The organism is Leisingera aquimarina DSM 24565, assembly GCF_000473165.1.
GTDB classification, from domain to species: Bacteria; Pseudomonadota; Alphaproteobacteria; order Rhodobacterales; family Rhodobacteraceae; genus Leisingera; species Leisingera aquimarina.
In genome coordinates this window covers 272,501-330,171 of the sequence record NZ_KI421504.1, presented here as the reverse complement: position 1 = coordinate 330,171, position 57,671 = coordinate 272,501, and the positions used below count along the sequence as shown (strand labels likewise).

The 57,671-nt window shown below is 59.3% G+C and carries 42 protein-coding genes, 1 tRNA gene and 4 pseudogenes (1 of these 47 cut by a window edge); 23 read left to right on the top strand and 24 right to left on the bottom strand.

Going from position 1 to position 57,671, the window contains the following annotated elements:
- The first annotated feature begins 45 nt into the window (after positions 1 to 45).
- From AQUI_RS0105480 to AQUI_RS0105465, 4 genes are read left to right on the top strand one after another with little or no spacing between them, the layout of a single operon-like run.
- Complete coding sequence (locus tag AQUI_RS0105480; protein WP_027256600.1) at positions 46 to 2,070, top strand: type I restriction-modification system subunit M; 2,025 nt, start codon at positions 46 to 48, stop codon at positions 2,068 to 2,070.
- A complete protein-coding gene (locus tag AQUI_RS29155; RefSeq protein ID WP_156916782.1) occupies positions 2,067 to 3,428 on the top strand; it encodes a restriction endonuclease subunit S in 1,362 nt (453 codons plus the stop codon). The genes AQUI_RS0105480 and AQUI_RS29155 overlap by 4 nt, the downstream gene beginning before the upstream one ends.
- On the top strand, positions 3,425 to 3,781 hold the full coding sequence (locus AQUI_RS0105470) for a hypothetical protein (protein ID WP_027256599.1): 357 nt from the start codon (positions 3,425 to 3,427) through the stop codon (positions 3,779 to 3,781). Before AQUI_RS29155 ends, AQUI_RS0105470 begins: the two co-directional genes overlap by 4 nt.
- Before the next feature lie 18 nt (positions 3,782 to 3,799).
- Complete coding sequence (locus AQUI_RS0105465) at positions 3,800 to 6,772, top strand: type I restriction endonuclease subunit R (protein WP_027256598.1); 2,973 nt, start codon at positions 3,800 to 3,802, stop codon at positions 6,770 to 6,772.
- Here the strand turns inward: AQUI_RS0105465 and AQUI_RS0105460 are convergent.
- The 15 genes from AQUI_RS0105460 to AQUI_RS27280 form a co-directional block, all read right to left on the bottom strand.
- A complete protein-coding gene (locus AQUI_RS0105460) occupies positions 6,732 to 7,013 on the bottom strand; it encodes a hypothetical protein (RefSeq protein ID WP_156916781.1) in 282 nt (93 codons plus the stop codon). The genes AQUI_RS0105465 and AQUI_RS0105460 overlap by 41 nt on opposite strands.
- Positions 7,014 to 8,373: 1,360 nt before the next feature.
- On the bottom strand, positions 8,374 to 9,069 hold the full coding sequence (locus AQUI_RS0105455) for an RraA family protein (RefSeq protein ID WP_027256596.1): 696 nt from the start codon (positions 9,067 to 9,069) through the stop codon (positions 8,374 to 8,376).
- A complete protein-coding gene (locus tag AQUI_RS0105450) occupies positions 9,069 to 9,761 on the bottom strand; it encodes an alpha/beta fold hydrolase (protein ID WP_027256595.1) in 693 nt (230 codons plus the stop codon). The genes AQUI_RS0105455 and AQUI_RS0105450 overlap by 1 nt, the downstream gene beginning before the upstream one ends.
- Complete coding sequence (locus AQUI_RS0105445) at positions 9,758 to 10,876, bottom strand: cobalamin-independent methionine synthase II family protein (RefSeq protein ID WP_027256594.1); 1,119 nt, start codon at positions 10,874 to 10,876, stop codon at positions 9,758 to 9,760. The genes AQUI_RS0105450 and AQUI_RS0105445 overlap by 4 nt, the downstream gene beginning before the upstream one ends.
- A gap of 91 nt (positions 10,877 to 10,967) precedes the next feature.
- A complete protein-coding gene (locus tag AQUI_RS0105440) occupies positions 10,968 to 11,927 on the bottom strand; it encodes a cupin domain-containing protein (protein WP_027256593.1) in 960 nt (319 codons plus the stop codon).
- Positions 11,928 to 12,090: 163 nt separating this feature from the next.
- The gene (locus AQUI_RS0105435) at positions 12,091 to 13,080 is read right to left on the bottom strand and encodes a nuclear transport factor 2 family protein (protein ID WP_027256592.1); all 990 of its coding nucleotides are present in this window, start codon (positions 13,078 to 13,080) and stop codon (positions 12,091 to 12,093) included.
- A complete protein-coding gene (locus AQUI_RS0105430; RefSeq protein ID WP_425411810.1) occupies positions 13,077 to 14,105 on the bottom strand; it encodes a LacI family DNA-binding transcriptional regulator in 1,029 nt (342 codons plus the stop codon). Before AQUI_RS0105430 ends, AQUI_RS0105435 begins: the two co-directional genes overlap by 4 nt.
- A complete protein-coding gene (locus AQUI_RS0105425) occupies positions 14,105 to 14,869 on the bottom strand; it encodes an SDR family NAD(P)-dependent oxidoreductase (protein ID WP_027256590.1) in 765 nt (254 codons plus the stop codon). The genes AQUI_RS0105430 and AQUI_RS0105425 overlap by 1 nt, the downstream gene beginning before the upstream one ends.
- 22 nt (positions 14,870 to 14,891) lie before the next feature.
- A complete protein-coding gene (locus AQUI_RS27285; RefSeq protein ID WP_035920231.1) occupies positions 14,892 to 15,923 on the bottom strand; it encodes an ester cyclase in 1,032 nt (343 codons plus the stop codon).
- Between the two features lie 91 nt (positions 15,924 to 16,014).
- The gene (gene hisD / locus AQUI_RS0105415; protein ID WP_027256589.1) at positions 16,015 to 17,346 is read right to left on the bottom strand and encodes a histidinol dehydrogenase; all 1,332 of its coding nucleotides are present in this window, start codon (positions 17,344 to 17,346) and stop codon (positions 16,015 to 16,017) included.
- Positions 17,347 to 17,400: 54 nt separating this feature from the next.
- A complete protein-coding gene (locus AQUI_RS0105410) occupies positions 17,401 to 17,931 on the bottom strand; it encodes an ester cyclase (RefSeq protein WP_027256588.1) in 531 nt (176 codons plus the stop codon).
- Between the two features lie 133 nt (positions 17,932 to 18,064).
- Entirely contained in the window at positions 18,065 to 18,946 is an 882-nt protein-coding gene (locus AQUI_RS0105405) for a carbohydrate ABC transporter permease (protein ID WP_027256587.1), read from the bottom strand.
- Positions 18,946 to 19,974: a carbohydrate ABC transporter permease gene (locus AQUI_RS0105400; RefSeq protein WP_027256586.1), complete on the bottom strand. Its 1,029-nt coding sequence runs from the start codon at positions 19,972 to 19,974 to the stop codon at positions 18,946 to 18,948. Before AQUI_RS0105400 ends, AQUI_RS0105405 begins: the two co-directional genes overlap by 1 nt.
- A 72-nt stretch (positions 19,975 to 20,046) precedes the next feature.
- Complete coding sequence (locus tag AQUI_RS0105395; RefSeq protein ID WP_027256585.1) at positions 20,047 to 21,282, bottom strand: ABC transporter substrate-binding protein; 1,236 nt, start codon at positions 21,280 to 21,282, stop codon at positions 20,047 to 20,049.
- A gap of 81 nt (positions 21,283 to 21,363) precedes the next feature.
- Entirely contained in the window at positions 21,364 to 22,416 is a 1,053-nt protein-coding gene (locus AQUI_RS27280; RefSeq protein ID WP_035919813.1) for an ABC transporter ATP-binding protein, read from the bottom strand.
- A gap of 172 nt (positions 22,417 to 22,588) precedes the next feature.
- Between AQUI_RS27280 and AQUI_RS0105385 the strand changes: the two genes are divergently transcribed.
- The 5 genes and pseudogenes from AQUI_RS0105385 to AQUI_RS27275 all read left to right on the top strand — a co-directional run bounded on the left by AQUI_RS0105385 (position 22,589) and on the right by AQUI_RS27275 (position 27,112).
- Positions 22,589 to 23,590 carry an ester cyclase gene (locus tag AQUI_RS0105385; protein ID WP_027256584.1) on the top strand — a complete coding sequence of 334 codons (1,002 nt, stop codon included), beginning with the start codon at positions 22,589 to 22,591 and terminating at the stop codon, positions 23,588 to 23,590.
- Entirely contained in the window at positions 23,587 to 24,477 is an 891-nt protein-coding gene (locus AQUI_RS0105380; protein WP_342665578.1) for an amidohydrolase family protein, read from the top strand. The genes AQUI_RS0105385 and AQUI_RS0105380 overlap by 4 nt, the downstream gene beginning before the upstream one ends.
- A 2-nt stretch (positions 24,478 to 24,479) precedes the next feature.
- The gene (locus tag AQUI_RS0105375) at positions 24,480 to 24,935 is read left to right on the top strand and encodes a thioesterase family protein (RefSeq protein WP_027256582.1); all 456 of its coding nucleotides are present in this window, start codon (positions 24,480 to 24,482) and stop codon (positions 24,933 to 24,935) included.
- 496 nt (positions 24,936 to 25,431) lie between these two features.
- Complete coding sequence (locus AQUI_RS0105365) at positions 25,432 to 25,818, top strand: metallopeptidase family protein (RefSeq protein WP_027256581.1); 387 nt, start codon at positions 25,432 to 25,434, stop codon at positions 25,816 to 25,818.
- 167 nt (positions 25,819 to 25,985) lie between these two features.
- A pseudogene (locus tag AQUI_RS27275) lies at positions 25,986 to 27,112 on the top strand (IS3 family transposase).
- A 512-nt stretch (positions 27,113 to 27,624) separates the two neighbouring features.
- On the opposite strand, the gene AQUI_RS0105350 reads toward AQUI_RS27275, so the two are convergent.
- The 3 genes from AQUI_RS0105350 to AQUI_RS0105340 form a co-directional block, all read right to left on the bottom strand.
- A complete protein-coding gene (locus tag AQUI_RS0105350; protein ID WP_027256580.1) occupies positions 27,625 to 29,589 on the bottom strand; it encodes an ABC transporter permease in 1,965 nt (654 codons plus the stop codon).
- Positions 29,586 to 30,617 carry a quaternary amine ABC transporter ATP-binding protein gene (locus AQUI_RS0105345; RefSeq protein ID WP_027256579.1) on the bottom strand — a complete coding sequence of 344 codons (1,032 nt, stop codon included), beginning with the start codon at positions 30,615 to 30,617 and terminating at the stop codon, positions 29,586 to 29,588. Before AQUI_RS0105345 ends, AQUI_RS0105350 begins: the two co-directional genes overlap by 4 nt.
- A 68-nt stretch (positions 30,618 to 30,685) precedes the next feature.
- Positions 30,686 to 31,633, bottom strand: a complete 948-nt coding sequence (locus AQUI_RS0105340) for an ABC transporter substrate-binding protein (RefSeq protein ID WP_027256578.1) — start codon at positions 31,631 to 31,633, stop codon at positions 30,686 to 30,688.
- Positions 31,634 to 31,819: 186 nt separating this feature from the next.
- Between AQUI_RS0105340 and AQUI_RS0105335 the strand changes: the two genes are divergently transcribed.
- The gene (locus tag AQUI_RS0105335) at positions 31,820 to 32,512 is read left to right on the top strand and encodes a response regulator (RefSeq protein WP_027256577.1); all 693 of its coding nucleotides are present in this window, start codon (positions 31,820 to 31,822) and stop codon (positions 32,510 to 32,512) included.
- Here AQUI_RS0105335 and AQUI_RS0105330 read toward each other — a convergent pair.
- Entirely contained in the window at positions 32,493 to 35,390 is a 2,898-nt protein-coding gene (locus AQUI_RS0105330; RefSeq protein WP_245596864.1) for an ATP-binding protein, read from the bottom strand. The two genes, AQUI_RS0105335 and AQUI_RS0105330, sit on opposite strands and share 20 nt — an antisense overlap.
- A 122-nt stretch (positions 35,391 to 35,512) precedes the next feature.
- Between AQUI_RS0105330 and torT the strand changes: the two genes are divergently transcribed.
- The 5 genes from torT to AQUI_RS0105305 all read left to right on the top strand — a co-directional run bounded on the left by torT (position 35,513) and on the right by AQUI_RS0105305 (position 41,591).
- Positions 35,513 to 36,565, top strand: coding sequence for a TMAO reductase system periplasmic protein TorT (gene torT, locus AQUI_RS0105325; protein ID WP_051371830.1), 1,053 nt, complete (start codon positions 35,513 to 35,515; stop codon positions 36,563 to 36,565).
- Positions 36,566 to 36,708: 143 nt separating this feature from the next.
- Positions 36,709 to 37,914, top strand: a complete 1,206-nt coding sequence (locus AQUI_RS0105320) for a YcaO-like family protein (RefSeq protein ID WP_027256574.1) — start codon at positions 36,709 to 36,711, stop codon at positions 37,912 to 37,914.
- A complete protein-coding gene (locus AQUI_RS0105315) occupies positions 37,911 to 39,275 on the top strand; it encodes a TfuA-like protein (protein ID WP_027256573.1) in 1,365 nt (454 codons plus the stop codon). The genes AQUI_RS0105320 and AQUI_RS0105315 overlap by 4 nt, the downstream gene beginning before the upstream one ends.
- Before the next feature lie 24 nt (positions 39,276 to 39,299).
- On the top strand, positions 39,300 to 40,598 hold the full coding sequence (locus tag AQUI_RS0105310; RefSeq protein ID WP_051371829.1) for a gluzincin family metallopeptidase: 1,299 nt from the start codon (positions 39,300 to 39,302) through the stop codon (positions 40,596 to 40,598).
- Positions 40,599 to 40,745: 147 nt separating this feature from the next.
- The gene (locus AQUI_RS0105305; RefSeq protein WP_027256571.1) at positions 40,746 to 41,591 is read left to right on the top strand and encodes a hypothetical protein; all 846 of its coding nucleotides are present in this window, start codon (positions 40,746 to 40,748) and stop codon (positions 41,589 to 41,591) included.
- A gap of 74 nt (positions 41,592 to 41,665) precedes the next feature.
- Here AQUI_RS0105305 and AQUI_RS0105300 read toward each other — a convergent pair whose 3' ends face one another.
- Both AQUI_RS0105300 and AQUI_RS0105295 read right to left on the bottom strand, forming a co-directional pair.
- Positions 41,666 to 43,438: an adenylate/guanylate cyclase domain-containing protein gene (locus AQUI_RS0105300; RefSeq protein ID WP_027256570.1), complete on the bottom strand. Its 1,773-nt coding sequence runs from the start codon at positions 43,436 to 43,438 to the stop codon at positions 41,666 to 41,668.
- A gap of 71 nt (positions 43,439 to 43,509) precedes the next feature.
- Positions 43,510 to 44,160 (bottom strand): GNAT family N-acetyltransferase, encoded by a 651-nt coding sequence (locus AQUI_RS0105295; protein WP_027256569.1) that lies wholly within the window; start codon positions 44,158 to 44,160, stop codon positions 43,510 to 43,512.
- Between the two features lie 225 nt (positions 44,161 to 44,385).
- On the opposite strand from AQUI_RS0105295, the gene AQUI_RS0105290 reads away from it, so the two are divergent.
- Positions 44,386 to 44,462 (top strand) — tRNA-Arg (locus AQUI_RS0105290).
- Between the two features lie 563 nt (positions 44,463 to 45,025).
- Positions 45,026 to 46,699 (top strand): reverse transcriptase domain-containing protein, encoded by a 1,674-nt coding sequence (locus AQUI_RS0105285; protein WP_027256568.1) that lies wholly within the window; start codon positions 45,026 to 45,028, stop codon positions 46,697 to 46,699.
- A 106-nt stretch (positions 46,700 to 46,805) separates the two neighbouring features.
- On the opposite strand, the pseudogene AQUI_RS29760 reads toward AQUI_RS0105285, so the two are convergent.
- Both AQUI_RS29760 and AQUI_RS27270 read right to left on the bottom strand, forming a co-directional pair.
- Positions 46,806 to 47,192 (bottom strand): annotated as a pseudogene (locus AQUI_RS29760) (IS91 family transposase); the annotation flags it as partial.
- A 27-nt stretch (positions 47,193 to 47,219) separates the two neighbouring features.
- Positions 47,220 to 47,953, bottom strand: a pseudogene (locus AQUI_RS27270) (tyrosine-type recombinase/integrase); the annotation flags it as partial.
- A gap of 80 nt (positions 47,954 to 48,033) precedes the next feature.
- Between AQUI_RS27270 and AQUI_RS30620 the strand changes: the two are divergent.
- From AQUI_RS30620 to fdhF, 5 genes and pseudogenes are all read left to right on the top strand, one after another.
- Positions 48,034 to 49,173: pseudogene (locus tag AQUI_RS30620) on the top strand (IS3 family transposase); the annotation flags it as partial.
- A 272-nt stretch (positions 49,174 to 49,445) separates the two neighbouring features.
- Positions 49,446 to 50,096, top strand: a complete 651-nt coding sequence (locus AQUI_RS0105260; protein WP_245596863.1) for a winged helix DNA-binding protein — start codon at positions 49,446 to 49,448, stop codon at positions 50,094 to 50,096.
- 53 nt (positions 50,097 to 50,149) lie between these two features.
- Complete coding sequence (locus AQUI_RS0105255) at positions 50,150 to 51,058, top strand: LysR family transcriptional regulator (RefSeq protein ID WP_027256565.1); 909 nt, start codon at positions 50,150 to 50,152, stop codon at positions 51,056 to 51,058.
- 95 nt (positions 51,059 to 51,153) lie between these two features.
- The gene (locus AQUI_RS0105250; RefSeq protein WP_027256564.1) at positions 51,154 to 52,842 is read left to right on the top strand and encodes an NAD(P)H-dependent oxidoreductase subunit E; all 1,689 of its coding nucleotides are present in this window, start codon (positions 51,154 to 51,156) and stop codon (positions 52,840 to 52,842) included.
- A gap of 3 nt (positions 52,843 to 52,845) precedes the next feature.
- The gene (fdhF, locus tag AQUI_RS0105245) at positions 52,846 to 55,620 is read left to right on the top strand and encodes a formate dehydrogenase subunit alpha (protein WP_027256563.1); all 2,775 of its coding nucleotides are present in this window, start codon (positions 52,846 to 52,848) and stop codon (positions 55,618 to 55,620) included.
- 134 nt (positions 55,621 to 55,754) lie between these two features.
- Here the strand turns inward: fdhF and AQUI_RS0105240 are convergent, their stop codons facing one another.
- On the bottom strand, positions 55,755 to 56,369 hold the full coding sequence (locus AQUI_RS0105240; RefSeq protein WP_027256562.1) for a TetR/AcrR family transcriptional regulator: 615 nt from the start codon (positions 56,367 to 56,369) through the stop codon (positions 55,755 to 55,757).
- 139 nt (positions 56,370 to 56,508) lie between these two features.
- On the opposite strand from AQUI_RS0105240, the gene AQUI_RS0105235 reads away from it, so the two are divergent.
- Positions 56,509 to 57,671, top strand: the 5' portion of a protein-coding gene (locus tag AQUI_RS0105235) for an NADH:flavin oxidoreductase (RefSeq protein ID WP_027256561.1). Its footprint extends 883 nt past the window's final position; the window shows 1,163 of its 2,046 coding nt (coding positions 1-1,163); it begins with the start codon at positions 56,509 to 56,511; its stop codon lies beyond the right edge, outside the window.

Genomic DNA, 57,671 nt, shown 5'->3' with positions numbered 1-57,671 from the left:
GCCGTGCAGTCGAACCAAGGGCTATTCAATCGAGAAAGTGAGAATATGAGCAGAACGGACATCAAATCTCTGAGTGCATTCGTCTGGGCCATCGCTGAGACACTGCGCGGCGATTTCAAGCAGTCGGAGTACGGCAAGGTTATCCTGCCTTTCGTTGTCCTGCGCCGCCTGGACTGCATTCTCGAAGGAACCAAGAATGCCGTCCTCGACTTGGCCGACAGCCTGCCCGAAGACATTGACGATGAGGCCCGCGATACGATCCTGTTTGGGACTGCCGGCCAAAATCTTCAGGTCTACAACCTGTCCCGGTTCTCCTTCACCACACTGAAGGGGCAGGATGCCAAAGACATCCACAGCAACCTCCTGGACTACGTCACCAAGTTCTCCCCGAACGTCCGCGATATCTTCCTTGAGAAGTTCCTGTTCACGGACCAGCTCAAGCGGCTGAACGACGCGGGCCTGCTGTTCACTGTGTTCGAGCAGTTCTCTCAGATCGACCTCCACCCTGAGGCGATCTCGAACCTCGAGATGGGGTACCTGTTCGAGGAACTGATCCGCCGTTTCTCGGAAATCTCGAATGAGACTGCAGGGGAACACTATACCCCACGTGAGGTGATCCGCCTCATCGTGTCGCTTCTCCTTATCAACGACCACGACGCCTTAACCGGCAGTGGCGTGATCCGGCAAGTCTATGACCCGGCGGCGGGTACCGGCGGTATGCTGTCCATTGCCGAAATGGAGATGAAGGCCCTGAACGAGCGGATCCGGGTGGAGCTGTTCGGGCAGGAGCTGAACCCGGAATCCTTCGCCATCTGCAAATCGGACATGCTGGTCACCGGCCACAACCCCGAGAACATCGCATTCGGGAACACGCTGACTCAGGACGCCCACAAAGGCCGGGGTTTCCACTACATGCTGTCCAACCCGCCCTACGGCGTGGACTGGAAAAAGTACAAGGACGACATCGTCGCCGAAGCACAGGAATTGGGCATGGAGGGCCGCTTCGGGGCCGGTCTGCCACGCGTCTCGGACGGGCAGTTGCTGTTCCTGCAGCACATGATCTCGAAGATGCGCGATGACGAACAGGGAACCCGTATCGGCATCGTCATGAACGGCTCGCCCCTGTTCACCGGCGGCGCAGGCTCGGGTGAAAGCGAGATCCGCCGCTGGATGCTGGAAAACGACTGGGTCGAGGCGATCATCGCCCTGCCGACGGATCTCTTCTACAACACCGGCATTCAGACCTACGTGTGGCTGCTGACCAACCGCAAGACACGGGACCGCCAGAGCAAGGTGCAGCTGATCGATGCCAGCAGCGACCGCTTCTGGAAGTCGATGCGCAAGTCGCTCGGCTCCAAACGCCGGGAAATCCCGGCGGAAGCCTGTGACGAGATCACCCGCATCTATGCCAGGATGCTGAATGGCGAGGCTGGCTGGGGCGAATACTCCAAGATCTTCAAGACCACCGATTTCGGCTACCGGGAGATCCGAGTCGAACGCCCTCTGAAACTGGCCTTCGAGATAACCGAAGACGCCCTGCAAACACTGCAGGAGGCAAAGCCCTTTGCCAAGCTGGATGCCGCCGAGCAGGAGGCGGTTGTGACCACGCTGCGGGATGGCCTCCCTGCGGGTAAACGCTGGCTGGACCGGGCGGACTTCGACAAAGCCCTAACTGCGGCGCTGAAGGCTGCGGGTCTGAAGGTCGCCGCCCCGGCGAAGAAGGCCATCCTGTCGGCCCTGGCTGAACGGGACGAGGATGCCATGGTCTGCACTGGCAAGGATGGCAAGCCGGAACCCGATACCGATCTGCGCGATCACGAGCTGGTGCCGCTGGAGGAGGACTGGCGGGACTACGTGCAGCGCGAGGTTCTGCCCTTCGTCCCCGATGCTTGGGTGGACGAAAGCTATACCGACGTGCAGGACGGCGGTGTTGGCCGTGTCGGCTATGAGATCAACTTCAACCGCTACTTCTACAAATACGTGCCGCCCCGCCCGCTGGCGGAGATCGACGCCGAGCTGAAGGCGCTGGAAGCCGAGATCGCGGGCCTGTTGCAGGAGGTGGTTGAGTGACCACTAGTTCGCAGAATGCCGACCTGCGTGCAGCGTGGTTTGGACAAGTCTCGCCAGCTTGGAAACTTGGACGTGCAAAGAACGCATTCCGTGTCGTTTCCAAGAAAGTTGGAACGCGGTCCTCAGAATATGCCCTGCTGTCTTTGACACTGAAGGGGATCATTCCCCGCGATCTCGACAGCGGTAAAGGCAAGTTCCCAGAAAGTTTCGACACTTATCAAGAGGTCAAGAAGGGCGACATTGTCTTCTGTCTCTTCGATATAGACGAGACGCCCCGCACAGTCGGTCTGTCTGACTTGGATGGTATGGTCACGGGTGCCTACACGGTTGTCAGATGCACGGAACTCGTCGATCCTCGATTTGTGACTTACTTCTATCTTTCGATTGATGAGCGAAAGGGATTGAGACCGTTCTATACGGGCCTGAGAAAAGTAGTCCGCACTGAGACCTTTCTGAACGCAGCATTTCCTCTCCCCGACCTCGCGACCCAACGCCAGATTGCCGACTTTCTGGACCGCGAGACCGCAAGAATTGATCTGCTGATCGAGAAAAAGCAGCGGTTTTTGCATGTGCTTTCAGAAAAGGTCTCTGCAACCATCGAGATGCTTGTCATAGGAAAAACTGGTCCCGGTTCGGCCCCCCATGCTGAAGTGCAAGCAGATAAACGCCTCAAGCGTGATGAATGGACGCTGACCCCTGTGAAACGTGTCGCTACTATCCGCGGCGGATACGCGTTCAGTTCGGATGATTTCACTGACACGGGTGTTCAACTGATACGGATAGGAAATCTATACGAAAACAGTCTTCAGTTGGACCGGCAGGCAGTTTTTTTGCCGGAGAGATATTTGAGTGATTACAGTGAGTTCGAAATTCTAGAAGGTGACATCCTTATGTCGCTCACAGGCACTCTTGGAAAGAGAGACTACGGCTTCTCGGTGCTGGTAGGTCCGGAGAAGCCATTACTGCTGAACCAACGTGTTGCTCGCATAAGATCAAACCATCTCGTAGCCAACACTTTCTTGCTTTTGGCGCTAAGGACAAATTTTTATTTGGATCAGCTCTATGCTCTTCCGTCAGGAACGAAACAAGCGAATTTGTCAAACGATGACGTTCTGAATGTGAAAATCCCTTTGCCGCCACTGGCGGAACAGAAAAGCATCGTTCAGAAAGTTCATAAGTTTGTTTCGCCCTTGGAGGCGCTGTCCCAGAAGACAAACGCATCTATCAATCGCCTCAAGGAATACCGCTCCGCGCTGATCACCGCCGCTGTTACGGGGCAGATCGATGTGCAGACCCGAGGTGGATCCGGCATCATGGACCGGCGGCTGGACGAAATTCAGGAGGAGATGGAGGCGTGACACGCAAGACACCCAAGGAACTTCAGGCAGAGATCGATAAAGAACGAGAAGAGATTGCAGAAAATAATGATTTCACGCTACTTCTTCGAAAACTTCGTCTTGCCGCAGGCAAAGCGGATATCTCTCTAAAGTTTTGGATCGAGCATCCTGAACGCATTATTAACTCGAACGAAGTCTTGATCGATTTTCTGCACGAACTTCAATCTGCAGCGTTTCGTCACCCTGTACTTTCAGGCAGTGAAATTGCGTTCATTGAACAGGTTGTCGAAAGCTGGGAACCGCTCGAGAGCATAACGGTCGAAGATCGAAAAGCTCTGCTGTCGTATGCAGAGAAAATTATCGCCCATTTGTAGAAACAGGACGGTGGTAAATTGGCGCAAAGTACATTTGGAACGGAAGTCGTCCATCAGGAAAAGGTCTTCGAGGCCCATATCGTAGGCTGCCTGACCTCGGAACTGGGCTACCTCGAACGCGATCCGGCCACCGACTACGACGCGGGTTACGCGCTGGACCGCGAGTTGCTGTTCCGCTTCCTGCGCGACACCCAGCCCGAAGCGTGGCAAACGCTGGAGGATCACTACAGCACCCAGGCCGAAGCCGAGGTTCTGAAACGGCTGGAAAAGGCCCTGAAGGAGCAACCCACCCACCAGGTGCTGCGCCAGGGGATCAAGCTGGTTCCGAACATCCGCTTCCAGCTCTGCTACTTCAAACCTGCCTCGAACCTAAACCCCGAACTGACCCGGCTTTACGAGGCCAACATCCTGTCGGTGATGCGGCAGGTGCGGTACTCCGCGAAGAACGCCAATGCCATCGACATCGTGACCTTCGTGAACGGCATCCCCGTGACCACGATGGAGGTGAAGAACCCGCTGACCGGGCAGACCTTCAAACACGCCGAAGCCCAGTACCGCAAGGACCGCTCTCCCGCCGGTGAGCCGCTTCTGACGTTCAAACGCGGGGCTATCGTTCATTTCGCCGTGGACCCGGACAACGTATCGATGACCACCCGCCTCATGAACGGCAAGACACGCTTCCTCCCCTTCAACCGGGGCCGGAACGGCGGGGCCGGCAACGCGGATGTGCCGGGGGAAAACCGGGTTGCCTACCTCTACAAGGATCTGCCGGGGGCAAAGGCTGTCTTCTCCCGCGAGGTGCTGCTGGACCTCATTGGGCGGTTCATTCACCTGGAGCGGTCTGGCGGCAAGGAGGTGCTGATCTTCCCCCGGTTCCAGCAGTTGGACGCTGTACGACGTGTTCTGACCGATGCACGGGTGAATGGCGCTGGGCAGAACTACCTGATCCAGCACAGCGCAGGTTCCGGCAAGTCCAACACAATTGCCTGGACCGCTCATCAGATCATCAACCTGCACGACGAGGCCGACCAGCCCTTGTTCGATACGGCGATCATTGTCACTGACCGTCTGGTGCTGGACCGCCAGCTCCAGAACACGATCAGCGGGTTTGCCCAGACCAAAGGCGTGGTGAAGAAGATCGATGGCACCTCCCGTGATCTGAAACAGGCCATCGAGCAAGGCAAGCGGATTATCATCACCACGATTCAGAAGTTCGGGACCGAACATCTGGCAGCCATTTCAGGCCAGTCCTCCAAGAATTTCGCGGTAATCATCGATGAGGCGCATTCCTCGCAGTCGGGTAAGGCCGCGCAGGCCATGAGTGATGCGCTGACACGGGAGAAGACTTCGTCCGAAGATATCGAGGACATGATCCTTGCCCATCAAGCCGCGCGAGGCCCGCAGAAGAACATCTCTTTCCTAGCCTTCACGGCGACACCCCGGAACGTGACGCTGGAGCGATTTGGCCGCATGGGCGAAGACGGTCACCCGCACCCGTTCCACCTCTACTCGATGCGTCAGGCTATCGAGGAAGGGTTCATCTTGGACGTCCTCCAGAACTACATGACCTATTCGGCCTACTACCAGCTAGAGAAGGCCATCGAAGATGATCCTGCCTTCAAGGGCAGAAACGCACAGCGGGCGGTCGCGAGGTATGCTTCCCTTCATGCGACTACCATAGCCCAGAAGGTGGAGATCATCGTCGAACACTTCCGGCGGCATGTGTGGAAGGAACTCGACGGCCAAGCGAAGGCCATGGTGGTCACGCAAAGCCGTGAACACGCCTTCCGGTACTGGCAGCAGATCAAAGCCTACATCGACAAGAACGGATACTCCGACCTGAAGGCCCTGGTGGCATTCTCGGGCGACCTGCGCATAGACGACAACGACTGGACCGAGGCCGCAGCAAATGGCTTCCCGGAGACGGAATTGCCGCAGCGGTTCGACACGGACGAATATCAGGTGCTGGTCGTTGCTGAGAAATACCAGACCGGGTTTGACCAGCCGAAACTGGTAGCGATGTATGTCGACCGCAAGCTGGCAGGGCTGCAAGCGGTGCAAACCCTTGCCCGGCTGAACCGGACCTACTCAGGAAAGGAGCGAACTTTCGTCCTCGATTTCCAGAACACGATGGAGGAGATCCGTGACGCCTTTGCCCCCTTCTTCGAGGCCACGGAACTGGAGGAACGGACTGACCTCAATCAGATCTACGATCTTGAATGCCGGATTTCTTCTTCGCCGTACATCATTCGCGAGGATGTTGAGCGTTTTGCCGAAGCCTTCTTCAAGGGCAATCTCAGCGGCCAGGACCGGATCCGCCTCGAAGGCCTAGTCAAGGAAGCCGTGGGCCGTTTCGAGATGGATGATGACGAGGCGCAGCAGGAGGAATTCCGGCAGCTTCTTCGCAGCTACACGCGCTTCTACTCGTTCGTAGCCCAGATCATAGCCTTGGGCGACCCTTGGCTCGAAAAGCTGTTTGCCTATGTCTCGTGGCTATCACGCCTGCTGCCGTCACGCGAAGTCCCCGCAGACATTTCGATCACGGAGGACATGCTGCAGCTCTCCGCATTTCGGGTGCAGAAAGGGGAAGAGGGATCTGCATCCCTCCAACCTGGGGATGCCATCAAGCTGACGGCCATCACCGAGTTCGGAGTGAACCAGTACACGGAAGAGGAAGAGCGGTCACTGTCTGAGATAATCGACTCTTTCAACGAGCGGCATGGGACCAATTTTTCAAGGGAGGACTTTCTCCGGTTCGAGCGGGTCAATCGGGACATCATGGATGACGAGATGACGGACATGATGCGAAACAACCCCGCTGATGTCGTCTATGGAGCGTTCGAGCGTGCCTTCTTCCAAGGGATGGTGCGGATGTTCCAGCAGGACAACGAAATGCGGAGTGCGGTGATGACGGATAAGGTTGCCCGAGACCAAGCCACACGGCACTTCTTTAATCGAGCGATGCGGATGGCCAACGAGATTCAAACCTGAAGTACTGTCTGGCTTCACCCTTCCGCTTGCGCTGGTAGACCACGGCCACGCTGTCACGGATCAAGGTTTCCACGGAAGCCCGCAGCTTGAGAAGCTGCTCTCCCCGCACTCGGCGCTTTGCCTTACCGGTTGCCTCCCACTGATGGCCTTGAATCTCCTCAACCAGGCCATCAACGACCTGGAAGAAGCGCCGGTAGCGGCGTTCCCGTGCATTCTCTTGGGTCTGGGCGTTTGTGACCACGGCTGTAACCTCGGCTGGAGCAGTTACTGACCTCATATGTGAGGGTCAGGTGCGGCCCTGGGGGCCGCCCTTCCCCATACTAAGATGACTTAGCAGCATCAACTCCCGCCGTCGGATCCAGTGCCGTGGGACCCTGCAGGAGTGCAGCCCTTTCCCGTGGCCCTGCCTCCTGGACATCCAGGCCAGCCAACCAGCGGGGAATCTGGCCTTCTCCCTGCCCGTGGCATGGCGACCCTGTGCATTGGCTTTTGAGGCCTAGTCGGGGCTGCAGGAACATGCACTCTCCACCCGCTGCAGCACGGGAAGCCGTCAAGGTTGGCCAGAGGCCTCATCCGGGCATTTGGGGATGCCAGTGCCTGCTGCAGGTTGACGACCTCCACAACCCAATCTCGGGGCGGGGCTGTATACGCTATCCCTACGGGATGGGGTGGCACTCGCCCCCCCCCCTGCTTAGGCGGCAAGCAGAATGTCCGCAGAGCGTCCAGGTGTGAGTCATACAGCGCTTTTAGCGGCTCCCAGATAGGGGGGGACCCTCTGCCAGCATTGCGGCTCTCTGTGAGTCCCACATGCGGCCCAAGGCAGTCTGCAGCTTCTGAAGACCTTGTAGGCCAGTCAACAGCACGGAGGCCACGGTCCGGTCTGTAGAAGGCTTCTCTGGGCCGTAGTACATCCCGTAGACCAAATCGTGCCTGTTGACCGCAACCGCATGGGGCTGATAGCCCTTATTTTGCTGATGCAGATGGCCACGGCGGTGCCTGTAACGGGAACTGAACCGGATTGCACACGGATCTAGACCAGATTTAGAACAGCCCCCGGGCACCACTTCAAATCATTGAAATGTTTGAAGTTTTTCCAAAACTTGATGATGTTGCAAGAGCTGCATATTGTATTGGGGACGCACTGGGGACGCACTTTCTCCCGCGTAGCCATCGGGGTCTCTATTATCTTTCACCTACTGTTATAACTTCACCGAGAGAAGCCAAATGTGCAGTTTTTATTACCGCCCGCTAGACTGATTCGTGTATCAGTCTCTGAGACGAGAGTGACATCTGCTATCAAGGCCTGTGCAAACTTGACGACGCGAGCGTCGAACGGCTCCTGTGTGGGTGCTGGACTTAACCGCAGCTAAATTTGTTCTTCGCAGCGACTACTGCGGGCGGGAAGCAGCCATTCTCTGCACCTGCGTGCATATGCTCGGCTGTCTGAAAAACCGGACCTTCGCCAGCTACTCGGCAAGTTCCACAACATTCGGATAGAAGACAGGCCGCCGTACACTAAAGCACTATTCCTGAAGCTACTGCTTGACCTATACAGGCAACTCACTAGTCAGCGGCGCTGGGGCGCACTTGCCGCCCCAATTTTAGGTTCGTGCCTTTTCGAAAGCTGCCCAGGCTTTCTCGAAACTGGCAAAGCCGAAACCTTCGCGGCGCGCTGGTTCCAGGATCAGTTTTTCCGTCTCCAAGAGCTTCTGGATGGCACGTCCCAATAGCGGCACGACGTCCGCCGGAATGACGAGCGCGCCATGGCGGTCGGCGTGAATCAGGCTCCCGTCCTGCACTTCCATCCCGAAGACAGTGACTGGAGTACCTATTTCACGCACATGAACGAAACCGTGGCTGGGACCGATCGAACCGGCAACGACCGGGAACCCATGCGGCAGGTCTCCCAGATCGCGCATGACGCCGTTGGTCAGCGCTCCGGAAAGACCGAACCCTTTGTGGACCGTGGTGTTGATCTCTCCCCAGTAGGCGCCGATGCAGTCCGGGTAGTCGAGGTCTTCCACCACCGCCACGCCCGGGCGCGGACCCTCGGACATGTGCTTGTAGTAGGCCATGCGCCGCTCTCGGATTATCTCTGGCGGTTCAGCGGGTGGATTGACGGCCGCTATTTTGGCGGTGCGGGCGTAGCCCACGATTGCGCCTTCTTCTGGCGCAGAGCATAGCATGGTGCCACGGGTGAAATTTGCAAACCCGCGCTTGCCCTGGGCAACTTCGATTGCGTTGCAGACGGTGGGGGTGTCGACCGATTTCAGCAGGTCCAGAAGAGAGTTGTCCATTAGGCCTCCAGCCAGCGGGCAAGCGCCGCTGTGGTTTCTTCAGGTTGTTCCAGTGTGGGCAGATGTCCCGCGTTTTCAATCACTTCTAGGCGAGCGCCTGGAATGAGCCCGGCCATCAGCTCATGCCGTTCCAGCGGGCACAGTACATCCTGGCGGCCGCAGAGCACCAGCGCAGGCAGACGGGCTTGGGCCAAGGTTCCAGTTTGCTCCGGCCTGTCCATCAGGGCGCGGGACTGGGACAGAAACACATGCGGCCCCAGCCCCAGTGCCATCGCCATGCAGAGATCCAGCACGTCTTTCCGCTGGGGGCCGGGGGCCAGGTAGTTCGGCTTCATTTCGTCACGCATGACCTCTGCCAGACGGCCATTGCGCACCGCCTGCATTTGCGGCAAGCGGCGCTGTTTGATCTCTTCCCGCTCGGCCAGCGGATTGGTGTCCAGCAACGCGATCCGGTCGACCCTCTGGGGTGCCAGGCGCAGGACTTCCATTGCCACGATGCCGCCCATTGACAGACCGGCCAGGGCAAAGCGCGGCGGCGCGGTCTCCAGAATGGCCTGCGCCATGGCTTCAATGCTGCTGTGGCGGGCCAGCGAGACCAGATGCAGGTAGCGCTGGCCGGACAAGGCTGCGACTTGCGGGGTGAACAGCCGCGCGTCGCACATCATGCCGGGGATCAGGACGAGCGGTGTCATTTGACCATCCGCGCCCCTTCGGAAAGGGCCGCGAGCTTGGCATAGGCGATATCCGGATCCACCGCGCCAAAGCCTGCAAAGGTGCCAAAACCGCAGTCAGAGCCCGCGATCACCCGGTCATTGCCCACGATTTCCGTAAATCTTTCAATGCGCTGCGCGACCAGCTCAGGATGTTCAACAAAATTGGTGGTGGTGTCCACAACACCGGGAACTAGCACCTTATCCTCCGGAATTTCCGCCTTGCGGTCGCGGAACACTGTCCATTCATGGGCATGGCGCGGGTTGGAGGTTTCAAACAGCACATAGCGCGACTTGGTGTTCATCAAGGTAGTGAAGACCTTATCCATCGGAATGTCGCAGCAATGCGGGCCTTCGTAGTTGCCCCAGCAGATATGTACTCGGACGCGCTCTTGTGGCACGTTCTGCAGCGCATGGTTCAGGGCCTCCACGTGCATGCCTGCGACTTTGACGAATTCGGCGTCGCTGAGATCATTGAACAGCATGTGCCGCGACAGCGCCAGGTCAGGGCAGTCGAGCTGCAAATCCAGCCCTGCAGCCACGATGGTTTCATATTCTGCCTTCATCGCATCGGCCAGCGCGGCCAGGTACGCCTCGCGCGTGGGGTAGTAATCATTCTGCAAAAACAGAGAAATAACACCAGGCGACGCGGCATTCATGAAGCCGCATTCGGCGCCGTGTTCCACCATCGCAGCCTTGAGGTTGGCGATGTCCTTTTCCAGCTCAGTCTGGCCTTGGGAACGCACCTCGCCAGTACACATCGGGCGGGCGTATTGCGGTGTGCCGCCGCCCTCCGCCAGCCGCTGCAGGAAACCCGGGAACATCTTTAGATCAGCTGGCGCATTGCGCGGGCTGTCGCCGGAAAAGCCGGTGTAGCGATCCTTGACGTAGGTGGCATAGGAGATCTTGGAGGTTTCGCCGTCGCTGACAATATCTACGCCAGCCGCAATCTGCTTGCGGACCGTATCAGAAACGGCGGCGGCCATGCAGGCGCCGAATTCAGACTGGTCAAACGGCTCTTCCCGTTCGCGGGCAAATATGTAATCCACGACCTCTTGTGTCCTGGGCAGTGACCCAACATGGGTTGTCTTGACCATTTTCCAATCTCCCTGATTTCACGGGGTGGCATCCGTACACCCCCTGTATTCCCCTGTGCAGCGGACGGCGCCGCACAGGAGGAAACAGCGGTCAGCCTTGCCAGGTTGCGCCGGCGGGATCGTCGGTTGCGGTGATGCGGTAGAGGCCTGCGTTTCCGGTCATCGACGGTTCGGTGCTGTAGCTTTCACCGGGCAGGACCAGCGCGGTGTCGCCGTTGGACAGAGTGGACTCAACCTCGTTGATGGTGATCCGCCAATGGCCGCTGGCGGGCATCAGTACCACGGGCTTTTCCGCCTTAACCTGGTCCGCCACGGCAGAGCCGCGGGCCAGGAAATCGACCTCGAATCCTGGCTTGTCCTTGATCAATGCATCTTCACCGATGACCTTGGCAGGCTTTTCCGCCGACAAAGCCATCAGGTCCCAGTAGCGGGCGACATATTTGCCCACCACGTTCTCGACCGGCACCTCTGGGTAAGCTTTCAGTTCGTCCTCGGAAAGCACCGGCATCGGCTGCACGTTGTGCGGCAGTTCCTGGCCCTTTTTACTGTCATACAGCACCCCGTTATTGCCCAGCATCAAGCCGTGGGCCTGAGCGTCCTCGATCACCTGCGGCGCCCAGGTGACGCCACCGCCGGCATCGTCGCCGCCCAGGATCGACATGATCATGCCGTAGTCCTGGCCGACGTTTTCAAAGCCTCGGAAGATGCCAGTGGGGATGTTGAAGATATCGCCTTCCTCGGCGATGAACTCACCCGCAGTGCCGTAGCGGCCCCAGAAGAAGCGCCAGCGGCCCTTGGCCACGAAAAAAACCTCGGCAGTGGTGTGGCTGTGCAGGCTGTTGCGGCATTTCGGCGGCTGGCCCGCCGCGCCGATGTTGAAGCCGATCTTGTCGGTAATGTGGACGTGCTGATCCGGGGATTCCGAAACGCCGCCGCCGATGATGGTGAAGTTTTCTTTCTGGTCCGAGCCCGGGGTGTGGGCGTCGATAAAGGCGGTTTTGCAGGGTTTCAGCTCGCCGTAGCGGACGATGCGGGATTGAATGGTGCTCATAAAGGGTTTCCTTTTATGCCGGGATGATGAGTGAGGGAGGAGAATGCCCCCATCAACCCGGCGGCCGCAGGTTCAGCCGACGCGCGCGCAGCGAGGCACGGTGCCGGTGATAGCGGCAAGTGGATTGCCGGTTATCCAGTTGATTTGCGCCGAACGCGATCACTTAGAGCGCGCCCGTGTGCAGCAGGATCTGCTTTTGCAACGCGGTCTCGTCAAACAATGTCCATTCCCGGCGCAGCTTGATGTCACCGCCGATCAGCTCGCCCCATTCTGCATGGGAAATGCCTAGCACGTAAAGCTCAGCCCCCGAGGGCGCACCGAGACTGCCCCAGCCGTCATGTTTGCCGTGCAGGCTCCAGCGGATGGCAGATCGCGGCGGCATGTTGGGATCGTCACGTCCGATCTGGTGGTGAATTGTGAACTTGGCCGAGGGTAGCGAAGCGCGCAGTCCCATCCAGAACCGTTCCACCGGGTCAAAGCTGTGGCCGGTGGCACCGCCGGGGTACTCAGACTGCACGGCGCGGTTGTATTCGGATTTGATGGCGGTCATGTCGGCATTCATGATCCGGTTCAGCAAGTCGGCGTGGCGCTGGCCCCATTCATTTTCATTGCCGCGTCCCTTGTAGGGACCTTCCAGATCATTGGTTGGTGAGAGCGGTTTGACGCAAGCTTCGGGACCGCCTTCGCGGCCAATCTGGTCGCGGGAGAACTCCACCGGGTCCCAGCCCATCTGGCGCACCACGGCGCCATTGTCGCGGATCAGCCATTCGTCGTCGATGGCATTGTTGCGCGCGTGGCAGTCTGCCAGGATGCGGTAAACCAGCGGCTTGCCGGTGGCCTTGCCAAAGGCACCGTCGCCCAGATGGGTTGCAGTCGAAAGAATTCGGTGGCTGGACAGCATGCCCTCTTCCGGGCTGCCGGACCAGATCACGTCCTCTCCCAAGAGGGTACGATCGGGGAACTCCGCTAGGGTAGCCATAGTGGCCGCGATCACACCCCGGTTGCCGGTGGAGACCGATCCGGGCATGCGCACCACGATCTCGGGTGCGTAATAGTCATGCAAGGTGGCAAAACCGCGGCTTTCCCAGATTTCATGAGTGATCCCGATGATGTAGTCCGGGAAGTCGCGGAATTTCGGGTCAAAACCCTTCATGAGGTCCATCCTTCGGGTATCCGTGCCGAGCCGCGCACAATCAGCGGCCCGTCGATGGCGACCCGTCTGGCGTTGGCGGTTTCAGGCGTGTTGATATGCTCCATCAGCGCGGCGACAGTCTCATCGACCATCAGATTGGCGCGCTGGCGCACTGTAGTGAGGTTGTAGGCAGGCCAGCCGGCGGGCGGCACATCATCATAGCCGATGACAGAAACATCGCCGGGCACCAAAAGGCCAAGCTCAAAGCGGATCACATCCATGACTGCTAGCGCCATATGGTCATTGGCTACAAAGACAGCATCGGGGCGTTCCAGGGCAGGCCGGGAAAACATCTTGCGGGCGGCTTCGCGGGCGGTCTCGGTGTGAAACTGGCCATCTTCGCGGCAATACAGATCCGCGCCCGCATCATGGAGGGCCGCCAGAAATCCGGCCTCGCGGTCACGCTGGGTCGAGGCCCCCTCCCAGCCGGCGATATAGCCGATCCGCTGGTGGCCGCCTGCCAGCAGAAATTCCGCAGCCTTGCGCCCGCCGGCATAATTGTCGGAGGTGACGGAGGTGATGCCCTCGATATCCTGCGATCGGTTGAACAGCACCATCGGCACGCCCGCAGCCTGGCAGCGTTCGGCGATATCCGAGGACATGGCGACCGATGCGGTGACAATGCCATCGACCTGGTAGTCCAGGATTTCCTCCATCACGTCCTCGACATTGCCGGAAGTTTGCGAGGCGAGAAATACCAGCACGTGATAGCCGTGTTCCTGCAGCGCGTTCGACAGTTTTTCGATGGCTTCGGGGTAGAACTGGTTCTCCAGATAGGCCACCACCAGCCCGATGATGCGTGAGCGCCCCGACACCATGGCGCGGGCCAGCACATTGGGGCGGTAGCCCAGCTCGGCGGCGGCTTTCTTTACTTTGTCGGCAGTCTTTTTGCTGACCGAAGCGCCGGGGGTGAACACGCGCGAGACTGCCGATTGGCTGACACCCGCGCGTTCCGCGACCTGAAGTGAGGTGATTTTCTCTGCCATCAGTCCGCCGTCCACCCGCCGTCGATCAGCATCGAGGTGCCGGTGACCATGCCAGAAGCCGGCGAGGCCAGATAGAGTACCGCGCCCATGATGTCCTCTACTTCACCGATGCGGTCCAGCTTGATTTTTTCCATTATCCAGGCGACGCGCTCGGGATTGGCAAAAGTCTGTTCGGTGAGCGGTGTCCTGATGAACGTTGGGCAGACGGTGTTGATCCGTACTCCTGATTTCCCCCACTCGATGGCCATAGATTTCACCATGCCTTCCAGGCCGTGTTTGGAGGCGCAGTAGACCGCCCGGTCGATGCCGCCGACATGGCCCATCTGGCTGGAGATATGGATTATAGAGCCGCGTTTTCCTGCGGCCATCATCGCCTGTGCCGCCCAGGCCGACAGGAAATAGGCCGAGCGGAGATTCACGCCCATCACAGCGTCGAAATCCCCAGGCTGCGTTTCCGCGGCAGGGCCATGACGCGCCAGGCCTGCCGAGTTTACCACCACGTCAAAGGTGCGGGTTTCCAGCGCTGGCCGCAAGGTAGCGAGATCGGCTTGATCCAGCACCAGCGCTTCCGCCGAACCGCCTTCGGATTGCAGCGCATCAACAGTTTCCTGCAACCGCTCCGCACCCCGTGCGGCACAGACGACATGCGCGCCGGCCTGCGCCAATGCGGCGGCACAAGCCTGGCCGATGCCTGAGGAGGCACCAGTGACCAGTGCGGATTTTTCGGTCAGATCAAAAGAAGGAGTGCGGGGCAGCTCTGGCATCAGGTCATTCCATCCGGGATTGCTATTGGACCCATGTTGCGGGCCTTGTGAACTCGCGCAGCCGGGCCAGGACGTCAACGCCCAGCTGGCGGTAGACATCCAGAAGATCCACCAGCACCCAGTTCTCGCGGATCAGCCCATTCTCCAGCCGCCAGAAATCCAGCAAACGCAGTTCGATCTGTTTGCCTGCAGGCGCAATGCCCAGCCAGCCATCGGCGGTGACGGTCTGGCGCATGCTGGGCCAGCCGGTGACCGCAGCATAAGGGCCGTCGACAAAGAAATGAAAAGTAAGACCGCGGGAGTGCCGCCCCCGGTCCGGCATCGCATTCAGAAACGGGATCTGATGCCAGTTGCGAAACCCTGCAATGCCCCGGGCAGTGCCGATGCCCGCAGGCCCGTACCAGTTCATCCGCGGATGCCAGAAACGCTCCATCTGCATCACGTCTGGCCCGCCCTGGCTGGGGTAGCGCTGCAGATGCTCCAGCATCTCCAGAACCAGGTTGCAGCTGGCGGTGCTTTGCCCTGCATCATATGGGCCGGTCCGCACCCCGTCCTGGGTGGCGGGGCCCGGTACCTGCCACTCGCGCCCCAGCGAAGGGGCCATCGGCCAGGCGCCGGCCTGCATCATCACCTCCGGAATATCCCAGAGCGCCTGCATCTCAGCCACTTTGCCGTTTTCAAAGCGGAAGAACTCATGAAACCGCATCGCCGCTTGGTGAACGGTTGGCGGAATATCCAGCCAGGGTGCCAGAAAAGTCCCTGTGTAAAAGCCGCAGCAGCCAACCCAGTCGAACCCGTGCTCGTCGCGGCCCGCCATAACGATACAGTCGCGCCGCTCCAGATCCGGCCAGGCTGCCAGCAGCGGCGCATAGGCGTTGTCAAACAACGGTCCGGGACCAAGCAAATCGCCAAACGGATGGTTGAGATGGACGGCAGCATCCGGCGTTACAACAGCTTCCAAGGCCGCACGCACGGGTGCTGCCTCAAAGTCGCGCATTGTAGCCCGCAGCGGCGCCAGCCGCGCTTTGTTGCCGCTATGTACGTCCGTTTCCATCTCTGACTGCATCCAGCTTCTTTCTGGTCTCAAATACTCCCAGGGGAAGGCCGCAGGCCTGGGGGCAGGGCCCCCAAAGCCCGCTTTGCGTCTATTCGCCGGCCTCGCGGTAAGGTGCCGCCTCTCCGTAAGGCACGTTGATGCCGCCATAGCGGCGCACCCGGACGTTGCATTGCTCGGCATGGCCGACAAACCCCTCCAGCATGCACAGCCGCGAGCCGTATTCACCGATCAGGGTCGCTGCCTCATCTGTCAGAACCTTCTGATAGCTGTGGGTTTTCAGGTATTTGCCGACCCACAGCCCGCCGGTATAGCGGCCCGCCTTCTTGGTCGGCAGCGTGTGATTGGTGCCGATCACCTTGTCCCCGTTGGACACATTGGTGCGCGCGCCGAGGAACAGCGCGCCGTAGCAGGTCATGTTTTCCAGGAACCAGTCGTCTCGGTCCGTCATCACCTGCACATGCTCAGAGGCAATGTCATCCGCGACCTGCAACATCTCATCATAGGTGTCGCAGACGATGACCTCGCCGTATTCCTCCCAGGACACTTTGGCTGTTCCGGCCGTCGGCAGCACGTCCAGCAGCCGGTCCACCTCGGACAGAGTTTCTTCCGCCAGCTTGCGGGAGTTGGTCAGCAGGACGCAAGGTGAGTTATAACCGTGTTCGGCCTGGCCCAAGAGATCGGTGGCGCAAATCTCGGCGTCAGCCGTGGTTTCATCGGCGATGACCATAGTCTCGGTCGGGCCTGCAAAAAGATCTATGCCCACGCGGCCGAACAGCTGGCGCTTTGCCTCGGCCACAAAGGCGTTACCGGGGCCAACCAGCATATGGACAGGGTCGATGGTTTCAGTGCCGATCGCCATAGCGCCAATCGCCTGGATGCCGCCCATCACATAGATCTCATGCGCGCCTCCCAGATGCATGGCGGCAATCACTGCGGGGTTCGGTTTGCCGTTGAACGGCGGGGTGCAGGCGATGATGCGGGGCACGCCTGCAACGGACGCAGTGGCCACCGACATATGGGCGGAGGCGACCATCGGGAACTTGCCGCCGGGCACATAGCAGCCCACGGATTGAACCGGGATGTTCTTGTGGCCCAGAATGACGCCGGGCAGGGTTTCGACCTCGATGTCCAGCATCGAGTCGCGCTGCGCCTGGGCAAAATTGCGTACCTGCTCCTGGGCGAATTTGATGTCTGCCAGCTCGCGCGCGCTCAGCTGGGCGATCAGAGCGTCGATCTCCTGCTGGCTGAGACGGAAGGAGGCGGGGGAGTAGTTGTCGAACTTCTCGCTAAGCTCGCGCACAGCCGCGTCGCCGCGGGTTTCGATGTCCTTCAGCGTGGCTTCCACCACGGTGCGGGTCTTTGCGTCGTCCTCGGCCCGGTCGGCTTCGGGTTTGCCGCGTTTCAGGTATTCGATGGTCATGGGGTATCCTCAGGCTGGAGGGCCGGGCGGCATGAGGCGCCACCCGGCATTGGATCACTTGTCCGGGCGGGGGGCAGTCTTTTCACCGCGATCATAGGCTTCCCAGCCTTCGCCGTTGAACACATCGACACCCAGCTGGGCCGCGACATGGGCAAAATCCACGTTGACCCAGTTGTCGACGATCTTTCCGTCGACAACCTTCCAGAAGTCCATGTAGCGGATCTCGACTCGCTTGCCGGTGGGCTCAATACCCAGGAAACTGCCCGAGTGGGTGGCTTCCTGGCGGCCGAAGGCAGCGGCCCATTCACCCATATAGAGGCGGGCTTCGTCGATGCAGACCTTGTCGGAGAAGGCCGCCTGGAACGGGCGCTGCCAGTTGTCCTGGAATTCCTTCAGACCGGTCTTGGTGCCACAGCCCTGGTTGCCGAGCCAACGGAAGCCTTCGGAAAAGAACTCGCCGATGTCGTTGATGCGGTGGTCGTTCAGGCCGTCGACCATGCCTTCGATGACGCGGCGGGTGTCTTCGGTCTTACTCATGTCCGTGTCTTTGGTCAGCACGGCCTGTTCGGGGCGGGAGCCTTTCATGTGTCTTGTCCTTAAAAGTTGCGTGTCAGTTTTCGGCGGTTTGCAGAAACTGAGAGGGCATGAAGAAAGTCTCGGGGCATACGATTGAGCGCCGGATGGCGCCCGACCGCGTTATTGCGGGCGGAAGCACTCATCACCCTTTCACCGCGCCTGCGGTCAGGCCGCTGACGATCTGGCGCTGGAAGAACATCACCAGCACGAACAGCGGGGCGGTGGCCGAGACCACAGCAGCGACAGCAAACATCACGTTGCCTTCTTCCAGGGTCGAACCGAGGAAAGCGGCGATGGCGGGAACCATAGTACGGTTGTCTTCGCTCAGCAGCATCGAGGTGACGGCAAAATCGTTGTAGGCCAGCAGGAAGGAAAACAGGCCGGTGGTTATCACGCCGGGCCACATCACCGGGATGATCACATGGCGGAAGGCTTGAAACTGGGTGCAGCCGTCGACCTTGGCGCTTTCGTCCAGATCCTTTGGGATGTTCAAAAAGAAGGAGTGCAGCATCCACAGCGTGAAGGGTTGGTTGATCGCCACCAGCACGATGATCGAGGTCGGCAGATGCCCCCAGAGGTTCCACTCGAAGAATGGCAGGAGGTAGCCGGAGACCAGCGTGATATGCGGCATGGCACGGAACACCAGAGCGATCATCAAGAGCCAGAAGGCATAGTTGTGGCCCGAGCGCGCCAGTGCATAGCCGCCCAGCGTGCCGAAGGTCAGTGAAATGATTACAGTGAAGACGACGACGATCATTGTATTGATCGCGGCGCGCCAGAATTCTTCCTGGATCCAGGCGCCTTCATAACCGGCTCCGGTGAAGGTGCCGCCGGCCTCGATCATTGTGCGGGTGCCCCACAGGGCGTTGCGCCAGTCGGCCTTGGAAAAGAAGTCGGCCTGCACCTTGAACGAGCCCCAGAGGGTCCAGATGAACGGGAAGGAGGCGATCACCACCCACAGAAGGACAAAAGCGGACGAGAAAATGATGACAGAGCGGGAGGAGCGGTTTGCAATGCTGGACATCAGGCAGCCTTTCCTTTGAAATCCCGCCAGGTGCGGACAAGAACCGGGGACAGCAGGATCGCCACGCCGATCACGGTCAGAACTGAGGTGGCTGCGGCGGAGTTGAAGCGGGTGATGTCGCTGCGCATGTCGGCAAAGATGATGTAGGACAGCGAGGTCGCATTGGCCTGGGCAGAGAAGCCGACAATCGGTTCGAACACCCGGAAGTTATCCATCAGCTGAATCAGCGAGATAAATACTACCAGCGGTGACAGATGCGGGATCACCACGTAACGGATGCGCTGCCAGCGGGTGGCGCCGTCGATCATCGCCGCCTCGAGCGAGTCCGAGTTCACTGTTTGAAGGCCGGCATAAAAGACCACGAAGGCAAAAGGCGCGGAGCTCCAGACGCCATAAACCATCAGAGTGATCCAGGTCAGCACCGGCGAAGCCTTCAGCGACAGATCCGGGTCGTCGAACAGCCACTGCAAGTTTTTGCCGATCACCCCTTGCGCGTCGATCATCCAAAACAGGATCAGCGAGCCGATCAGCGGCGTGATGATCATCGGCAGCAATGACACAAAGATGGTTGGCCCCTTCAGCACCGGGGTCAGCCGGTTAACGCCAAGGGCAATCATCAGCCCCAGCAGGATCACCAGCGGCGTCACCAGGAAGGTGTAGGTCAGCGTGAAGGCCAGCGCCTTGTAAAACGGCAGGTTATAGAGTTCCGAGAAGAACCCGCCCAGGCTGTCCCGGCTGCGCCAAGCCTCGGCAACCTCGGCGGTGGCCAGGTGGCCGCGGTCGAAATAGGTGGTGAGGCCCGCAAAGCGGCCCAGCGGCTGTTCGGCGCGCAATGCGGCAGTAGCCTCGGTGTCGACAGAGCTTTCCTCGGTGCAGCCGAATGGGCCGCAGTTCTCAGTGGTCACGATCACCTGCTCATGTTCGATGTGCAGCGACTGGATCACAACTGATGCCAGCGGCAGCGCGATGAAGAGGATCATCGCTGCCAGGCTGGGCAGAATGAACCAGAAGAAGGTTTTATGGCGCATCTCGGATCGTCCCCTAGACGGGTGGATGGGGCAGAGCCGTGATGGTGGGCTCTGCCTGCATTGGCGGGTTCCTTAGTTCAGGAAGCCTTTTTCTTTGGCCGCGGCGACATAGGAGGCCTCGACATCGGCCAGAGCCTGTTCTGCGGATTCCGAACCTTGCAGGAACTCGGTCAGTTCAGACCCCAGCGCGGTGTGCATCAGGCCCATGAAAGGGATCATCGGATAGGGCTTGGTGCCGCCGGTCGCCGTGGCAGCAACCCCTGCGGAGGCCGGCGAGGGCTCATAGCCTTCGGCCAGCCAGACGGCGGCGTCGTTATTGGCCTTCACGACTTCCGGGCTGATGCCGTTCACCATCGCGACAAAGCTCGCCTCGGCATCTTCGTCGCTGGCGTTGCTGGCAATTACAAATCCGTCCCACCACAGAGTCGACGCCGGGGTGCTGCCGCCACCGACGGTCGGCGAGGAGATCAGAGCGGTGTTGCTGACGATTTCCGCAGTGGACCCCTCGTCGTCCAGAATGCCGGTGCCGCGCGACCCCCACAGATGAGCCATCGCCACATCACCCGCTTCCCAGGAGGACTGGACCGCATTGGAATCAAAGGTCAGGTAGTCGGGGTTGGACAGCGACACCAGCTCTTTAAGAGTGTTCAGCGCTGCAACACCGGTCTCGTTGTTGACATTTGGCTCGGCGGTGCCTGGCTTGAAGAAACTGCCGCCGTGGCCGAGGTACATGTTCACAAACTCCTGAGCCAAATTCCAGCCGGTTTGGCTGGTTGTAGCAAAGGGGTATTGCATCAAGCCTGCTTCTTGGATTGCCTTGCCAGCTGCAATCACTTCCTCATAGGTTTTGGGAGCCTCGACACCGGCTGCTTTCAGGATGTCTTCGCGGATGAACAGGTGCTGGGCGTTGGCCATGAAGGCAACTGCCATGACCTTGCCGTCAACGGTGATCATCTGGTTTTTGCTGAGGTGCTGGCCGTGTTTGGCAATCAGGTCATCCAACGGGCGGATCAGGTCGCTGTTCAGCAGCGGCACAATGGCTGCGTTGGTGGTGGTGACCGTTGTGTACTGTGCCGGATTGGCGGTCAGCGCAGCTACCTGCAGCTCGCGGTAGTCCTTGTTCAGGTTGCTTTCCACGGTCACGCCGCCGCCAGCGCATTGCTTGGCGCCTTCGGCAACCGCCTGAATGGCGGCGAATTCATTACCAAGAATGCTGACGTTGCCGCCGCTGAGGCCGCAGCCAGCGTAGGCGGTGCTTCCCATGAACACAGCCGCAGCGCTTAGAATGAATTTGCTTTTGATCGACATAGTTTCCTCCCTGTTTCGGGCCGCATATGAAGGGTTTGGCCCGGTGAACCTTCCCTGCATGCAGGACGGCGTTATGCTGGTTCAGTTCTCCAGCCGCGCACCGCTTCCGGCCTGGAAGAGGTGGCAGATTTCCTTGGGCACCGAGAGCGAAACCATGTCTCCGATCTCGGCCCGGAAGCTTTTGTCCGCCTTGACCGAGACCAAAGCGCCGCCGACGCGGACCGAGATCATGGTGGCATCACCCAGCAGTTCCAGCGTGTAGATCGGGGCGTTGATCTGGCCGTGACCGCCGGTTGCGAGCCCCGCGTCTTCGGCGCGGAAGCCAAGCGTCAGAGGGCCGTCCGGTGCTGCAACCCCGGCGATTTCCACATTCTGCGCCCAGAAGACGCCGCCTGTGACTTCTCCCTCCATCAGGTTCATTGCCGGAGAGCCAATGAAGCTGGCAACAAAGGTGTTGGCGGGCCGGTCATAGATTTCGGTCGGAGCGCCGACCTGCTGGACCACGCCCTTCTTCATCACCACAACCCGGTCGGCGAGCGTCATCGCCTCGATCTGGTCATGAGTCACGTAGATGGTGGTGGCCTGCAGGTCATGGCTGAGATTCTTGATCTGGGCACGGGTGGAGACCCGCAGCTTGGCATCAAGGTTGCTGAGCGGCTCGTCCATCAGAAAGACCTTGGGCTTGCGCACGATGGCACGGGCCAGGGCCACACGCTGCCGCTGGCCGCCCGACAGCTCGGCCGGTTTGCGATGCAGGAAGTCGCGCAGTTCTACCCGGTCGGCGGCCTGCATGACCCGGTCGTCATGGGTGGCGGGATCAATGCCGCGCACTTTCAGCGGGAAGCGGATGTTCTCGTAGACGTTCATGTTCGGGTAAAGCGCGTAGGACTGGAACACCATCGCGACATCGCGGTCCTTGGGGTCGAGATCGTTGACTACTTCGCCACCGATCCGGATCTCGCCATCAGTGACATCCTCCAGCCCTGCGATCATCCGCATGGTGGTGGTCTTGCCGCAGCCTGAAGGGCCTAGCAGCACCAGAAATTCCTTGTCAGCAATGGTTAGGTCAAAGTTTTCAACCCCCACGAAGCTGCCCCAGCGCTTGCCTACATTGCGAAGCTGAATCTCGGCCATACCGCTGCTCCCTCCCCAGGAGAATCAACAATTGCATACGTTTGCAAAACTGTATTCCTGCGGCATCAAATCTGGCAAGACTTTTTTGCATACGTATGCAATATTGCCGGAAAGACGGTGATTCACTTGGGCGTAAAGGCTAGGAAGCCGTTGAACCAAAAGGAATTTTAAAATGAGCTTTCAAGCTGAAAAGCAAGTGGTGCGCAGCTTTTACCACGCGTTGGACCAGGCGGCGGCAGCGGAAATTCCTGCCGTCATGGCGCAGCATTGCAGCCCCGATCTGTTGTGGCGCGGCTTTCACCCGTTCGGCGAGATCCACGGTGCTAAGGAGGTCGGCACGCAGTTCTGGGTGCCGCTGCGGCAAAACCTGACGCGACTGCAGCGCCGTATCGATGTGTTCTTTGCCGGACAGAACCGGTTTGATGATCCGGGCGGCGTCTGGGTCTGCTCGATGGGGCATCTGATGGGGCTGCATGACGGTGCCTGGCTGGGTATCCGCCCGACCCGCAAGATGGCGTTCTTGCGCTACTGCGCCTTTCACAGGGTTGAAGACGGCAGGATCACCGAGACCGCGATGTATTTTGACATCCCGCACCTGATGCTGCAGGCCGGGCTGCAGCCTTTCCCGGTTGGGACCGGCGCGCAACTGGTGCAGCCGGGACCGGTAACCCATGACGGTCTGCTGTTTGACGCGCAGCCGGCGGAGGAGGGCACAAGAACCCTGGCAGCCATCGAAGCAATGATTGCCGATCTGGGCCAGTGGGACAGTAACATGACGCTGGAAGAGGAGCTGGCCCGCACCTGGCATGACGACATGATCTGGTGGGGCCCCTCGGGCATTGGTGCCACCTACACAATCGAACGCTATGCCAAGCAGCACTCTGGCCCATTCCGTGCTGCATTCACCGAGCGGTCCAAGACCGGCCACCTTTGCCGCATGGCCGAGGGGCATTATGGCGGTTTTTTCGGCTGGCCGAACTTCACCGCCCGCCATACCGGCGGCTTCATGGGGATGCCCGCCACCGGCAAGACCGGCGAGTTCCGGGTGATCGACATCTACCGGCGGGACGGAGACAAGCTGGCGGAGAATTGGATATTCATCGACCTGCTGCACTTCTGGCATCAGCAGGGTGTGGACATCCTGGGGCGGACAACGGGGATTGAGCAGCCATGATCGTCGACGCGCATCACCATCTCTGGGACCTGCAGGCGGTGCATTACCCCTGGCTGATGGAGGCCGGAGCCCGGCGGTTCTTTGGCGACCCGGCGCCGATCCAGCGGGATTACCTGATCGGGGAATTCCGTAAGGATGCCTCGGCCCTGGGCGCCGGGGCTTCGGTGCATATCCAGGTTGGTGCAGCCGACGGCTGGCAAGAGGCGCAGTGGGTAGACAGCGTGGCCCGCGCCAATTCCGGCTGGGTGATGGCGCAGGTGGTGTTCTGTGATCTGACCGCAGCGGACAGAGACGCGCAGCTGGACCGGTTCCAAAGCCTGGCCTCGGTGCGCGGCGCGCGCCAGATTGTCGGGCGGGCGCCGGGCGAGGATGCGGTGACCGGCACCAATACGCTGCTGGACGACCCCCTGTTTCTGGACGGGCTGCGCGAGCTGGGCCGGCGCGGGCTGGCCTTTGATCTGCAATTGCTCCCCGAGCTGATGGAGAAAACCGCCGCGGTGCTGGCCCATGCGCCTGAAACACAGGTGGCCCTGTGCCACGCCGGGTCGCCGCATGACAGGAGCCCGGCGGGCATCGCCGGCTGGGCAGAGGCGCTGCGGCATCTGTCTGCGCTGCCAACCGTCACCTGCAAACTGTCCGGACTAGGCATGTTCGACCATGGCTGGACCCAGGACAGCATCCGCCCGCTGGTCGAAACCTGCGTGGAACAGTTCGGTGCCGAACGCTGCATGTTCGGTTCCAACTTCCCGGTCGACAGCCTGTCTTCGGATTACGCCGCGCTTGCTGGGGCCTACCGCGCGCTTGTGCCGCCAGAGCAGCATGCCATGGTTTTCGGCGGAACAGCAGCGCGGTTCTATGGCCTGGCACGGCCAGCACAAGAGGGGTGAAAATGGTCTACAGCTTTGAAACAAATGTCCTGCCCGAGTGGATCGACTACAACGGCCACATGCGGGACAGCTATTACGGGCTGGTTTTCAGTCTGGCGGTGGATGCCTTTCAGGACGAGATCGGCTTTGACGAGGCTTACCGCAGGCGCACCGGCTGCACCATCTACCTGCTGGAGGATCACAAGTTCTTTCTCCGCGAGGTGAAGGAAGGTGCCCGGGTCCGGGTCGAAACGCGTATTGTCGGATGCGACAGCAAGCGGTTCCATCTGCACATGCAGATGTTCAACGGCACTGCTTTGGCCAGTGTTGGCGAGTTCATGGAGCTGCACGTTTGTCAGCACCCCCAGCCGCACGCGATGCCCATGCCTGAAGAGATTTTGCAGAAGCTTGAGGCCGCCCGATTGTCCGAAAGCGAAGCTGAAAAACTGCCCAGACGATCGCGCGGCCTGTCACTTTAGGCAGTGGTTTAAAAAAATCCAAGGTTGAGCCTTTAGTCAGTCTCCAGGTTGGTCTTTGCCATTTCAATCAGGTGCGAACGGCCGCTCTGGGGAAGCTGCGCCGCGGCGATGTCCCCGTTGATCGACGTCAGCAATAAGCCGAATCTGCTAGGAAAGGAGGCGATAGTTTGCAGTTTTGCAGGGTCCGCTATCTGCGTAAAGCTGACGCAGAGTGATGCCCAGACTGCGCCTGCGGCGAACGACCGTTAAGTCCGCTTCTGCTCCTGAAATGCTGCACTGTGTACCAACGGCCGGTTTGGGGAAGCTGCAATGCCGCATGCGGAAGTCCGATGGATGACCGCAAAGGGCCGACCTTTGCTCTTAGAAAGGAAACTGTTGCCGGCAGCCAACGCAAATCGTGCTTTATGGGCCGAGGCTACTGCTCGCGCCAGGCATATGGACTTCCTCCTCGGTCTTAGCGGTTCACTACACCGTTTCAAGAAACCATATACAGTGCATGGACCAGGACCTTGAGCATTTCGAGAAGATCGCGCGCGCCACTATTGCTTCCCTACCGGGGGCATTCCGGCCTGCTGCAGAAAACGTCATTCTGTGCATTGCCGAGTGGCCTGCGCCGACCATGCTGGACGATCTTGGTTTTGCGGATCCGCACGAACTGACGGGGCTCTACGAGGGAATTCCCATGACCGAGAAGTCCATTCTCGACATGGGGCCGCCTCCGGATGTTGTCTGGCTCTTCCGTCAACCGATCCTGGCGGAATGGCGCGATCGCGGCAATGTCGAACTGAACGAGTTGATCGCGCATGTTGTTATTCACGAATTCGCCCATCACTTCGGATGGACTGACGAAGAAATCGCAACCATCGACCAATGGTGGGTCTGAGAAGTCGTTCACTGCCCAGGGGGGAAGTTGGGAGTGAGCCCATTGCGGTTACTGACCACCGGGCAGACCTGCGCATGTGCAGCGTGCCGCAAACGGCGCAGAGCGGACACTGAGCCTCCCCCAATGAAGTGGTCCGCCCCTATGATTAGGAAAGCGGAGGACCATAGATGGCGATTAAGAGACCCAAGCCTGAAGAGATTGTCGTGAAGTTACGGCAGGTTGAAGTGCTGATGGGGCAAGGCATGCCCCGAATAGACGCCATTCGGCAGATCAGTGTGACGGAACAAACCTATTGCCGTTGGAAGAAGAAGTACGGCGGAATGGGCACAGAACAACTCAAGGAACTGAAGCGGCTCCAGAAGGAGAACGAGCGCCTTCGCCGTGCCGTTTCAGATCTTACACTCGACAAACTGATCCTGTCAGAGGCCGCAAAGGGAAACTTCTGAGCCCCTCGCGCCGCCGTGCCTGCATCGATCATGTGCGTAGCCAAATCAAGATTTCCGAACGCCGTGTATGCCGCGTCCTGGGCCAGCACCGATCCACGCAGCGCCGGTTGCCACTTGGGCGTGCTGACGAAGACCGCCTGGTCGAGGACATGATCGAGCTGACACGTCAGTATGGTCGATATGGCTACCGTCGGATTGCCGCTCTGCTGTGAGACGCAGGCTGGCAGGTGAACGACAAGCGCGTCGAACGTCTATGGCGGCGAGAGGGGCTAAAGGTTCCCATGAAACAGCCCAAGAAAGGGCGGCTCTGGCTCAACAATGGTTCGTGTGTTCGGCTGCGGCCAGAGTATCGCAATCACGTCTGGTCGTACGACTTCGTGCATCATCGAACAGACGATGGTCGAGCGTTCAGGACATTGAATATTCTGGACGAACACAGTCGGGAATGTTTGGCGACCCGGGTGAGGCGGCAGCTGAACTCGACCGAGGTCATTGATGTTCTGACCGACCTGTTCATTCTTCGGGGCGTGCCTGCTTACATCAGGTCTGACAACGGCCCCGAATTCATAGCTGAGGCCGTCAGAGGCTGGATCAAAGCAGTTGGGGCTAAGACCGCATTCATCGAACCCGGGTCACCGTGGGAGAACGGATATTGCGAAAGCTTCAACGGGCGCATGCGCGACGAGCTGCTGAACGGTGAGGTCTTTTACTCGCTGCGGGAAGCCCAGATCATCATCGAAAGTTGGAGAAAACACTACAACACCAGACGACCACACAGTGCTCTGGGCTACCGCCCACCGGCTCCAGAGGCCATTGTTCCGGTAGACCAAAGGCCAACCATGCACTAACTTTCAACTTGGACCACTCAAGCGGGGCCGCTCAATCCTTGTTGTTCTCTTCCCGTGCTTTGCGAATTTTCTGCTCCGCAACATCGGATATTGTATTGGGCGCGTTTACAAAGTTGGATGCCAAATGAGGCGACGACTGGATGAGGCGGCATAGGAGTTGAAGCCTCCGGAAAACCTGGGGCGGTTCATTGCCATCTTGCCCTTGAATATGGGACAAGGCGATGCTGAGCGCTCGGACACAAGCTGGGCACAAGGCGCCAAGAAGTGCGACCGATCCGGCGCGTCGTGCCGGACCGGTCAATGGGAGATGCCTAGATCGTCGACGTCGAGGACGTACGCTTGGCTATGGCGCGGCTGAGGTTTTCCAGGTTTGCGAGCGCTTCGCGGCGTTCGGAACTGTCAGGTTCGATTAGCCGTTGCCGTTGGCATCCATGAACAGACAGCGAATGTTGCTGTATCCCCACAAACGCCTGCGATGGCGATTAGCGGGACGCCTTCGGGTAGTCGCGATGTCACTCCAGCCCCAGCGCATCTTTCTTGGTCTTTGCCCAGGTGCTGACCAGGTGGTCGACCATCAGTCCCATGAAAGCGACGGCAAGACCGAGCACCAGGCCTTTGCCCACATCGGTAGAAGACAGCGCACGCTGCATTTCCTGGCCCAGGTCCTGGGTGCCGATAAAGGCGGCAATGATTACCATAAACAACGAGAACATAACCGATTGGTTCACCCCGACCATGATGGTGGGCAGCGCCATCGGCAGGCGGACCTTCCATAGGGTCTGCATCCGGGTGGCACCGGACATATCAGCGGCTTCGATCAGGGTTTCGGGCACTTGGCGCAATCCTTCAATTGTGTAGCGCACCAGCGGCACGGCAGCAAAGAGGACAACCGCGCCGATCACCGCCACATCGTTCACCCCGAACAGCATGACCACCGGGATCAGGTAGATGAAGCTGGGAAAAGTTTGCAATGTGTCGCAGATGAGCAGGGCGATGGCGGCACGTTTCTCGTGAAACGACCCCCAGATGCCCAGCGGAAAGCCCAGCACGGTGGCAATCGAGACAGCAACCACCACGGTATAGACCGTAATCATCGCGCGGTCCCACCAGCCGGACATGGCGATGAGGCCGAAGAAGGCAACGCACACCAGCGCCGAGCGCAGGCCGCCGATGGCCCAGCCTGCGGCAGCCAGCAGCGTCAGCACTGCCGCATACGGCATCCATAGGAAGGCATCGCGGATCGGGATCAGCACCCAGGTGATCAGAAACCAGCGCAGCCACTGAGTGACCGGATCAATCAGCACGATGAACCAGTCCGCAACGGCATCAATCGGCTTGGAAATAGTGAAGGCTTCGCGGCGGCCGATCTGGTCCATCAACGGAATGAATTGTGCAAGAACAAAGCAGGCAAGGGAAAGGCCCGCAGCGATTAGCAGAAACTTGTTGCGGACCGCAAAGGAGATGCCCTTGTCAAAATGCTCAGGCTGCTTTGTCGCCCAGGCTTTGGTGCAGCGGTCCAGCATGACGGCCAGCAACACGATGGTGATGCCGATCTCGACCGAGCGGCCGATCTTCAGCGCCTGCAGCAATTGCAGCAGCTTCTGGCCCAGTCCAGGCATGCCGATGAAACTGGCCAGAACCACCATCGCAAGGCACTGCATGATGACTTGGTTCACGCCGACCAGGATCTCGGTCCGGGCGGTGGGGATGCGGACGTGGCGCAACAGCTGCCAGCGGGTGGAGCCGCACATGTGCCCGCTTTCAATCACTTCATGCGGGACCTTGCGCAAACCCAGCAAGGACATGCGGATCATCGGCGGTACGGAAAAGATGATGGTGACGATGGCACCCGCCTTGGGACCGACTCCTATAAAGACCACCACCGGAATCATATAGGCGAAATGCGGCAGGCTTTGCGCGATGTTGAGGATTGGATTGAGGATCCGCTCAAAGTTTTTCGAGCGCCAGGCGAGGATGCCCATAAGCAGTCCGAAGAGGATCGAGAACGGGGCCGCGACAACGATAACGGAGAGTGTTTCCATTGCCCATTTCCACTGCCCCATGACGGCGATCCAGACAAAGGTGCCACCGGTCAGCAGCGACAACCGCCAGCCTTGCAACGCATAGCCGATAACAAAGCCGATGCTGGCGATCACTGTCCACGGAATGGGGCCGACGCGTGGCCAGCGGTTTTTGCCGTAAAGCAAGTTGGCGGTCACATCGAGCAACCATTCAACCCCATCAGCAAAGGCGCGGGTCAGGTAGATTAGCCCAAGGTCGTCGCGCAGGAAATTAAAGATCGCGTTGATCCAGTCGGCAAAAGGCAGCACCAGCCATTCAGGCGGCCTTACCAGCCCTGCAGGCAGCACGGCGTTGCCCGCCGCCAGAACGCAGGCCAGTGCAAACAGCGCCCAGCCGGTCCTGGCGCGTGTCCATGTTTGAGGTTTTCCAGAAAGAACCATCGTCTGATCTGTCATGATGGCTCTCCCAGAAGCACATCCAGCGCTTCCTGCCGGTTCATCGCGCCGATCAGGCTGCCTGCGGTGTTGGCAACCGGCAGGAAATCCCGGTTGTCATTGACCAGCAGGCGCGCCAGCTCGGAGATGGTCTGATTCTCTCCGATCGGCGTGCCGGTCAGGCTGTGGCCGTTCACCTCGCGCGCCAGTACGCCGGCGTGCACCACGCGGGATTTCTCGATTTCTTCGGTGAATTTGGCGACATATTCGGTGGCCGGGTTCAGCACGATCTGATCCGGGGTATCGCATTGTTCAACCACTCCGTCCTTCATGATTGCAATTCGGTCGGCAAGGCGCAGCGCCTCGTCAAAGTCGTGAGTGATAAAGACGATGGTCTTGCCCAGCATTTCCTGCAGCCGCAGGAATTCGTCCTGCATCTCGCGGCGTATCAGCGGATCAAGGGCTGAAAACGGCTCGTCCAGGAACCAGATATCAGGTTCGATCGCCAGGCTGCGGGCGATGCCGACACGTTGCTGCTGGCCGCCTGACAGCTCGCGCGGAAAATAATCCTCACGGCCGGAAAGGCCGACCAGCTCGATCACCTCCAGCGCACGGGCGCGGCGTGCGTGCCGGTCCTGGCCGCGCATTTCCAGCGGGAAGGCGACATTGTCCAGAACGGTACGGTGCGGCAAGAGGCCGAAGCTCTGGAACACCATGCCCATCTTGTTGCGGCGCAGGCCGATCAGCTCCTTCTCGGACATCTCACCAATATTCTGACCTTCGACCCGGACCTCTCCGCCGGTGATATCAATGAGACGGGACAGGCAGCGTACAAAGGTGGACTTGCCGGAACCTGACAGTCCCATGATCACCAGCATTTCCCCCTTGGCGATATCCAGGGAAACGTCACGGACAGCTGCGATATAGCCAGCCTGGCGGATCTCATCAAAGCCCGGGTTGCCGGTCAGCGACTTCAGATACTGTTCAGGTTGGGCGCCAAACAGTTTCCAGACGTTTTTGCAGGAAATGACGGGGGTGGCGGCGGTCATGGCTTATCTTTCGTTGGCAGGGGAACCGGGGCAGCGAGCCGCCCCGGAAAAAGGGTTTGGAAGGGGATTCAGGATCCAGTCCAGGGCTTCCAGAGGTTCTCGTTGGCAGCGAGCCATTCAGCAGCGGCGTCCTCGGGCTCCATCTCGTCAATGTCGACCAGCTTGGCCATTTCCGCGATTTGCGGATTGGTGAAGCTGATTTCGGTCAGCGTTTCATAGGCGGCCGGCCATTTCTCTTTCATGCCGTCCCAAGCGGCCTTCTTCAGGTAGCCGTTGGCCGGATTGCCGCAGTCATAGGTGGCGTCCGGGTTCGGGCCGACGGCCGGGTCCGTGTCGCAGCCCTCGACCCAGGTGGGGAATTCGACGAATTCACCTGGCCAGACAGCTTCGGCAAAGTTCGGGGTCCAGTTGAAAATCACCACCGGTTTTTTTGTCCTTTCGGCAGCGGCAACTTCGGCCCAAAGCGCAGAGGCAGACCCTGCGTTCACAACTGTGAAGTTCATGTTCAGCGCTTCGACACGCTCCGCGTCATGCTTGAGCCAGTCAACAGGACCGCCCAGGAAACGGCCCTTGTCACCCGTTTCAGGTGTGGCAAAGGCTGCAGCGCAATCGTTCAACGCTTCCCAGCTTGGCAGGCCCGGGCAGGCGTCCTTGGTCCAGGCCGGGTACCACCAGTCTTCGCGGGTAACAGCGTTGTGGTCGCCTGCGTCATGCAGGCCGCCTTTGGACAGCGCTTCGTTGAAGGACTTGCCAAAGGCGCCTTCCCAGACTTCCAGTTCCAGGGTCACATCGCCAAGGCGGACTGATTCATAGACTGCCTGGCTGTCGGTCGACACATATTCGACACTGTTGCCCATCGATTCAAAGATTTGTCCGACAACGTGGCTCATCACGATCTGGCTCGACCAGTTGTGGATCGGAATGATGATAGGGTCCGAGGAATCCTCGGCCATCGCTATCGGGGCCGTCATCATCATGGCCGCAGCGCTGGCCATTAGGTATTGCCGGTATTTCATGTGTGTCTCCCTGTTGTCGCAGCCCTGGTCCTGATGGCCTGAGCCTTTCCGCGTTTTGAAAGCCGGGCTTTCGAGACAAGAAGTTAGGCAGCAGTTGTGAACAGGTCAGCCCGGCGGGATGAACAGGCTGGTCAGTTTTGTTAAAATTTGTTAACCGATAGGAATAATTGCGGGGGCTTCAAAATCATGGCGCATATTTTGATCATTGAGGACGAGCCCGTCACCCGGGCCACTCTCGCCAGTTACCTGGATGCCCAAGGGTACAGTGTTTCGCAGGCTGAGACTGCCGAAGACGCGGAAAGCATACTTGAGGAACAGGATGTTGATCTTCTGCTCGTCGACATCAACCTGCCCGGAAAAGACGGGCTGCAGATTACGCGGGAACAGCGTGCCAAGTCCGAGTTGGGGATCATCCTGGTGACAGGCCGGGATGATGAGATTGACCGGATTGTCGGGCTGGAACTTGGCGCGGATGATTATGTCTGCAAGCCCTTCAATCGGCGCGAATTGCTGGCTAGGCTGAAAAACCTGCTGCGGCGGACGCAGGATGTCCGGCGTTTGTCACGCCGGATCTACAAGTTCGGGAAATTTCAGTTCGACGTCGCGGCGCGGCATCTGCAAACGGTGCAGGGTAACAGCATTTCCCTGACCCGGGCCGAATTCGAAGTGCTGGACATGCTGATCAGCCGGGCAGGGGAGGTGGCCTCGCGCGATGCACTGATGAGCCGGGTCACCCACCGGCAATACGGCGCAAACCCCCGTACCGTGGATGTGCTGATCCGGCGCCTGCGCGGCAAGCTGGAGGAGGATCCCGCCAATCCGCGGGTAATCACCACCGTGCATGGCGAGGGCTATGTGTTCACGGCGCCTTTGAACTGACAGTCTCGCACTCGCGCAGCACTGCGGCCAGCACCTCCAGGATCTGCGGGACCAAGACTGCCAGCTTGTCCAGCTGGTCTTGGGCTGCGTTCAGTTCCCCATTTTCTGAGTGTGCTTCCAACGCTGCCAGCAGCGCTGCGAGATCCTGCTGGCCAAACGTGCTGGCAGCCCCTTTGGCGCGGTGCGCTTCTTTGGCAAGTGACCCGAAATCTTGCATTTCCAAAGCCGCAGTCATCTGTGCAAGGCCTCGCGGAAGCTCCTGTTTGAATATTCTTGCGATGTCCAGAGCTTGCACTTTGCCAAGGTCCCGTATGTTTTCCTGCATCTGTTTGTGAAGGCCGGCGCGGCGGTCCGGCTGTTCAAGAACTGCCTGGCGGGCCGACAAATAGATCGCACCCTCGCGCCCTTGCATGACGCTGTCCAATGCCTTGGCCAGCCGTTCGGGGGAGACAGGTTTGGCGACGAAACCGTTCATGCCAGCCTGCAGGTGAGTCTCGATCTGGTCCTTTTGCACATGCGCCGAAATGCCGATGACCGGCAGTTCGGCAATCCGCCGGTCGGGCAGGGCGCGCAGGCGGCGGGTGGCCTCGGTGCCGCTGATGCCCGGCAGGTTCACATCCATCAGCACCAGATCAAAACCGGAGCCGGGCAGCAGTTCCAGCGCGCTTTCGGCGCTGCCGGTGCATTGGCAATTGTGCCCCATACGCTCCAAGTACCCTCGAGCGACCATCTGATTGATTTCGTTGTCCTCGACCACCAGCACAGACAGGGGGTGGTCGGCTTTCGTTGCCGGTGCGGGCGGGTCTTCAAGCACAAGATCAGCGGGGTTGCCCGGTTCCAATTCCAGGGACAGTGTGAAAACGGATCCCACGCCGGAGGTGCTTTCCAGCGACAATCTGGCACCGATGGTTTCGGCGAAATGCCTGCTGATTGCCAGCCCCAGCCCGGTGCCGCCGAATTTGCGGGCGGTATCTGTGTCCTCTTGCTCGAAGGCCTCAAAGATTCTGGACTTTGCTTCCGCCGATATGCCCTTGCCGGTGTCGCTGACTTCAAAGGTCACCCGGTGGCGCCTGCGGGCATCATCAGTGGCTCGGACCCGCAAAATGACCTCACCTTCTTCAGTGAACTTCAATGCATTGGATAAGAGGTTGAAGAGGATTTGCCGGAGCTTGGCTGCATCGCCCTGCACGGCATCTGGCAGATCTTCAGGCGCATCCAGCCACAGATGGACATTTTTACTGTCCGCGCCGGGCCGCAGCAGCACGACAATGTCGGTCACCAGTTCCCGCAGGGAAAACGTGCTGATTTCCGGCTTCAAGGCGCCGCTTTCGATTTTCGAGTAGTCTAGAATGTCATTCAATATCTTCAGCAGATTTTGGCCGGAGACCAGCGCCGCCCGCAGCCGCTCCATCTGCCTGGGCGGCAGGCCATCGTCCGAAAGGCTGCGCAGCATGCCAAGCACGCCATTCATTGGCGTGCGGATTTCATGGCTCATCATGGCGAGAAACTCGGATTTGGCTTGATCGGCGGTTTCCGCTTTCTGCCGGGCTTCGTCATGTGCTTCGACTTCTTCTTGAAGCCGTTCGGTCTGTTCATTGACCAGGGCCTGCAGATTGTTGCGGTGTTCCCGAAGTTCCTGTTCATTGCGGTCCCGGACACTTTCCAGTTCCAATTTGTCGATGGCTTGCTGGCGGAAAACTTCCACCGCGGCTTCCATCCGGGCGATTTCGTCATGCCCTCTCGGCCGTACCCGGTGGTCCAGCTGGCCCCGCATCAGGGCTGCCATCGTGCCCGACAGCTGATTCAGGCGCCGGGTGATACTGCCGCGCACATAAAACCACAGGACTGCAAGCGACAGCACAAACCCTGCAATTGCAGCAAAACCGTTGCGCAATTGGGCCCGCTGAACGTCGAGAGCGGCAGCATTGCCGGACCGAATCACCCGCGCTTGGGCTTGATCCGCGACGGCTGCGGCCTCGTCGCCAAGCCGCAAAGCGGTAGCCTGCAGGCCCTGCTGGAGCGCGGTTATGCGGCCTTCGGTGGCCAGAATCCTGTCACGCAGCACAAACAGCCCGATGTCCTGCTCCGAGACAGTGCGCAATTGCGCGGCATAGCCTTCGGCCTGCTGGCGCCGTCCAGGGTCGCGGATCGCCTTGATCCGGCGGGAAACGACGAGCAGCCGGCTGGTCAGCGAGGCCTCGATCTCACCCAGTTCGGTTTCATCGCCGGCGTCTTCGATCCGGTTGATCAGCAGGCCGATTTCGGCAGTCTGCGAACGCAGCTCGAACATCAGGCCCAGTTGGAACAGGTCGACCTCGATCAGCTTGTCCAGCGTATCGGTACGGGCTTGCTCCTCAATCGGGGACGCGCCGGGGCCGTAAAGGCTTGAGATAACTGCAGTAGTGCCCATCTCGGCGTTTGCCACCAAAGTGTCGGCCATGCTGAGCAAGTTGTTCGCAGCAGAAAGATTTAGTCCGGCCAGCTGGTTGAATTCGCTGTGCAGGGCGATGCGGGTTTCGACTAGCGCGTTCAGCAGTGGCAGCACGCGGGAAGCCTCCGTCACTGTGGCACGCAGCCGGGCGGACCCTGTGCTGCCGGCTGTCTCCAGCGCATCAAGCCGGCGGGTCAGTGCTTCGACTTGGGCTGACAGGAATTTCGCCCGGTTTTCCCGTTCGGATTGGGTGTCAACTGCGGCCAGTTCCGGAGCGATCGCAATAATGCGGGTGCTTTCCTCGGCCATGCCGCGGACTTCGGCAATGGCCGGGATGGTCTGGCTGATCACTTCCGCCTGGCGGCGCGCAAGCACCCGCAGCTCGACCAGGCCAAGGATGCCTGCAAGGGTGGGCAGCCCCGCAATCACGATGAATGCGAGGCTCAACTTTCCGCCAAGACCGAGCTTTGCTAACATCCCTGAACTGTCGCGCGCATTTGCCTTTTCTGCAATTTTGAATTTCCCTTTTGCATTCTGCTGCCTATCCTCAGTGCCTGGAAGGAATTTTCATGCGCGCACTTTGGTTTCTGTTCTTCTCAGTGTTTTGCACTGCAGCCGCCGCGGGCAGCTGGCGCCTGCAGGTTCCCCGAACCCCGTTCGACTACGAAAGCGGATACGAGACTGCAGATTATCAGCCCTTGGAACGAGCCTCGCAAATATGGCGGCTGTGCATCGCGTATCCGCATCTGAAGGATGCCTATTGGCTGAGCGTCAACTACGGAATGGTGGCGGAGGCGGCACGGCTGGGGGTTTCCTTCAAACTGGTTGAGGCCGGCGGGTATCCGAACTTGCAGCGGCAGATCCGCCAGACCGAAGACTGTGTGGAGGCGGGGGCAGATGCCCTGATCCTGGGGACGGTCTCTTTTGCGGGTCTTACCGGAACGGTGGAGCGGATTGCGGCGAAAGTTCCGGTAATTGCAGCGGTGAATGATATCGCGGATGCGGGGATCACTGCCAAGGTCGGTGTGTCCTGGACGGAAATGGGCGCTGTTGCCGGGCGCATCATCGCTGCGCGGCATCCAAAAGGCACCCCTCCAGTGAAAGTAGCCTGGTTTCCGGGTCCCGAGAATGCGGGCTGGGTGAAATTTGTTGAGCAAGGGTTTCGCGCGGGGCTGGCGGAAAGCTCAGCGGTGATCGCAGTAACGAAATACGGAGACACCGGTCGGGAGATCCAGGTTCGCCTCGTCGAAGAGGCGCTGGATGAGGTGCAGGACCTGGACTACATCGCCGGGTCTGCGCCCGCTGCCGAGGCTGCGGTGTCGGTCCTGCGTGCCCGGGGATTGCAGGGGAAAGTTCAGGTTGTGTCGGACTACATGACCCACGCTGTCTATCGTGGTGTTCTGCGTGACCGCATCATTGCAGCACCCACGGATTTCCCTGTTCTGCAAGGGCGGCTGGCGGTGGAAATGGCGGTGCGGGCTATAGAAGGAAAGCTGAGCGTCAAACATACCGGGCCGGAAATCCAGGTCTTTGATCAGAACTCGCTGCGCGGGGATATGCTGGAGCAGTCTTTGGCGCCGGCAAGTTTTGTACCGGTCTTTGATTTTCATCCGCAACGGTGACGGTGCTGCGGCGGCATTAGACCGGCCAGCGGCAGTTTTGTTGACCGGCGGCGTGTGATCCACCATCCTTATCCAAAGATTGCGGGATACCAACAGGCGGCCAGCGGACTTTCTGTGGCGGCCGTTTCAATGAGGTCTGCCCCATGCAAAAGGCGCAGCAGAAGGGATATGTTCTGGACACCCACCGGCTGTGCGATCCGGCGCAGACGTTGGCAGTTGTCCGGTCGCATCTTGCCGGCATGGGCATCACCCGCATTGCAAATCTGACCGGGCTGGACCGGATCGGATTGCCAACCGTTATGGTAACAAGGCCGAATTCCCGCTCCGTTGCCGTGGCGCTGGGCAAGGGGCTGACGCTGGAAGCGGCACAGGCCTCGGGCGTGATGGAAGCGATCGAGACCTGGCACGCGGAACGGATCACACTGCCCTTGCGGGCAGCCAGCTATCTGGACTTGCGGCAAGACGCATTTGTTGCGGATGTTGAGCGGCTGCCCCGTGTGACCGGCGGCAGCTTTGATCCGCATCATCCGATGCTATGGATCGAGGGGGAGGATCTTGCGTCAGGCCAGCCGCATTGGCTGCCCTACGAAATGGTTGACACCGACTATACCGCGCGGCCCTGCGGCGGGCAGGGTGCGTTTCCGCGCACGACCAACGGTCTTGCCTCGGGTAACAGCTTGGCGGAAGCCACCTGCCATGCCATCTGCGAGTTGATTGAAAGGGATGCGATCACTCTGTGGCACCATGCACTGCCGGGTCCGCGTATTGATCCCGAAACGATAGACGACCCGCGCTGCCGTGCGGCGCTGGAACGGTTTGCTGCGGCAGGATTGTCAGCCGGAGTTTGGAATATTGCCTCGGACACCGGGGTGGCGGCGTTTCATTGCATGATTTGCGAAGGCGGCACCCGGCCCGGTCATATCGGCATAGGCAGCGGCTGCCACCCGGACCGGGCCATTGCCCTGTTGCGGGCGCTGACCGAGGCGGCACAGACGCGGCTGACCTATATCTCCGGCGCGCGCGACGATCTGGACCCGGATGAGTTTACCCCCAAGGCGTCGGCAGAACGCGCTCAGTATGTCCGGGCGGTGTTGGCTCGAACCGACCCGGTGGACCGGCTGCAAGATTGCCCGTCCTACTCATCGCCGTCGTTCGAAGATGACCTGGCATGGCTCCTGAACCGGCTGGGGGATGCGGGGATGGAGCAAGTTCTGACGGTCGATTTGTCGCGTCCGGGTCTGGGTATCTCTGTGGTGCGCGCGGTGATCCCGGGACTGGAGGCGCCGCATGACGATCCGGATTTCATAGCAGGCCCGAGGGCCCTGAGAACAGCGGAGGCGCAGGATTGACGGCAGTTGTTTTTGCAGGCCCGACAATCAGCACTGAGGAGGTCTGGAACCTGCTGAATGCCACTGTTCTGCCGCCGGCTGGTCAAGGCGACATTTACCGGGCCGCCCGTCAAGGTGCGACGGTCATCGGCTTGATCGACGGGTACTTCGAAGGCGTGCCCTCGGTCTGGCACAAAGAAATCCTGTGGGCGCTGGAGCAGGGGATCGCGGTGTTCGGCAGCGCCAGCATGGGGGCGCTGCGGGCGGCTGAACTGTCTGCGTTCGGGATGGTTGGCATTGGGGACATCTATGAGGCCTATGCTGCAGGTGAAATTTGCGACGACGACGAAGTTGCTGTTCTGCACAGCCCGGCAGAATTGGGCTTTGCACCGCTGAGCGAACCGATGGTCTCGATCCGGGCAACCCTGGCGCGCGCGGCAGCTGACGCGGTGCTGGAAGCGGATCAGGCTGCGGAACTGTTCAGAACGGCCAAGCAACTGTTTTATCACGACAGGACCTGGGAACAGATCCTTGCGGGATTTGCGGATGCATCCTGGCTTGACAGGTTTTCGGCCTGGCTGGAAACCGGTCGGGTGGATGCCAAGCGCGAGGACGCGCAGAAGATGCTGATCCGTATGGCGGCCTTTCTGGAGGCGGGGGGGAAGGCCGCTTCCATTCCACCTGAGAAAGTTGAACGCTCGCTTGCCTGGCAGGGTTTGGTGCGGCGGATCGAGGCGGAGGCGTACAGCCTGCCGGATGCGGACCTGCAGGTGCTGGATGAGTTGCGCCTGGAGCCCGGGCGCTTTGGTGTATTCCGGACCCGTGCTGCAGTGCGCTGCTTGGCGCTGGAGGATGCCAGACGAAAGGGGATGCGCGCGGACCGGCAAGAGATTTTAGAGCAATTGAACAGCCACCGGGAAACACTCAAGCTTTTCCGCAGTGCCGACCTCAAACAGTGGCTGGCTGAAAACAGGCTGACGGCTGACGGGTATGAAGCGCTGCTTGGAGGAACAACGCTGGCTGGCACCGCCGTGAATGCCTTGGGCGAACAGCTGGATCTGCACTTGCTGGCAGAGCTTCGGCAGGCAGGCGCCTTTGCGCAATTGAAATCCCGCGCCATTTCCAAGTCGCAGTGGCTGGCTGAACAAAACCAGCCGGGCAGCGACCAGCCTGAGCAGGACCGGGTGCGGTTGATCCTCTGGTACTTCGAAACACGCCTGCAGCGGGAAATTCCGGATGACCTGGATAAGTATGCCTCGGGTATCGGCCTTAAAGACCTTGATGAATTCTATGCGCTGATCCGGCGTGAATTCATGTATCATCAAAAGGGAAAAACACAGTCTGCACCGGAAGGCAGGGACCAGGCAGGGCACATAGGGTGAAACCTCCGCAGAACTGGAGGGCACATGGACGACACGTTTGAACTGAAGGAGGAAGCGCCGGGAACGCGGTTTCTACTGTTTCCGCAATCCCCGTTCCGGACTGCGAATCCCGAACCGGAACTGGTCGAGATTTCCGCGCCGCCCGGTTCTATCGGGCCGGGACCGTCGGGGCCTCGGATGTATACAGTCAACCCTTTGGGCAAAACAATTCCTTTTGGGGCCATCGTTCCTGGCCCGTCGGGGCCGGGCATGTACTTGCCGCCTTGGCACGGAGATGTCCAGGAACCGCCAGCGCCGGACGAAGATGGCCACTTTATGCACGTTCTGCCTTCAGATCCCGGTTTTGAGGCGGTGCATTTGTTTGCTGCCGCCCATTTCACACTGGATGTGTGGGAGGCGTATTTTGGGCACCCGATCCCCTGGCATTTCGCGCGCGACTATGACCGGCTGGAGCTGTCGCTGCTGCCAAGCCTGGACAACGCGCATATCGGCTGGGGGTTTCTGGAAACCGGCGGCACCTGGGAGCATGGCGGCGAATACCGTGCCTACAGCCTGAACTTTGACGTGGTCGCCCACGAGATCGGCCACGCCATCATCTACAGTGTCGCGGGCATGCCGGTCTCGGATGATGTACCGGGCGAATATTTTGGGTTTCACGAATCTGCAGCTGACATGGTGGCGCTGATAGCATCGCTTCACTTTGGGTCGGTTGTGGAGGAGCTGCTGGAGAACACGAAGGGAAATCTTTACACGTTCAATCAGTTGAACCGCTTTGCCGAGCTTGCCGGGAATGCGCAAATCCGGATGGCCGCAAATACCCGGACGCTTCAGGAGTTTGTTTCCGGCTGGAGCAGTGAGCACGCGCTGTCCGAACCGCTGACAGGGGCGATGTTCGATATCCTTGTCGACATCTTTCACGAGCGGCTGCTGGTTCACGATCTGATCACGCCTGAAATGGAGGATCTATCAGACCAGTTGGAGGAAACCCCCTACTACAGCGATGTTATGCAGGCGCTGTTTGATGCGCGCTATGCTCTTGATCCCGAAGGTTTCCGCATATCGCTGTTGGAAGCCCGTGATTTTCTGGGCGCATATCTGGCGGCGGCGTGGAACATGCTGGATGCTGAAAACCTCACCTATGCGGCGGTGGAGAAGGCGTTGCTGATCGTAGACCAGGAAACAACCGGAGGCGCCTTCCACTCGATCATAGAAGGCAACTTCCGCATGCGGGGAATTGGCTTTGCCCAGGCCGGTCCGCGGCTGGCTGAAGCGGATGAGGACAGCCATGCCCATTCGGTGAGGACGCGGGTGCCGGTCGGCTGAAAGGCCGATTGTCTACAATTTCTATTCTTTTTGTGCTATTTTACCCCTCAGGGGGACATTCAAGGCATCAGAACCTGCAGGAATTCCAGACCTGTCTTTTTTGAATTGTCATCCTGAGTTGTTTTCATAGCCACAGGAGTGTGTACAGTGGCCGAGTCTTTGCTGAGTTTTTCTGAAGTGTTGTTATTTGGGCGTTTGATCGACGACATGAAAATAGTCCCCAAATTTGCGGGGGCTGCTGTTGGCACGGTTGGCAATATGCCGAAATTGGAAGGTGCCAAAGTAAACGGCGAAACTGTTGTGCCAGATGACAAAGTTCTGGTTATGGCTCAGAATGACAAGGCCGAAAATGGCCTCTATGAAGTTGGATCGGGAAGTAACAACCCTTGGATTCATCAGCGCCAATTTCCCCAAGGCACTATACTTGAGGTTGCTCACGGTTCCCGGCAAGGTTTGTGGAAGCAGGTCGGCGATTATGACGCTGGGCAGCAGGACTATTCCAGGGCGGGAAAACGGCGGCAGAAAGGCCGGGGCAGAAACAACCTGCTTGGCGATCAGCTAAGCGATGATGCGAATCTTGCTCGTATCTACGGGTTTTCCTACGAAGGAACCTACTTTGAGTTGCCGGAGCCGGTGATTTTCCTTGTGCATGGTGACGGTGACAGTGCGACGGGTCCAGAAACGCCTGCCGGTCAGGTTCAGGTTTCCCGGGCACCGCTGAACCCTTCCGTGACCGGGGTTGCCTCGGCAGAGTATCAGATCGCAAACGACATCCGGGTCTGGGATTATGATAAGGCCGATTACTCGATCCGGATGGATGTGATGACCGGCATGCTGGAACAAGTGCTGCTGGATGTCTATTTCGGTGACGGCGGACCTTCGGTCAGCGGCGCCAAGGTCAGTGGCGCCAAAGTCAGCGGCGCCAAGGTCAGTGGTGCCAAAGTCAGCGGCGCCAAGGTGAGCGGAGCGAAAGCACGCGGAACCGGCGACTGAGCCTGAGTATCTGGCAGAGGTTTGCTGCGGCTTAATAAGAAAGGGTTGGTGTCCCTATCCTGGGCGCTGGCCTTTTAGAAACCGGCTTTCTTCAGACCTTCGACAAAATGCTGGGTGTCTTCTTCCAGCCGGTCGGGCTGCACTTCGGTCCAGCGTTTCAGTGAGAAATTCGGATGTGCTTCGCGGTGCCGGGCGGCCATGTCCCGGGCCAGTTCCATCTTGCCCATCTGTGCATAGCTGGCGGCCAGCATCCGCTGTCCCTCGGTCGGGTTGTTCATCTTGGTGAGCGTTTCGATGACTGCCTCATAGTGCTTGAGGTTGTAGTAGGCGCCGCCCAGGTGCCAGAGGTATTGATCGGGAAAATAGGGGTTCAGCCGCATTGCCTGCTGCAGGCTTTCGATGGCTGTTTCATTGTCGCCGGAATGGGCCAGTGCATCAGCATAGTCCGACAGAAGGTCGGCATCGTTCGGATTAAGCGCAAGGGCGCGCCGGTAGGCGCCAATCGCCGCGTCATGCTCTTTACGGTAAAGATGCACAAAGCCCAGCTCGCCGAAACCGCGGGCATCGGTCGGGTCGAGCTCCACCGCTTTTTGGGCATAAGACAGAGCCGTGTCCAACGCGTGTTCGGCGTCTTTGGCCCAGGAATAGCGCCAATCAATGTTCAGGGTGCGTGAAATCGCGGCCGAGGCCCGGGCATAATCCTGGTCCCGCGCAAGGGCCCGTTCGTACAGGGTTTGGGCTTCGCGGTTATCCTGCCTGGTGTAGCGGAAAATAAACTGCTGCCCGCGCAGAACAAAGCCATAGGCGGCGAGGTCAGACGGTGCTGCCTGCGCCATCCGTTTGCGTTCCTGGGCTTCGATCAGAACGGCCGTTGCCGCCACGATTGCATCGGTTACCTCGTCTTGTATGGCAAAAATATCGTCGATGTTCCGGTCATAGCGCTCGCCCCAGATCGTTCGCCCCGAATCCGCGTCAATCAATTCTATGGCGATCCGTACCCGTGCTCCGGCCCGGCGGACGCTGCCGCGCGCGACGTAGCGTACCCCTAACTCGCGCGCGGCTTCCTGAGGGGGCATCGAACGGGTCTTGAAGAAAAAGGCCGAGTTGCGGGCTATGACAAAGAGGTTCTTGAACTTAGACAGGTTCAGGATGATGTCTTCTGTCAGTCCGTCCGCAAACCAGCTGTCGGACTGGTCGCCGCTCAGGCTGGCAAATGGCAGCACGGCTACCGATGGTATGCCGGGTGGAGGACAGCCTGCTGGCTGAGCTTCCGGAGGACGCCGGGTGGCGGCCATGGCTGCTCCGGCGACCTCGCTGCGGACACAATAAGATGGCACCGGTTCCGCGATATTCTTAAGGCGCTGCGGGCCAAGAAATTCAAAGCCGAAGCGCAACCGGTTGCGGATTTGCTCATAAACCGAACCGCTGACAAAAACCCGGCCCGGTTCGGCAATCTCCTGCAGCCGGGCGGCAATATTGACATTGTCGCCGTGAATGCCCCGGTCATCAATCAGGATTTCGCCCATATGCACACCGGCGCGAAACCGAAGCTGCTGGTCTTCTGGCCGTGCGCTGTTGTTTTGCTCTGCAATGCGGTGCAGTTCGACACCGAACTTTACCGCGTTTGTCGCTGTTTCAAACAAGGCTAGAACCCCGTCGCCGCGAACTGCAACCACCTGACCGTCATGCGCATTGCATGCTGTTTCCAGCTGTTCCAGCAGGGACTTTAGTGCGCTGTATGTGTCGATCTCGTCGTTGCCCATAAGCCGGGCATAGCCGACGACATCGGCAAAAAGCACTGCTCCAAGCTGGCGCCGGACCGTTGTTTTTTTACTTTGGCCGCTCACAAGCTGTCCTCCTCCTGTGAGTGTCGGCAAGAACTGCCGGAGAAGCCGGTTCTGCCCTTATGCTCTGTCGGTCAGCCTGCGGGCGGATCTGCCGGGCCTGGAGGCCAGGCCCAGCCTGTAATCTCCGCGCCGTGGAAGCTTGCCTTCACACAGACGTCAAGCTCCTGTGCGAGGACCCCGCGGCTGGCCTCCCATTCCTCCCTGAGGAGGCCCACTGTGATCATGTCGAAGTACCGCCCTTCTGCATACCAGGCTTCTCGCATCCTGCCTTCGGTTGCGAAGCCTGCGCGCGTGGTGAGTTCCTCGCTGCGGGTGTTGTCGGCACGGTAATATGATGTAATGCGATTTAGCCCGATCTGGCGGAATGCAAAGTCCAGAAGCAGCGCAAGCGACCGGATCCCGATACCCTGCCGGCGTCTGGACTGCTCAATGAAAAGCGCAATGATGGCGTCCCGGTTGACCATGGAGATGTTTTCCAGGCCGGCAATACCGCACAGTGCATTGGTTTTAGTAACAATTGAAAACCAGCATTTGCTGGTATTCGGCACAGTACCGGCAGGGGGGCTCCAGGCCTGTTCGATGGCAGGCAGGTTAAGGGGGGACCGGGCAGCGCGGTCAAAACAGGCCAGATCGGACACATTCTGAAACCAGCCGGCCATTGTGGCGAGGTCTTCTGATTCCAGCGGCCTGAGCTGAAACTCTGCGGACTGCCGGTCCGGCATTTTCTGTCCCCTTTTTCCGTTTCTAAGTGTTGCTTTCCCTGGCTCAAGCGCGGTGGGAAGACCGTCAGCATTTGCCTTATACCACATTTAGCCGGGCTGGGGTTGCAGAAGCTGGCAGCGCTCAACCGGCCTGTGCGCTTTGGCGGGAAAGACAGGCAAGAAATACGGGCTGAGATCTCTTTTGGGGTTGCGCCTGTGCGAAGCTGCGATTACATCCGCCGCAGTGGACCGATAGCTCAGCTGGATAGAGTACTTGACTACGAATCAAGGGGTCGGGGGTTCGAATCCTCCTCGGTCCGCCACTTCTTCTGTTATGAGGCGATACATAGTTCTGCCTTTTGCGACAGAACATTGCCTTTGCGCCGCATAGCTTTGCCTTCGGCCCTGTGATGACGCTGCACATATTTCCCTCTTTCAAAACTGGTTTTGAACGAAGCCCTTCAGGGCGCTCGTCTCTAAAACCTGCTCCCGGCGAGGGTTGGGGATAGCAAGTACAATGCAATTCGATGGGGTTGGTGCGGCCCGCAAGCGTCAGCCGAGGACACCGCCATGTCTAATTGTATTGCAGGCGCGTGGGGACGACGTCCCCTAGCTCTTTTATTGGGTAGGTCGGGCGGGAAGCAGGCTTTCGCTGCGGTTTGAACGAACGGCAGCATTGGAGAAAACGTGAGCTTTCCATAGTTGCAGAAAATCATCTGAAAACGTACAGAGTACGAAGCATCGGCGGCCTGCAATCAACCAAGTGTTGTGTTACCTGCGACACCTGCGAGAAGGTTACTTTCAACTCGCCCCGCTACATGCTGTTACGGAATTGCGAAATTCCCGCGACGTTGGGAATGCGAGATTGTAGGTCGTTGATGCACCCATGTCACTAAAGTCATTTGCTAACCTTAGACAAATCGCTTTTGCGCTCGGTCGAGACTACCGTCGGAAAATGGTCTACATCGCATATGGGCTTGCTCCAGGTGCAAGATACAAAGAATTCACCATCCCGAAGAAGAGCGGTGGAACACGTCGCATTTGCGCACCTAGTATTGCGCTTCTCAAGTTGCAGCGCGACATCCTTCGGCTACTTGAAGGCGACTATCGTCCTCGTGCTCACGTGCATGGGTTTGTCAGCGGGCAACAACGCAGCATCGTGAGTAATGCCCGACAGCATGTCGGTAAGCGCTGGGTTTTGAACATTGACCTCGAAGACTACTTCGAAACCATTCACTTCGGACGAGTTCGCGGGCGATTGATGGCCCCGCCGTATGGCTACCCAGAAGAGATTGCCCAGTTCATCGCACACATCTCTTGTTTTCAAACTGAAAAGGAGGTCGACGGCGCCCTCCGAACAACACATGTCCTGATGCCGGGCGCCGCGCTATCGCCAATACTTGCGAATATTGTTTCAGACAAACTCGATGCTGAGTTGGCTCGATTTTGCAGGCAACTTGGATGCACCTACACGCGATACGCCGATGACATCACGATTTCCTCCAATCGCAGGACCTTTCCTGCCCCAATAGGACGTTTTGCAAACCCCGACAGCCACGAAGAGTTTATTCTATCCGACACCTTTCAGCAGATGATTGAAGACAACGGATTTAGAATTAACCACACAAAGACGCGCCTGCTGGGCCTCGCCTTTCAACAGGAAGTCACAGGTCTGATTGTGAATGAGAAAGTCAACGTGAAGCGCAAATTTGTTCGCGACGTCCGGGCGATGCTTCATGGCTGGGAGCTAAATGGCTTTGCCGCGGCATCGGCGCGGCATTTCAACGAGAAGCGTCCGGATAGAGGCCGGTTACCGGAACAGGAGGCTACGAACTTCGAATGGGTGGTCCGAGGGAAAATTGAGTTCATTCGGCAGGTGAAAGGATATACCGATCAGGTCTTCCGCCGCCTAGCTGCAAGGTTCAATGCACTGTGTTCGGGCCAACACATTTCGATTCCGCTGGTCGAGGATAGCGACGTTCTCAACGCAGCCGTTTGGTATCTCGAAAATGACACAGATGGCGGATCAGTGGGCACTTGTTTCGCTGTCGACGAGAACCTGTTCGTAACTTGCGCGCATTGCCTCGGACCAAACCTGCGCATCTTCCCGCGACAAAACCCTGCATTCCCGATGGAAGCGGACGAGGTAGCCCGCGAGGATCACAACGACCTTGCGCTAATTCGGCTACGAACTCCGTTGCCCGCATTCAATCCTGCTGCCACTCTGCAAATGGCATCGTCAGCCGAATTTAGCGCGCTCGGCATCCGATCTGCGGTGCAGGCTGCGGGCTATCCTTCAAATCTGGACAGCACGTCTCTGACGATCCGAGACACTGAAGTAACAGGGGTCTCGCGGCAAACCTTTGACGGCACCCCCGCCACATCTGACAACGTGATCGCCTTGCTGTCGGGCACTTACGAGGGAATGAGTAGTGGTCCGGTGCTATTATCGGGAAAGGTCGTTGGCGTAATCGTCAGAGGGCCAAATGATGATGACCGGACAATCCCTTTCTTGGCGGTCAAATCAGGATATGTAAACGACCTGCTCGCTTCTCTTTGAAATGCTCGACTTAAGCCGTTGCAGCCGCATTTGTGGAATTTCGGTTAGACAAAGAATGCCAAAAGACATGGCCTACCTATCGCTTCTGCATACACCTTCAGACCATCGCTGCCGATGGTCTGAAGGTGTATGCAGAAGCGCGGAACAAGAGGCCATAGACCGCCTGCTTGTTCCAGTGGGCGATGCGGGAGATCCCGGCTGGCAGGGTGAAGACGACGTGGAAATATTCCACTGGCAAAAGATCTTCGGCCTGCGCCGCCATCCAGTCTCGCGCCGCGGGTCCCTGGCATTTGGGGCAGTGACGGTTCTTGCATGAATTGTAAACGATGTGCTGGTGGCCGCACTTTGAGCATTCCGCCACATGCCCGCCGAGCGCTTGCGTGCGGCAGGCTTCTATCGCCGACATCACCTTGAGTTGGGCCAGGCTGACATGTCCGGCATTGGCCCGCCGCCACGCGGGGCGGTATCTCCGGAAGATGTCAGCGATCTCCAGCCTCCGGCGGGGTACCCCGGCGCCGGGTCATTCCAGGCTTCGCTTCACCGTCTGGTCCTGCAACCGGGCCAGCATCTCGTAGGGGCTGACCGTGTCCCGGATCGTCTTGGTGGCGACATGGGTATATTGGGCGGTGATTGTCAGCTTGGCATGGCCGAGCAGCAGGATCACCCGAACATCGGTGTTGGCCTCAAGCAGGTGGGTGGCGAAGCTGTGTCGCCGGGTGTGCAGCGTGGCGGCCTTCTTGATGCCCGCCATGTTCTTGGCCGAGGTGAACGCCCTGTTCAGCTGCCGCTATGAAATCGGGTTGATCTTCGGCTTGCCGGGGAACAGCCAGCCTTCGGGTCGCGCGTCGTGCCAATAGTCGCGCAGCAAGTTGAGCAACCCAGGCGACAGCATGACCTTGCGATCTTTCCCGCCTTTGCCCTGATCGACGTGGAACAGCATCCGGTCGCTGTCGATATCAGAGACCTTGAGATTGCAAACCTCGGATGCCCGCAGTCCGGCGCCATAGGAGATGCTGAGCGCCGCGCGGTATTTGAGCCCCGGTCCCGGCGCGGCCATCAGCAGATCGGACACTTCTTCAACACTGAACACGATAGGCAGCTTCCGTGGCTGCGTTCGGAACTGCATGAACCGTTTCATCTCCTCACGCCCGCAGGTCATGCCGAAGAAAAAAACGCAGAGCGACAATGCGGGTGTTGAACGTTTGAGGCTGTCACGCCCGTGTCGGTCATATGCAACTGATATGCTCGCAGATCTGAGCTACCCCCCGAATTTCGGACACTGACCTAAGCTACGATTTGCTGTCTGCTGATCTTCGACGAGAAGGAGATCAGAGATGTCGAAACGCAAGCAGCACGCGCCCGAGTTCAAGGCGAAGGTCGCGCTGGAGGCCCTGAAGGGCGAGGAGACGGCGGCCGAGTTGGCAAGCCGGTTCGGTATGCATACGACGATGATCCATCAATGGAAGCGGGCCCTGCTCGAAGGCGCGTCGGGTGTGTTCGAGCGTGGCAGCAAGAAAGGCCCGGAGATCGGCGAAGAGCGGGTCAAGGAATTGCATGCCAAGATCGGGGAGCTGGCAGTTGCCAACGATTTTTTGTCACGAAAGCTCAAGCCGTGGATCGGCAAGTGAGGCGCAAGATGGTCGAACCTGCCAATTCTGAGCTGTCTATCGGCAAGCAATGCAGGCTGCTGTCGATCCTGCGGTCGTCGTTCTATTACACGCCCAAGGGCGAGACGGCGCTGAACCTGGCGCTAATGCGTCTGATCGACGAGCGGTTTCTGGAAACGCCGTTCTTCGGTGTCCGGCAGATGACGTGGCATCTGCGGAACGAGGGCCATCTGGTGAATGAGAAGCGGATCAGACGGTTGATGCGCCTCATGGGCTTGATGCCGATCTATCAGAAGCCCAACACCAGCAAGGCGGCAAAGGGACGCAAGACATACCCCTATCTGTTGCGCGGTCTGAGCGTGACCCGCCCAAACCAAGTCTGGGCGGCCGACATCACCTACCTGCCCCTCTCGGCAGATTGCTTCGCAATCGCCTGCCGGGCAATGGATGCGCAAGGGGTTCCTGTATTTGGTGGCGGTCCTTGACTGGCACACGCGCAAGGTGCTGGCCTGGCGCATCTCGAATACGCTGGAAGCCGGCTTCTGCGTCGAGGCGCTGAACGAGGCAATCCACCGCTTCGGCCCGCCCGGCATCATGAACACCGATCAGGGCTCGCAATTCACCTCCTTCGCCTGGACGGACCGGCTGCGCAGAGCTGGCGTGCGCATCTCGATGGATGGAAAAGGCCGGTTCCTTGATAACATCTTCGTGGAACGGCTATGGCGGCCGCTGAAATACGAATGCGTCTACCTGCAGGCTTGGGAAACCGGATCTGAGGCAAGGGCGGGCGTCGGAAAGTGGGTGGGATTCTACAATCGGAAGCGCCCGCATTCCGCCCTTGGCGGCAGACCGCCAGCCGTGGTCCATTGGCTGAGAAAAGACGAAACCCAACCCGGTCAGCAGGGGCAGAGAGTAGCTCAATCTACGCCGGAAACTGTCCAGCGATTGGGGAGTAGCTCACGTGGCGGGTGTGTACTGGCAAACTCTGGCACCATATCTCAAGTTGTTGTCAGCGTTGCGCAGCAGATGGCGGCCCTGGGTATTGAAATTTCTTGGATTTGATTGGATACGTTGCGGGTAATTTGAGTTGGATTTTCAGAAAGCTTCCGACGCCGCCGCTGCATGCAAGGATTGATTGCATGCCTTTGCCAGACAGGCGGCTTCGGGCAGACATATTTTCTGACCCACTGTCTTCATGCCTTTTCAGGGCCATAAAATTTATTTTCCGGAGTTGTTCGTTGGATAACAAAGTCGACCGTTCCCCTTTATCTTGTTTGACTGCTGGCCTGGCCGCTGACACGGCTGTTGAGGTGTTGCCGGACGGTGGGTTGCACATGCTGGAAATGGCAATTCAAAGGGCGGGAGCGGGTTTGACCCGATGGCAGGCTGGCTGTTTTGAACAGCTCAGCACCGTGTCCTTGGCAAGTGCTGAGATCACATTACTGCAGTTGATCGGCAATGGCAGCCGGTCCAAAACGATCAAGGAGTTGGCCTGGAGCACCAACCGCACCGATATTCCCAATATTCAGTATTCCCTGCGCAAACTGGCATCTGCCGGGCTGACCCGCAAACAGGGGGCGGGCCGCTCAGGGGTCACCTACAGCTTGACTGAGGAAGGCTGTCAGGTGGAGGAGAGGCTGCAGGATATCCGTGAACGTCTGCTGTTGCAGGCGCTGGCGGGGCGTCAGGATCTGGCCAGGCGGTTGCATTGCGCTGCGGAAACACTGGAGGAATTGACTGAGCTGTTCGGCGAGGCTGTCCGTCAGGCCGAAGCGCGCAGCGGTTCCTAAGGTCGCAGCAGATCCCATTGTGCGGATCGGCAGGGGCAGCGTAAGGTTTGGTCATGATCGAACTCAAAGACCTTCAGCTGCTGACCGCGCTGGCGCGGCATCAGCATTTCGCCAAGGCCGCTGCTGATTGCGGTATTTCGCAGCCTGCGTTTTCTATGCGGATCCGCAATCTGGAGGAACGGCTGGGTCTGTCCATCGTGCGCCGGGCCAACCGGTTCCAAGGGCTGACCGAGGAAGGCATGATGATTGTGCGCCGGGCTCGCTCGATTCTGGACGATGCCAAGGCACTGGAGCAGGAGATTGCGGCAACCCGCGGCGAGGTGACAGGCACCTTGGTGCTGGGGGTGGTGCCGACCGCCACCGCTTGGGCCGCGCAACTGGTGGACCAAGTCCATCAGGCCTATCCGAGGATTCTGGCGCGGGTCGAAGTCACCACATCGCTGGCTATTCAGCAACGGCTTTATGATGGTACAATTGATGCTGGAATAACTTATTCCGACAGCATGGGACGGGATCTGGTGACAGTGCAGCCGCTCTATGAGGAAAGCTATGTGCTGCTGGCGCCGGAACGGATGGTGGCGGACCGGGGCCATGCGATCAGCTGGGCAGAAGCGGCAGAATTGCCGCTCAGTTTGCTGGATCAGCAGATGCAGAACCGCCGCATTCTAGACCGGATCTTTGCGGATCTGGAGCTGAGGCCGGAGATTGTGTCCGAATCCAACGGTTTCATGGCGTCGATGGTGCTGGCACGTGAAGGGTCGGTGGCGACGATTCTGCCGCGTGCGCTGATGCAAGCCCTGGGGGGGCTCGGCGGCACCCGGGTGCTGACGCTGATTAAGCCGGAACAAACCCGGCAGATTTGCATCGCCACTTTGGACCGGACACCGGAACTCACAACTGTGCGCGCTTTAAAAGAGGTGGTTGCGACGTTTGTGGACGATGGGATGCCGCAAATGGCGTGATAAGCATTGCTTATCGTACGTTCGGTTTTCTAGATTTGACGATATTCATTCTTGATGGCATTTCGGGTTGAATTACGTGCTGACTGGAGGACCCCATGGCACCATTGGATGATAGCAAGGGCGTATGGAAGTCCGGCAAAGGCAAGGGGCGCAAGACGCCCAAAGGCCGCCAGGTTGACGACATTGCGCTGAGCGAGGTTCAGGAGCTGCTGGGTGACCGCCCGCGCAACCGTGATCTTCTGATTGAATTCCTGCACCTGATTCAGGACAAATACAGCTGTCTCAGCGCGGCGCATATACGGGCGCTGGCCGAAGAGATGCGCACTGGCCAGGCGGAAATCTATGAAGTGGCCACCTTCTATGCCCATTTTGATGTGGTGAAGGAAGGCGAGACACCGCCACCCGCGCTGACCATCCGGGTTTGCGACTCTCTGTCGTGCGAGTTGGCGGGCGCTGAGCAGCTGCAAAAAGCGCTGGAAGATGGGCTGGACGCGTCGCAAGTCCGCGTGCTGCGCGCACCCTGCATGGGCCGCTGCGACACCGCCCCGGTGCTGGAAATCGGTCACAACCACATCGACCATGCGACGGTTGAAAAGGTGGAAGCGGCGATTGCGGCAGATGACACACATGCGCACATCCCTGAATACGAAACCTTCGCCGCCTACGAGGCCGAAGGCGGTTATGCGACGCTGAAAGACCTGCGTGCCAATGGCGACTGGGAAGCGGTTCAGGCGAAAGTCAAAGAAGCCGGCCTGCGCGGTCTTGGCGGCGCTGGCTTTCCGTCGGGCACCAAATGGGGTTTTGTCCGCGCCAATGAAGGCCCGCGCTATCTGGCCGTGAATGGCGATGAGGGCGAACCCGGTACCTTCAAGGACCGCTACTACCTGGAGCGCACGCCGCATATCTTCCTGGAAGGCATGCTGATGGCGGCTTGGGCCGTCGAAGCTGAAAAAGCCTTTATCTACATGCGCGACGAATATCCGGCGGTGCTGGAGATCCTCGCAACCGAGATCAAGGCGCTGGAAGACGCAGGTATCGTCGAGGCAGGCTACATCGATTTGCGCCGCGGGGCAGGGGCCTATATCTGCGGTGAAGAAAGCGCGATGATCGAGTCGATCGAAGGCAAGCGCGGCGAGCCGCGCCACCGTCCGCCTTTTGTGGCGCAGGTGGGTATCTTCGGCCGTCCGACCCTCGTTCACAACGTCGAAACCCTCTATTGGGTCTGCAAAATCAACCGCGAAGGCCCTGAGTGCCTGAACTCGGTTGAGAAGAACGGCCGCAAGGGCCTGCGCAGCTACTCCGTGTCGGGCCGCGTGAAGAACCCGGGCGTGCATCTGCTGCCGGCCGGTTCCACCATCACCGATGTTATCGAAGCCTGTGGCGGGATGCTGGATGGCCATGCCTTCAAGGCGTACCAGCCGGGCGGCCCGTCCTCGGGCCTGCTGCCTGCGTCGATGCACGACATCCCGCTCGACTTTGACACGCTGCAGCCGCACGGCACTTTCATCGGGTCTGCCGCTGTTGTGGTTCTGTCCGATCAGGACTCGGCCCGCGACGCTGCGCTGAACATGCTGCGCTTCTTCGAGGATGAAAGCTGCGGCCAATGCACCCCCTGCCGGGTGGGCTGCGAGAAGGCTGTGAAGCTGATGAGCGAAAAGAAGTGGGATCAGGGCCTGCTGGAAGAGTTGAGCGCGGCGATGGTTGACACATCGATCTGCGGTCTGGGTCAGGCAGCACCTAACCCGATCCGCCTGACCATCAAACACTTCCCCGAGGAGGTTTAAGCCATGAGCGATAAAATCACTTTCACACTCGATGGCGAACAGGTTTCGGCTGAAGCAGGCCTGACCATCTGGGAAGTCGCCAACGGCCGCGGGTTGAAAATCCCGCATCTGTGCCACAAGCCGCAGCCAGGCTACCGTCCGGACGGCAACTGCCGCGCCTGCATGGTCGAGATCGAAGGCGAGCGCACGCTTGCCGCCTCCTGTATCCGCGAACCCGCCGAAGGTATGGTTGTCACCACCAATAACGCGCGCGCCGAGAACGCCCGTAAGATGGTGATGGAACTGCTGGTAGCCGACCAGCCCAAGCAGGAAGAGGCCCACGATAAATCCTCCCACATGTGGGACATGGCGGAGCTGAACGGCGTCACCGAGAGCCGCTTCCCCAAGCTGGAAGAGGGCCGCATCCCGCTGCTGGATGACAGCCACATTGCCATGAAGGTGAACCTGGACGCCTGTATTTCCTGCGGCCTTTGTGTTCGTGCGTGCCGTGAAGTGCAGGTGAACGATGTGATCGGCATGGCCGGCCGCGGTCACGACGCCTATCCGACCTTTGACATCGCCGACCCGATGGGCCAGTCGACCTGTGTCGCTTGCGGCGAATGTGTGCAGGCCTGTCCGACCGGCGCGCTGATGCCTGCCACCGTGGTGGACGAAAACCAGGTTGGCGACAGCAAGGACTTTGATAGCGAAACCGAAAGCGTCTGCCCGTTCTGCGGCGTCGGCTGCAAGGTGTCGCTGAAGGTCAAGGACGGCAAGGTCAAGCATGTCGAGGGCATCAACGGCCCGGCCAACGAAGGCCGTCTGTGCGTCAAGGGCCGCTTTGGCTTTGATTACATCCACCACCCGCACCGCCTGACCAAGCCGCTGATCCGCCGCGACGACGCGCCGGCCAAAGGCCTGAACGTCGATCCGGGCGATCTCTCCACCCACTTCCGCGAAGCGACTTGGGAAGAGGCGATGGATCTGGCTGGCAAAAGCCTGATGAAGCTGCGCGATGAGGATCCGAAATCGGTTGCAGGTTTCGGCTCGGCAAAATGCACCAACGAAGAGGCCTATCTCTTCCAGAAGTTCATCCGCCAGGGCTTTAAACACAACAACGTTGATCACTGCACCCGTCTTTGCCACGCGTCTTCGGTTGCGGCGCTGATCGAAAACGTTGGCTCCGGTGCTGTGACCGCGACCTTCAACGAGATCGAAAACGCGGATGTGGCGATCATCATCGGCTCCAACCCGATCGAAAACCACCCGGTGGCGGCGACCTACTTCAAGCAGTTCACCAAACGCGGCGGCAAGCTGATCGTGATGGATCCGCGCGGCGTGGGCATGCGTCGCTTTGCGACCGAGATGCTGCAGTTCCGCCCCGGCGCGGATGTGTCGATGCTCAACGCGATCATGCATGTGATCGTCGAGGAAGAACTGTATGACAGCCAGTACATCCACCGCTGGACCGAGAACTGGGAAGCTGAAAAAGAGCACCTGAAGCAGTTCACGCCAGAGAAGATGTCGGAAATCTGCGGCATCGAACCGGACCAGCTGCGCCGTGTGGCGCGGATCTTTGCCAAGGCAGAGGCCGGTTTGATCTTCTGGGGCATGGGTATCTCCCAGCACATTCACGGCACCGACAACTCGCGCTGCCTGATCTCGCTGGCCCTGATGACCGGTAACGTCGGCAAGCCGGGCGCCGGCCTGCACCCGCTGCGCGGCCAGAACAACGTGCAGGGTGCGTCCGACGCGGGCCTGATCCCGATGTTCCTGCCGGATTATCAGACCGTTACCTCGGATGATGTGCGCAAAAGCTTTACCGATGTCTGGGGCGGCGGCGACTTCTCGAACGAGAAGGGTCTCACCGTGACCGAGATCGTCGATCAGGCCTATGCCGGCAACGTCAAGGGCATGTACATCCAGGGCGAAAACCCGGCGATGTCCGACCCGGATGCAGATCACGCACGCGACGCCTTTGCCAAGCTGGAGTTGATGATCGTTCAGGATATCTTTCTCACAGAGACGGCGAACTATGCCGACATCATCCTGCCGGCCTCGGCGCTCTATGAAAAAAACGGCACCGTGTCCAACACCAACCGGCAGGTGCAGCGGGTGCGCCCCGCCGTGGCGCCTCCGGGCGAGGCGCGCGAGGACTGGAAAGTCACCGTGGAACTGGCGCAGCGCATCGGCCTGCCTTGGGATTACAAGGATGTCAGCGAAGTCTTTAACGAGATGAAGCTGAACATGAAGTCCCTGAACAACATCACCTGGGAGCGTCTGGAAACCGAGACCATCACCTACCCGTCGCTGCACGAGACTGATCCCGGTCAGGCGATTGTGTTTGGTGACGGCTTCCCGCGCCCCGAAGGCCGTGCCCGCTTTACCCCGGCGTCGGTGATCCCGCCGGATGAGGCGCCGGATGCGGAATATCCGATGATCATGACCACCGGCCGCCAGCTGGAGCATTGGCACACCGGGTCGATGACCCGCCGGTCATTGGTGCTGGATGCGGTCGAGCCGGAAGCGAACTGCTCGCTCAACCCCAAAACCCTGCGGGCGATGGGCGTAGAGCCGGGCGAGATGGTGCGTCTGTCAACCCGCCGCGGCTCGATCGAGATCATGGCGCGGGCCGACCGGGCAATTGCCGAGGACATGGTGTTTGTGCCCTTTGCCTATGTCGAGGCCGCCGCCAATATCCTGACCAACCCGGCAATCGACCCCTACGGCAAGATCCCCGAATTCAAGTTCTCGGCTGTCCGAGTCGAAAAGGTGGAGAGCCAGATCGCCGCTGAGTAATCCGGCTGCGTATAGATGAATTAAGGGCGGGCGCGGAGCTGATGGCTTCGCGCCCGCTTTGCGTTTGGGCTTCTAGGATTTTCACCGATGTATTTGAGGCTGGCGGCCTGCTATTTTCCGGGCAGATAGCTTTGTCAGCTGTGGCGGGACAGAAAACGGTCCAGATCCCGCTTTGATGGCGGCGTGCCAGTGAAAACCTCGACCCAGCCGGGCATGAGCGATATCCGGTACTCCGTGCTTTCGTTCACTTGCATCGAGATATAGCCGATTTGGGTGTAAATCATCGCACGTGCGCGGATCAGTGCGACGCCGGCGCTGAAACCAAAGCGGATGAACATCTCCGTCAAAGCCTGTTCGCGCCGGGTATCGGCTAAGTCCAGCCTTGCCTGTAAACCAGGGTCATTGCGCGCCCAATTTCGGATGGCCAGATCCAGCCGGGAGTCGAACAGGTCGGCATCAATCCAGCAGTCGAACAGATTGAACAACGCTTCGGCAATACTCTCGGCATACGCCTCGGACCGGGCGATCAGGTTCCCGGTGTTCTTTTCCTCCCATCGCTGGATCATCGCCTCCAGCAGTGCCTCGCGGTCTTTAAAGTGCCAGTAGAAACTGGTGCGGGCCACACCAAGCCGCTTGGCCAGCGGCATCACTTTTACCGCTTCCACGCCGCTCTCGGTCAATACTTCGTAAGCGGCTGATAGCCAGTCTTCGTCACCCAGCCGGGTGCGGGTAATGTCCTGAGTGTCCATGCGACAGCCATAACAGCGGGGCAGGACGGGCGCAACTTTTCTTGACAGGTATGATTGTTTAATTGACTCTTGTGTCAAGAGTGGCTGGCGACTCGCAAATGCCGCGCTTGCCCAGACATCGTTCCAGGAGACCCGCATCATGTCCAAGGACCCGCTGCTGCAGCCCTATCAGCTGAAACACCTGGCGCTGCGCAACCGGATCATGACCACCAGCCATGAACCGGCCTACCCGGAAGACGGCATGCCTAAGGAACGCTATGCCGCTTATCACGCGGAGCGCGCCAAGGCGGGTGTGGCGCTGACAATGACCGCCGGATCAGCCGCGGTCAGCCGCGACAGCCCGCCGGTGTTCAACAATATCCTCGCCTACAAGGATGAGGTGGTCCCCTGGATCCGCAACTTGACCGATCAGGTGCATGAACACGGTGCGGCGGTGATGATCCAGCTAACACACTTGGGTCGCCGCACCGGCTGGAACAAAGGTGACTGGCTGCCTTCTGTCAGCTCGTCCAGGCACCGCGAACCGGCTCACCGCGCCTTCCCCAAGCTGGCTGAGGACTGGGATATCGCCCGGATCATCAGCGATTTCGCCGATGCCGCAGAGCGGATGAAGGACGGCGGCATGGATGGGATCGAACTGCAGGTCTACGGCCATTTGATGGACCAATTCTGGTCGCCGCTGACCAATGATCTGGACGGGATATACGGCGGGCAGACGCTGGAGAGCCGGATGAAATTCCCGATGGAGGTGCTGAGGGCAGTGCGGGACCGGGTCGGGGCGGAGTTCATCGTCGGCTTGCGCTACACGGCAGACGAGGCACAGAAGGGTGGCATCACACCGGGAGAAGGCCTTGAGATATCCAGGCGCCTGGCGGGCAGCGGCATGGTTGACTTCCTCAATGTAATCCGCGGCCGCATCCATACAGATCCGGCGATGACAGATGTGATCCCGGTACAGGGTATGAAATCAGCCCCGCATCTGGATTTTGCCGGGGAGGTGAAGAAAGCGACTGGCATGCCCACCTTCCACGCCGCCCGCATCCCGGATGTGGCAACTGCTCGCCATGCGGTTGCCGCGGGGCTTTTGGACATGGTTGGCATGACCCGCGCCCATATGGCTGATCCGCATGTGGTGAAGAAAATTATTGAGGGGCGCGAGGATGAGATCCGCCCCTGTGTGGGAGCGACCTATTGCCTGGACCGGATCTATCAGGCTGGGGATGCGCTGTGCATCCACAATGCAGCGACGGGCCGCGAGCTGACCATGCCCCATGAGATTACGCCCGCAGAGGTCCGCAAGAA

What these genes read in the sequence shown, in the direction of transcription:
- AQUI_RS0105480 (WP_027256600.1), top strand. Translation starts at nt 46, where the DNA reads ATGAGCAGAACGGACATCAAATCTCTGAGTGCATTCGTCTGGGCCATC.
- AQUI_RS0105455 (WP_027256596.1), bottom strand. Translation starts at nt 9,069, where the DNA reads ATGGACAACTCTCTTCTGGACCTGCTGAAATCGGTCGACACCCCCACC.
- AQUI_RS0105450 (WP_027256595.1), bottom strand. Translation starts at nt 9,761, where the DNA reads ATGACACCGCTCGTCCTGATCCCCGGCATGATGTGCGACGCGCGGCTG.
- AQUI_RS0105445 (WP_027256594.1), bottom strand. Translation starts at nt 10,876, where the DNA reads ATGGTCAAGACAACCCATGTTGGGTCACTGCCCAGGACACAAGAGGTC.
- AQUI_RS0105440 (WP_027256593.1), bottom strand. Translation starts at nt 11,927, where the DNA reads ATGAGCACCATTCAATCCCGCATCGTCCGCTACGGCGAGCTGAAACCC.
- AQUI_RS0105435 (WP_027256592.1), bottom strand. Translation starts at nt 13,080, where the DNA reads ATGAAGGGTTTTGACCCGAAATTCCGCGACTTCCCGGACTACATCATC.
- AQUI_RS0105430 (WP_425411810.1), bottom strand. Translation starts at nt 14,105, where the DNA reads ATGGCAGAGAAAATCACCTCACTTCAGGTCGCGGAACGCGCGGGTGTC.
- AQUI_RS0105425 (WP_027256590.1), bottom strand. Translation starts at nt 14,869, where the DNA reads ATGCCAGAGCTGCCCCGCACTCCTTCTTTTGATCTGACCGAAAAATCC.
- AQUI_RS27285 (WP_035920231.1), bottom strand. Translation starts at nt 15,923, where the DNA reads ATGGAAACGGACGTACATAGCGGCAACAAAGCGCGGCTGGCGCCGCTG.
- hisD (WP_027256589.1), bottom strand. Translation starts at nt 17,346, where the DNA reads ATGACCATCGAATACCTGAAACGCGGCAAACCCGAAGCCGACCGGGCC.
- AQUI_RS0105410 (WP_027256588.1), bottom strand. Translation starts at nt 17,931, where the DNA reads ATGAAAGGCTCCCGCCCCGAACAGGCCGTGCTGACCAAAGACACGGAC.
- AQUI_RS0105405 (WP_027256587.1), bottom strand. Translation starts at nt 18,946, where the DNA reads ATGTCCAGCATTGCAAACCGCTCCTCCCGCTCTGTCATCATTTTCTCG.
- AQUI_RS0105400 (WP_027256586.1), bottom strand. Translation starts at nt 19,974, where the DNA reads ATGCGCCATAAAACCTTCTTCTGGTTCATTCTGCCCAGCCTGGCAGCG.
- AQUI_RS0105395 (WP_027256585.1), bottom strand. Translation starts at nt 21,282, where the DNA reads ATGTCGATCAAAAGCAAATTCATTCTAAGCGCTGCGGCTGTGTTCATG.
- AQUI_RS27280 (WP_035919813.1), bottom strand. Translation starts at nt 22,416, where the DNA reads ATGGCCGAGATTCAGCTTCGCAATGTAGGCAAGCGCTGGGGCAGCTTC.
- AQUI_RS0105385 (WP_027256584.1), top strand. Translation starts at nt 22,589, where the DNA reads ATGAGCTTTCAAGCTGAAAAGCAAGTGGTGCGCAGCTTTTACCACGCG.
- AQUI_RS0105380 (WP_342665578.1), top strand. Translation starts at nt 23,587, where the DNA reads ATGATCGTCGACGCGCATCACCATCTCTGGGACCTGCAGGCGGTGCAT.
- AQUI_RS0105375 (WP_027256582.1), top strand. Translation starts at nt 24,480, where the DNA reads ATGGTCTACAGCTTTGAAACAAATGTCCTGCCCGAGTGGATCGACTAC.
- AQUI_RS0105365 (WP_027256581.1), top strand. Translation starts at nt 25,432, where the DNA reads ATGGACCAGGACCTTGAGCATTTCGAGAAGATCGCGCGCGCCACTATT.
- AQUI_RS0105350 (WP_027256580.1), bottom strand. Translation starts at nt 29,589, where the DNA reads ATGACAGATCAGACGATGGTTCTTTCTGGAAAACCTCAAACATGGACA.
- AQUI_RS0105345 (WP_027256579.1), bottom strand. Translation starts at nt 30,617, where the DNA reads ATGACCGCCGCCACCCCCGTCATTTCCTGCAAAAACGTCTGGAAACTG.
- AQUI_RS0105340 (WP_027256578.1), bottom strand. Translation starts at nt 31,633, where the DNA reads ATGAAATACCGGCAATACCTAATGGCCAGCGCTGCGGCCATGATGATG.
- AQUI_RS0105335 (WP_027256577.1), top strand. Translation starts at nt 31,820, where the DNA reads ATGGCGCATATTTTGATCATTGAGGACGAGCCCGTCACCCGGGCCACT.
- torT (WP_051371830.1), top strand. Translation starts at nt 35,513, where the DNA reads ATGCGCGCACTTTGGTTTCTGTTCTTCTCAGTGTTTTGCACTGCAGCC.
- AQUI_RS0105320 (WP_027256574.1), top strand. Translation starts at nt 36,709, where the DNA reads ATGCAAAAGGCGCAGCAGAAGGGATATGTTCTGGACACCCACCGGCTG.
- AQUI_RS0105310 (WP_051371829.1), top strand. Translation starts at nt 39,300, where the DNA reads ATGGACGACACGTTTGAACTGAAGGAGGAAGCGCCGGGAACGCGGTTT.
- AQUI_RS0105295 (WP_027256569.1), bottom strand. Translation starts at nt 44,160, where the DNA reads ATGCCGGACCGGCAGTCCGCAGAGTTTCAGCTCAGGCCGCTGGAATCA.
- AQUI_RS0105285 (WP_027256568.1), top strand. Translation starts at nt 45,026, where the DNA reads ATGTCACTAAAGTCATTTGCTAACCTTAGACAAATCGCTTTTGCGCTC.
- AQUI_RS0105260 (WP_245596863.1), top strand. Translation starts at nt 49,446, where the DNA reads ATGCCTTTGCCAGACAGGCGGCTTCGGGCAGACATATTTTCTGACCCA.
- AQUI_RS0105255 (WP_027256565.1), top strand. Translation starts at nt 50,150, where the DNA reads ATGATCGAACTCAAAGACCTTCAGCTGCTGACCGCGCTGGCGCGGCAT.
- AQUI_RS0105250 (WP_027256564.1), top strand. Translation starts at nt 51,154, where the DNA reads ATGGCACCATTGGATGATAGCAAGGGCGTATGGAAGTCCGGCAAAGGC.
- fdhF (WP_027256563.1), top strand. Translation starts at nt 52,846, where the DNA reads ATGAGCGATAAAATCACTTTCACACTCGATGGCGAACAGGTTTCGGCT.
- AQUI_RS0105240 (WP_027256562.1), bottom strand. Translation starts at nt 56,369, where the DNA reads ATGGACACTCAGGACATTACCCGCACCCGGCTGGGTGACGAAGACTGG.